Origin of the sequence: Stenotrophomonas acidaminiphila (assembly GCF_014109845.1) — a bacterium.
In the GTDB taxonomy this organism is placed as follows: domain Bacteria; phylum Pseudomonadota; class Gammaproteobacteria; order Xanthomonadales; family Xanthomonadaceae; genus Stenotrophomonas; species Stenotrophomonas acidaminiphila.
In genome coordinates this window covers 795,978-851,784 of sequence record NZ_CP043567.1, presented here as the reverse complement: position 1 = coordinate 851,784, position 55,807 = coordinate 795,978, and the positions used below count along the sequence as shown (strand labels likewise).

Sequence of the window (55,807 nt, the reverse complement as noted above, 5' to 3'; positions counted from 1 at the left end):
GCCCGGCGCCAGTTCGATCAGGTCCGGGCCGACGTTGCCGGCTTCGACGCACACGTAGTTGCGCCAGCCGGCGCCGATGTCGTCCATCTTCGCGGCGGCCGCTTCGCCGGCATTCCAGACGACGGCGGAACGGCTGCCTTGGGTGGTGATGTCGATGCTGCGGCCGAAGCCCGGGTCGCGCAGCACGTAGTGGCCGCGCGCCTGGGTGTAGATGCGGTCGCTGCGGCCGGGATCGCGCGGGTCGCGCAGGTTCCAGTCGCCCTGCTGGACATGGGCGTTGCCAGCGTCGAGCTTGTCCAGGTAGGTCAGGCCATCCAGGCCGGCGACGTCGACCTTGAGCGCATCGCTGACGTTGAAGTAGTTGTGCAGCGCCTGGGTGAAGACCGCCGGCTGGCTGCCGGTGTTCTCGGTGATGAGCTCCTGCTCCAGGGTGCGGCCGATGCGCAGCTTCATGGTCAGGCGCAGCGACAGGCCCTCCAGCACGGGCGGTGCCAGGGTCAGGAGCATGCTGCCATCGGCCTCGCGGCGGGCATCGCGCAGCTCCCAGGGCACGGTGCGCACGAAGCCGTGCGACGGGACGTCGCTGCCCTGGCCCTGCCTGGCGAAATACGGCCAGCACACCGGGCTGCCGCCACGGATCGGCGTCGGCGCTGGCTTCGCCGCGGGCGAGAGCCACATCACCTCGCGGCCGCCGTTGGGCACGAACGACAGCAACTGGCCGCCGAACACGCTGATCGCCGCGGTGGAGAACGGCGTCTCCACCTTCCAGGCGGTGAAGCCATTGAAATCGCCTGTGTCCAGGCCCTGCACATCCTTCATCGGAACCTTGCTCCGTACGATCGCTGAGTGGACGAACCGCGGATGGTCGGCGGGCAGCCGGAACACGGTGGGCGTCGCCGGCCGGGCGTCGCGCAACGCGTGCAGGATGCGGCTGCCGGCGCGGCCGTCGGCATTCTGCCAGCCCAACCGCTGCTGTTCGATGCGGATCGCACGACGGGTGGCGTCGCCGACCATGCCATCGGCGCTACCGATGTCGTGGCCGCGCGCGAGCAGCAGGGACTGCAGTTCGCGGCGCTCACCACGGCCCAGGCCGGGATCGTCGGTGGGCCATGCCGCGACCAGTCCATTGCCACCGCGCAGGCGGTCGGCCAGGGTGGCGATGGCCAGCGCGTAGCTCTCGGCCGCGTTGTAGGAATAGATCGCGTCGTAGTTGCGGAACGCCAGCAACGCCGGCCCCGTGCTGCCCGCCGGCAGCAGCAGCGCGGCGGGGCTGTCGTCGGCCAGCGCCGCGGCCTGCAGTGCGCCCCCATCGGCCCCGGTGATGCCCAGCGCGCGCCACGCCGCCAGCGGCCTGCGCTTGCCGCGCCCGGCCACGCTGGTGTCGAACCCGGCGGGAATGCGTACTTCCACGCCCCACGGCTGGCCGCTGCGCCACCCCGACTGCTTGAGGTAGTTGGCGGTGGAGGCCAGCGCATCGGGGATGCTGCCGACCAGGTCGCGGCGGCCATCGCCATCGCCGTCGACCGCGATGCGCGCGTAGGTGGACGGCATGAACTGGGTCTGGCCGAAGGCCCCGGCCCAGGAGCCGGTGAGGCCGTCGGCGACCAGGTCGCCGCGATCGATCAGCCGGAGCAGCGCCAGCAGTTCGCTGCGGAAGAACGCCTGGCGGCGCCCGTTGCAGGACAGGGTCGCCAGTGACTGCAGCAGCGGGCGCCGGCCGGCGATGCGGCCGTAGTCGCTTTCCACGCCCCATACCGCGACCACGGTGGCCGGATCGACCCCGTACCCGCTGGCGATCCGCTCCAGCAGTGCGCGATGGGTGTCGAGCATGGCGCGGCCATCGGCCACGCGCTGCGCATCCACAAGCGCGGCGAGGTAGTCCCAGATCGGCGTGGTGAATTCGGGCTGGGCATCGAGCATGGGCAACACGCCCAGGTCCGGGACGACCTCGGCGAACAGCGCGTCGAAGCGTTCGGCGGGCATGCCCTGGGCCAGGGCCGCATCGCGCACGCCGGCACCGCAACGACCGAAATCGGCAAGGGCGGCATGCGCCTGGGGCGCGGTGGCGAGCGTGCCGGCCAGGGCCAGCGCCGGCAATCTCCGCAACGACTTCATGCAACGGCTCCCTGCTTCGCGCCATCCTGGAACGCAGCCCGATGATAAGAGGCGCGGCGCCCGCCGTGCGAACTCAATCCGGCCGCAGCAGGCGCAGGCCGAACATGCGCGCGGGCGCATCCCAGGCGGCCGCCACCCGCAGGCCGGCCGCGGCCGCCATCGCGGCGAACTGCGCGTCGTCGTACTTGTGGCTGTATTCCACGTGCATGGCCTCGCCGTGTTCGAAGGCGAACGCATGCCCGGCCACGTGCACCACCTGCGCGCGGCGGCTCACCAGCGAGGTCTCGATGCGCCGCCAGGGCACCACGTAGCGGGCACGATGGGCGAAGCTGGAAAGATCGAAGTCGCTGCCGATCTCGCGGTTCAGCCGCGCCAGCAGGTTGAGGGTGAAGTCGGCAGTGACCCCGGCCGCATCGTTGTAGGCGGCCTCGATCAGCGCCGGATCCTTGTCCAGGTCGATGCCGATCAGCGCCAGCCCCTCCTCGCCCATCGCCTGGCGCATGCCGCGCAGGATCGCCACCGCCGCGGCCTCGGTGAAGTTGCCCAGGGTCGAACCCGGGAAGAACAGCAGCGTGCACCGCGCCGCGCGCCGTGGCGGCGGCAGCGCCGGCAACGCGGTGAAGTCGGCGCAGACCGGGAGCATCTCGACCGCGGGGAAATCCACCGCCAGCGCGCGGATGCTGTCCAGCAGCGCGGTGCGCGAGATCTCCACCGGGGTATAGGCCACCACGTCGTCCAGGCCCTGCAGCAGCAGCCGGGTCTTGCGGCCGCTGCCGCTGCCGTATTCCACCACCCGCACCTGCGGCCCCGCATGCGCGGCGATCTCCGGCAGCGCCCGCGGCAACAGTTCGAGCTCGGCACGGGTGAGGTAGTACTCCGGTTGCCGGGTGATGCGCTCGAACAGCGCCGAGCCACGTGCGTCGTAGAAGTACTTGGACGGCAACGCACGCGGCCGCGCCGACAGCCCGGCGAGCACGTCGGCGGTGATGGTGGCACGGTCGGGACGGTGGTCGACCAACCCCTCCAGCAACGGATCGGCGTTGCCCATCAAAGCGCCCTGGCCAGGCGCAGGCCGGCGAACTGCCAGCGCGCCGAGGGCGGAAAGAAATTGCGGTAGCTGGCGCGCACGTGCCCGCCCGGCGTCGCGCAACTGCCGCCGCGCAGTACGAACTGGCCACACATGAACTTGCCGTTGTATTCACCGGCACTGCCCGGCAGCGGGCGGAAGCCGGGATAACCGGTGTACGCGCTGCCGGTCCATTCCCAGACATCGCCGAACAGCTGCCGTGGCACGCCCGGCGCCGTGGCCGCGGTGGCGGCCGGGTGCAGCAGGCCGGCGTCGGCGAAGTTGCCGGCCACCGGCCTTGCCGCGGCCGCCGCTTCCCATTCGAACTCGCTGGGCAGGCGCGCACCGGCCCAGCGCGCGCAGGCATCGGCCTCGAACCAGCTCAGATGGCACACCGGCGCATCCGGATCCAGCGCGCGCCAGCCGCCCAGGGTGTATTCGCGTTCCAGCGCCGGGTCCCAGTACAGCGGACGGCACCATTGCCCTGCCTGCAGCTGCGCCCAGCCATCGCTCATCCACAGCAGGGGATCGCGATATCCGCCGTCGTCGATGAAGGCGCGGTACTCGGCGTTGCTCAGCGGACGGTCGGCCAGCGCGTGCGCCGGAACCAGCACGCGGTGCCGGGGCGACTCGTTGTCGTAGGCAAAGCGCGCATGCGCCGGCCAGGCCGGCGCGCCGATCTCGACGATGCGTTCGGGGCTTTCGATCCACACCGCGTCGGCACGGGCAGGCAGCGCGGGCGGCGTGGGCAGGTCGTCGCGGTAGGCCGGCTGCAGCGGGTTGCTCCACAGCGCGTGCTTGATGTCGGTCAGCAGCAGCTCCTGGTGCTGCTGCTCGTGCTGCAGGCCCAGCAGCAGCAGGCGTTGGGCTTCCTCGTCCAGGCTGCCGGCGCGCAGGCCCTGGCCGATGCGCTCGTCGACCTGGGCGCTGTACGCCAGCACCTGGGCCAGTGCCGGTCGCGACAGCAGCCCGCGTTGCGCGCGCGCATGCGCCGGGCCCACGCTCTGGTAGTAGCTGTTGAACAGCACCTGCCAGTGCGGCTGCAGCGGCCGGTAGCCGGGTAGCCGGCCAAGCACGAACTGCTCGAAGAACCAGGTGGTATGGGCCAGGTGCCACTTGGCCGGGCTGGCGTCGGCCATGCTCTGCACCATGGCGTCCTCGGCCGACAGCGGCGCTGCCAGCGCCAGGCTGGCCTGGCGCACGGCGCGGTAACGCTCGGCCAGCGTGGGCGGCGTTGTCGCAGCGCTGGACGCCTTCAGCAATGCGGCACTGGAAATCTGCATGTCCCCGAGCTTAGCCATGCCCGGTTAGCGCGGCGTCATCGGCGCCGGGCGCTGTTCAGGCAAGCGCGTCCAGGTAGTACCAGCGGCCGTCCTGACGCACGAAGCGGCTGTGTTCCTGCATGCGCACGGCACTGCCGCCGCCGATGCGGTAGCGGGCGACGAACTCCACCTCGGCGGTATCGGTGCCGGTGACCCGGTGGCGCTTCACGTCCAGGCCGAGCCACTGCGTGCGCTGGCCCGGCGCATCGTCCAGCGACAGCGCCTGCGGCCGCGTATCGGGATGCCAGGTGGCAAGCAGGTAGTCGCTGTTTCCGGTGACGTAGGCGCTGTAGCGCGAACGCATCAGCGCCTCGGCGTCGGGGGCGGCCTCGCCGGCATGCCAGCGCGCGCAGCAGCGGCCGTGGGGGCGGCCGGAGCCGCAGGGACAAGGGGAGGTCGAGGTGATCGGCATGCGCGTATTTTCCCTCCCCGCTACCGCCGCGGCCAGCCGGCACCGGCGTATGCTGTCGCGCCCCCCGTTCAGGTCCGACCATGCTGGAACTCCTGCCCACCGAGTTGCCCTGGCTGCTGGCCATCGCCTTCATCGCCGGGCTGGTGGACGCCGCGGTCGGCGGCGGCGGGCTGATCCAGCTGCCGGGCCTGTTCACGGTACTGCCGCAGCACACGCCGGCCGCACTGCTGGGCACCAACAAGTTCAGCTCGGTGTTCGGCACCGGTGCGGCGACCTGGCGCTACGCGCGCTCGGTGCGGTTCCCGTGGCGGCCGGTGCTGCTGGCCGCGGCGACCGCGTTCGTGTTCGCCTTCCTCGGCGCCACCGCGGTCAGCCTGCTGGCCAAGGACGCGGTGCGTCCGCTGGTGCTGGCCCTGTTGATCGTGATGCTCGGCTACACGCTGGCGAAGAAGGATTTCGGCGCCCTGCACCGGCCGCGCGAGGTCGGCCGCCGCGAACTGGGCATCGCGCTGCTGATGGGCGCGGTGATCGGCTTCTACGACGGCTTCTTCGGCCCCGGCACCGGCAGCTTCCTGATCTTCCTGTTCATCCGCTTCTTCGGCCTGGATTTCCTGCGCGCTTCGGCCGCCTCCAAGGTGGTCAACCTGGCCACCAACGTGGCCGCGCTGTCGTTCTTCGTGCCCAGCGGCAACGTGCTGCTGGCCTTCGCGGTGCCGATGGCGGCGGCCAACGTCGCCGGGTCGGTGACCGGCACCCGGCTGGCCCTGCGCGGCGGCACGCCGCTGATCCGCAAACTGTTCCTGCTGCTGGTGGTGGTGCTGATCGCGCGCATGGCGTGGGACACGTTCGCTGGCTGAACGCAGCAGGACGGATTGATCGGACACAACGCCGCTACCACGCGCGGATGTGGATGATGGGGCGATGGCGGCCCTCCCCAGCCGCCCTGGAGACCCACCATGCAACTGGATTTTTCCGGCAAGGTCGCGCTGGTCACCGGCGCCGCCTCGGGTATCGGCGAGGCCGTCGCCCGGCAACTGGCCGCCGGCGGCGCGCAGGTCGTCGTCGCCGACCTCCACCGCGACGCCGCCGAACAGGTGGCCTCGAGCATCGGCGCCCAGGCCCGCGCACGCCAGCTCGACGTCAGCGACGCCGACGCGGTACGGCAGCTGGTGGACGCCACGGTGGCCGAGTACGGCGGGCTGCACCTGGCGGTCAACAACGCCGGCATCGGCGGCGCCAGCCGGGACACCGCCGACTACCCGCTGGAGGAATGGCACCGCGTGCTCGGGGTGAACCTGCACGGGGTGTTCTATTCGATGAAGTACGAGATCGCCGCGATGCTGGCCGGCGGCGGCGGTGCCATCGTCAACATGGCCTCGATCCTCGGCAGCAACGGCTGGGCCGGGTCCACCGCCTACGTCGCGGCCAAGCATGCGCTGGTCGGCATGACCAAGACCGCGGCGCTGGAGTATTCGGCGCGCGGGCTGCGCATCAACGCGGTCGGCCCCGGGTTCATCGACACGCCGCTGCTGGCCGGCATGGACCGCGCGGCCTACGACGGCCTGGTCGCGCTGCACCCGGCCGGACGCCTGGGCAAGGCCGCCGAGGTGGCGGCGCTGACCTGCTTCCTGCTTTCCGCGCAGGCGTCCTTCATCACCGGCAGCTACCACCTGGTCGACGGCGGCTTCTCGGCACGCTGAAGCGCGACGGCCGGCGGTGGCGGCGCGGGCCCGGCGGCTGCCGTCCGTCGGCCCGCCCGCGTCTTCACTTGTCCGCTCCTAACGAATTGCTTACATATCGCCCACGCCCGTCATGGTGGCGGGCGAGGTAGTCCGGCAATCCAAGGAGCTTCCCGATGACGTCGTTATCGTTGCATCCGCACCGCCTGACCAGAGCCATACAGCTTTCCCTGTTGTGCCTGTTGCCTGCCGTCGCCACCGCACAGGAATCCACCACCGCCCGCACCCTGGACACGGTCCAGGTCACCGGCACCCGCATCAAGAAGGCCGAACTGGAAACCCAGGTACCGGTGCAGGTGCTCACCCGCGAGACCATCGACCGCACCGGCTACACCTCGGTGGCGGACGTGGTGCAGCACCTCACCGCCAGCGGCGCCTCGCTGAGCACCAAGCTCAACTCCAGCGGCAACTTCGGCTTCCCGCCCGACGGCGGCGGCGTCGGTGCCGGTGCGGCGACGGTGGACCTGCGCCACCTGGGGCCCAAGCGCGTGCTGGTGCTGGTGGACGGCATCCGCTGGGTCAACGAATCCTCCGGCTCGGGCGTAGGCGCGTCGGTGGACCTGAACACCATCCCGCTGGCGCTGGTCGAGCGCATCGAGGTGCTGGAGGACGGCGCCTCGTCGATCTACGGCTCCGATGCCATTGCCGGCGTGGTCAACATCATCACCCGGAAGAACGTGGAAGGTGGCCGCGTCGAGGTCCAGTACGGCGACTACAACCTCAAGGGCGGCGGCACCACCGGCGTGGACTTCAGCTTCGGCCGCAGCGGCGACCGCGCGCAGTGGGTGGTCGGCGCCTCGTACTTCAAGCAGAAGGAAATCTCCTCGGCCGAGTACCAGTGGGCACGCGAGCCGGTACCGGGCACCGGGCTGGCCAACGGCAGCTCGGCCACGCCGCAGGGCCGGCTGGTGTTCGCCGACCCGGGCGGCAATACCTACAGCATCACCTCCAACACGGGCGTCACCAACCCGCGCTTCGATCCCACCCAGACCGGGTGCGTGCGCACCGACGACTACCACTGCTTCGCGACGCCGGACCGCTTCAACTTCGCGCCGTACAACCTGCTGCTGACCCCGAACGAGCGCAAATCGGTGTTCGGCCAGGTGCGTTTCGACTTCACCCCCGCGGTCAGCGGCTGGTTCCGCGGCCTGTACAGCGAGCGCACGTCGGCCAACCAGGCGGCGCCGGAGCCGATCTTCCTGGGCACCGATGCCGGCGTGTACAACGCATGGGCCGAAACCCGGCTGGTGATTCCCGCCAACCAGCGCTACAACCCGTTCGGCTTCGACCTGACCACCATCGGCCCGGACGCCAACCTGTTCCTGATCGGGCGCCGCCCGGTCGAAGGCGGGCCGCGCCGCTACGAGCAGGACGTGAAGACCTGGTACGCCGCCGGTGGACTGGACGGCAGCTTCGAGGTCAACAGCCGGCCGTGGAGCTGGGACATCAACGCCATGTCCAGCCAGAGCAAGGCCACCCAGACCAACACCGGCAGCTACAACGTCAAGCACATCAACCAGGCGCTGGGCGACCCGGCGGCGTGCGCGGCCATCTCCGGCTGCGTGCCGCTGAACATCTTCGGCGGCCCCGGCACCATCACCGCGGACATGCTGGCGTGGATCTCGCCGGTGGTGCGCGACCGCAGCAAAAACACCCTGAGCCAGGCCTCGGCCAACATCACCGGCGAACTGGCCGACCTGTGGGCCGGGCCGCTGTCCTTCGCCGCCGGCGCCGAGTGGCGCCGCTACAAGGGCGAGTACTACCCCGACCCGATCACCGTGGCCGGCGAGTACAACGGCGTGCCGTCGGGCATCACCATCGGCAGCTATTCGGTGAAGGAAGCCTATGCCGAGTTCGACGTGCCGCTGGCGCGCGGCGGCTTCTGGGGCAAGAGCGTGGACCTGAGCGTGGCCGGCCGGTATTCGGACTACTCCACCTTCGGCGGCACCGGCACCGGCAAGATCGGGCTGCGCTGGCAGCCGGCCGATGAACTGCTGCTGCGCATGTCCTTCGCGCAGGGCTTCCGCGCACCGTCCATCGGCGAGCTGTACGGCACGCTGAGCCGCTTCGACGCCACCCTGGTGGACCCGTGCAACAACGCCGCCTCCACCACCCCCAAGTGCGTGGCCGATGGCGTGCCGCCGGGTTATGAGCAGGTCAACCCGCAGATCTCGGTGGTCACCTCCGGCAACCGCGACCTGCAGCCGGAGAAGAGCCGTTCGTTCATGGCCGGCGCGGTGTGGAGCCCGGGCTGGGCCGAGGGCAGCGGCTGGGCCAGCAAGCTGGACCTGGGCGTGACCTTCTACCGCCACACCATCGACGGCGCGATCCAGGCGCCGGATGCGCAGGCGATCCTCAACCGCTGCATCGACAGCCGCGACGCGGTGGCCTGCGCCAGCTACACCCGCAACGAACGCGGGCAGATCGTCCGCTTCGAGGACATCCTCGCCAACCTGGGCACGATCAACACCAGCGGCTGGGACTTCAGCGCGCACTGGCTGCTGCCGGAAACCGGCTGGGGCCAGCTGGGCCTGGACTGGAAGGCGACCTGGGTCACCCGCTACGAGCTGGTCAACGAATCCGGCCAGGCCGAGCCCAGGCGCCCCGGCGTGGAAGTCAACGACAGCTCGATTCCGGAATGGACCTCGAACCTGACCGCCAACTGGGACTACCGCAACTGGAACGCGAGCTGGTCGCTGCGCTACGTCGACCGCCTGCGCGAGAGCTGCGCCGGCGCCAACGGCTTCCCGATCTGCACCGACAGCGCGGCAGACCTGCACTGGCTTGGCGCCACCACCCTGCACGACGCGCAGGTGAGCTGGCGCACCAACGCGTGGATGAAAGGGCTGAAGATCACCGTGGGCGTCAACAACGTGTTCGACAAGAACCCGCCGATCTGCCTGAGCTGCACGCTCAACGGCTACGACCCGGGTACGTACGACCTGCCCGGCCGCTACAGCTACGCCCGGCTCAGCCTGGATTTCTGAGCCGCCACCCCGGCAACGACGACAAGACGACAAAGGGAGCCGCCAGGCTCCCTTTGTCTTTTACGGCCCCGCTCCGCGACGGCCGCCGCTTACCGGCCGTGCTGGTGCGCTGGGTCCAGTTGAGCCAGGCGATGCGCGGTGGCGTCATGGATGTCCAGCAGGTCGGCGCGGATTTCCCGGAGACCGGCGAGCAGCAGCACGGCCAGTACCGGCGCAGCACCCCTGATGGTTTCATCGCGCCGCTCCGCTCATCGATGCGCCCATCCTGGAATGGCGGGCAATGCCGCACCACTTCGGCCCGCCGGCAGGCTGCCCTGCCCTAGCTGTGTAAACCCAGTACGTTGTTCAGCGGGATTCGGGAGATGGGCGGCTTGTAGCCTAGGCTGGCGTGGAGCCGGTGCCAGTTGTAGTGGTGCAGCCAGTCATGGAGGGCGCCGGCCCGCTGCACGGAGTTGTCGTAGGCGCGGGCATAGGCCCACTCGCGCAGGCTGGTCTGCACCAGGCGCTCGGCCTTGCCGTTGGTGCGCGGGGTGTAGGGGCGCGTGCGCAGGTGGCGCAGGCCGAGGCGACGGACCAGGCGCTGGAAGCGGCGCGACCTGTAGCACGTGCCGTTGTCGGTCAACACCCGCTCGAAGCGCACGCCCAGGCTGCGGTAGTAACGCACCGTGCGGATCAGAGCCTTGCAGGCACTGGTTCCGCGCTCGTCCGGTGCGATGGAGGCGAAGGCCACGCGCGAGTGGTCGTCGATGGCCAGGTGGACGTATTCCCAGCCGATGCCCCGGTGCCGGCGCGAGCGGTCGCCGGTCACACGGTGGCCCGGGGAACCGATCCGCCCCAGCTTCTTGATGTCCAGATGCAGCAGTTGGCCGGGCCGGGCGTACTCGTAGCGGTTCTCCGGCAGCGCCGGTTCCAGTTCGGCCAGGCGATGCAGCCCGGCACGGCGCAGTAACCGGGCGATGGTGCTGGGCGCCACGGGCAGTCGCTGGGCGATCTGGCGATAGGTCCGGCGCGAGCGACGCTGCTCCAGCACCTGCGCCACGATGGCCGGCGGCGTGGCATGGGGGCAGGTCTGCGGCCGGGAGCTGCGGTCAACCAGACCCGTAGGGCCTTCCTCCCGGTATCGCTTGAGCCACTTGTAGGCCGTGCGCACGCTCACGCCGGCCGCGTGGGCGGCCTCTTCGATGCGCAGGCCCTGCACGAGGATGCGCTCCACAAGCAGGGCTCGACCGCGAGGCGTCAAACGGGCATGTTTATGCAGGTTCATCCGGGGCTCCTGGGGGCTGGGTTGGTGTCGTAACCCCCATCTTCCAGCGATGCCCCGGATGAACAACCTACTGAGAGATCACACCTAGCGCAGCAGCGCGCCGGCCAGCCCCATCAGCACCAGCACCATCACCGGCAGCATCGACAATGCGAAGCCCAGCGCGCGGCTCGACGGTGCGCTCACGTAGGCGCGCCAGTAGATGAAGCGGCCGACCAGGTACACCGCGCCGATGCCGGCGACCCAGGCGGACGGCCAGAAGCGCGCGGCGACGAACAGCGCCGGCAGCAGCGCGACCATCAGCTCCAGGGTGTTCATCTGCACCCGGTAGACGCGCTCGAAACCCTCGTGGCCGCTGACCGCCGGCGCCTTCACGCCGTAGCGGCCGCGCGCACGCCCGACCATCGCACCGAAGAACAGGTACTGGGCCACTGCCAGCAATGCCACCAACTCAACGTAATGCATGGTTGCTCCGGGATGTTCGCGGGAATGCGGGGCGCGGGCTCCGCGCCTGCCGGTCGCCCGGCACGCGGCTCAGCGGCGCGCGTGGCCCACTTCGATGAAGCGCAGGAACTCGGCGCGGGTGCGGGCGTCGTCGTGGAAGCTGCCACGCATGCGCGAGGTGACCATGCTGACGCCGCGCTTGTGGATGCCGCGGGTGGTCATGCACTCGTGCGAGCCTTCCACCACCACGCCCACGCCCAGCGGCTGCAGCACGTCCTGGATGACGTCGGCGATCTGCGCGGTCATCTTCTCCTGCACCTGGAAGCGGCGCGCATAGGCCTCGACCACGCGCGCCAGCTTGGAGATGCCGACCACGCGGCCGTTGGGCACGTAGCCCACGTGCACGCGGCCGATGATCGGCGCCATGTGGTGCTCGCAGTGGCTTTCGTACTCGATGTCGCGCAGCACGATCATCTCGTCGTAGCCGGCCACTTCCTCGAAGGTCCGCGCCAGGTACTCGCGCGGGTCGTCCTGGTAGCCCTTGAACCAGTCGCCATAGGCCTCGGCCACCCGCCGCGGGGTGTCCAGCAGGCCCTCGCGGGCGGGGTCTTCGCCGGCCCAGCGCAGCAGGGTGCGCACGGCCTCCTCGGCCTGGGCCTGGGTGACGGACGGGTTCTTGGAGTCGGCCATGGGTGACGGCGCCTGGATTGCGGGGGTGGACATGCTACCAGCCGGGTGTCGCCGGGGCATCGCCGGCAGCGGCCGGAAACGACGAAGGCGCCCGCAGGCGCCCTCGTCCACGGCTTGGATGCGCTGGCCTTACTGGCCCAGCACGCCCTTCACGTAGGCCACGATCTCCGCGTCCTGCGCATTGTCGAAGAACGCCTGCTGGAAGCGCGCGCCGCCCACGGCCTGCTTCACCAGCGCCGGGTCGATCGACTTCAGGCCGGCGATGAAGTCCTTCGAGGCGCCCTGCTTCACCTGCGCCAGGATGCCGGCGTTGGTCATCTGCGACTCCCTGCGCTCGGCCGGGTAGCCCTGGCCGCGCTCGCCGGCGAAGGCCTTCTCGAAGATGTAGCGGATGTTGATCTCCGCGCCCCAGCCGTAGCCCTTGGCGAACGGCAGCGACAGCGCGTTGCCGTTGTTGACCTGGGCAAACAGGAACGCATCGGTCGGCTCGATGCAGTAGCCGCAATACACGCCCGGCCAGGCGTTGAGCGACATCAGCGCGCCCTGCCCGGTACCGCAGCCGGCGACCACGAAGTCCACGGCCCTGGCGTTGAGCAGCAGCGCGGCGCAGATGCCCAGGTGGATATAGGTCAGGCGGTGGTCGTTGTCGCCATCCATGCCGACGTTGAACACCTGGTGGCCCTGCGCGGCGGCCACGGTCTCGAGCTGTTCCAGCACCACCGGGTTCTTGGCGGCCTGGCTGAACTCCTGCATCAAGGCGATCTTCATTGCGTGACTCTCTGTTCGATGGGGAAATGCGTGGCGCCCGGCCGTGGCCGCGCGCCGGGGAATGCCGGATCAGCGCGCCAGCCAGCCGCCGTCGACCGGGATGACCGCGCCATTGACGTAGTCCGAGGCGCTGGAGGCCAGGAACACGGCGGTGCCGCCGAGGTCTTCCGGCCTGCCCCAGCGGCCGGCCGGGATGCGGTCCAGGATCGCCTTGCTGCGGTCCTCGTCGGCGCGCAGCTGCGCGGTGTTGTCGGTGGCCATGTAGCCCGGGGCGATGGCGTTGATGTTCAGCCCCTGCTGCGCCCATTCGTTGGCCAGCAGCCGGGTGATGCCGGCGATGCCGCTCTTGGACGCGGTGTAGGACGGCACCCGGATGCCGCCCTGGAAGGACAGCATCGAGGCGATGTTGATGATCTTGCCGCGGCCCTGGGCGATGAAATGCCTGCCGGCGGCCTGGCACATGAAGAACGCCGACTTGATGTTGACGTTCATCACGTCGTCCCAGTCCTTTTCGCTGAACTCCACCGCGTCGGCGCGGCGGATCAGGCCGGCGTTGTTGACCAGGATGTCCAGCCCGCCCAGGCCCTCGACGGCTTCGCGCACTACCCGCTCGACCGGCTCGATGCTGCCCAGGTTGGCCTCGATGTTGACGAAGCGGCGGCCCAGCGCACGCACCTTGGCCGCGGTCTCCTCGGCCGGCACGATGCCGGCGCCGGCGATGTCGGCCCCGGCGGCGGCCAGGGCCAGCGCGATGCCCTGGCCCAGGCCGGTATTGGCACCGGTTACCAGCGCGATCTTGCCTTCGAGGCTGAATGGATTCGTCATGGTGTTCCTCTCCCTGAGCGGTGGTACGGGGGTGGGTTGCGGTGCCGCGCCTTGCCCGGCGGGCGATGCCGCGCGGCGCGGGCGCCTGGCGGTCCTGGTCGGCCCCGCCGGATGCGATGCGGGGCCATCATAGCCAATTGGGTAACCGGTGTCATTCTGCGCCGCGGAATACTGGCTTTCCTTTCCGGAACAATGGCTTGGGATCAATCCAGGGGGGGCTGGCAGGAATCGCGCACGATCAGGTGCGGGCGCACGCTGGCGATCTGCAGCGCGGCCTGGCCCTCGGGCTGGATCAGCATCGCCGCGGCGGTGCGGCCGGTATCGCGGGTATTGCGCCGCACCGAGGTCAGCGACGGCCACAGCCGCGAGGCCAGCGGGCTGTCGTCGTAGCCGACCACCGACAGTTCGCGCGGGATGTTGATGCCGGCGCGCATGGCGACCTTGTAGACGCCGGCGGCCATCTCGTCGTTGCCGGTGAAGATCGCGGTCGGGCGCTGCTTGCCGAGCAGCAGCTTCTCGGCCGCGGCCACGCCCGATTCGAAGGTGTAGCCGGCCTCGATGATGCGCGCCGGCGGCAGTTCGATGCCACGCCGCTGCAGCGCGTCGATGAAGCCGGCGGTGCGCTCGTGCGCCGAGCGGTAGGCCGACGGGCCGGTGATCAGGGCGATGTCGCGGTGGCCGAGCGAAAGCAGGTAGTCGGCGGCCTCGGCGGCGCCGTCGCGGTCATGGGTGATGACCATCTGCGAGGTGTCGTCCAGCGGCAGCGAGGCGATGCGGGTGTAGCGGCAGCCGATCTCCTCCAGCATGTCGGCCAGCGCCTGGTCCTCGGATGCGCGCGGCACCAGGATCACCCCGTGCAGCTTCTGCTGCTGCACGAAGCGCTTCACGCCCTCGATGTAGCCGGGGCTGCGGGTGTCGCAGGGATGCACCACCAGCTCGAAGCTGGAGCCGCGCAGCGCGTCGAGCGCGCCGTACTGCATGTCCACCACGTATTGCGCGGTGGGGTTGTCGTAGACCATGCCGATCAGGAACGAACGCCGGAACGCCAGCCCGCGGGCCAGCGGATCGGGCGCGTAGCCGACCTCGCGCATCAGCGCCTCGACCTTCTCGCGGGTGTCTTTGCGCACCAGCGGCGAGTTGTTGATGATCCGCGACACCGTCTTTTTGGACACGCCGGACAGGCGCGCGATGTCGTTGATGGTCGCGGCCCTGCCCAGCGGCCGGGTCGTGGCGTCGGAATCGGCCTTCTTGCGCAATGACATGTCCTTGCAAACCATCCAGCGGAACGGGTTCTGGCGGCGCCGCGCCCGGGGGGCACGGCGATGGGAGCGGCGCGGCGGCCTCCCGTCGCTGCCGGCGGCATCCGCCGGCGGCAGGGCAGGGAACCCGCGCCAGGCGGTGATGTTAGCCCGAGACGACGCCGCGGGCCGGAAACGGCGCCTGGCTGTTGCTGCCGGCCCGGCTCAGCCGCGCAGCAGTGCCGGCAGCCACAGCGACAACTGCGGGAAGAACGTCACCACCAGCAGTACCCCCAGCCCGGCCAGCCAGAACGGCCAGATCGTCTTCATGCTCTGGCCCACGGTGATCTTGCCGATGGCCGTGCCGATGAACAGCACCGAGCCCACCGGCGGCGTCACCAGGCCCAGGCCGCCGGTCAGCACCAGCACCAGGCCGAAGTGGATCGGGTCGATGCCATAGGCTTTGGCCACCGGCAGGAAGATCGGGGTGCAGATCAGGATCATCGGCGCCAGATCCATGAAGGTGCCCAGCAGCAGCAGCATCACCACGATCATCAGCAGCACCATGAATTTGCTGTGCGCGAACGACTGCAGGAACGCCACCGCCGCCGCCGGTACCTGCAGGTAGGCCAGCAGCCAGCCGAACACCGCCGCGGTGGCGATCACGAACAGGATCACGCCGGTACTGCGCGCGGCATGGATCACCGTGTCCAGGAACGCGCGCCAGCGCAGCTGCCGGTACAGCACGGTGGTGACCAGCAGCGCGTAGACTACGGCGATGGCCGCCGACTCGACCGCGGTGAAGATGCCGGCGCGGATGCCGACGAAGATCAGCGCCACCAGCCCCAGGCCGGGCAGCGCGGCGACCAGCCGCAGCAGCACCGCGCGCAGGCCCGGGAAGGCTTCCACGCCGTAGCCGCGGCGCCGCGCCACCGCGTAGCCGGTGACCATCAGCACCACCGTCATCAGCAGCGCCGGCACCACGCCGGCGGCGAACAGGTCGGCGATGGACAGGCCGCCGCCGGCCGCCGCCGAGAACAGGATCAGGTTGTGCGAAGGCGGCACCAGCAATGCCACCAGGGCCGCGGTGATGCTGACGTTGACCGCGAAGTCGCGGTCGTAGCCGCGCTGGACCATCTGCGGGATCATCGTGCCGCCAACCGCCGACACATCGGCGATGGCCGAGCCGGAAACGCCGCCGAAGAACAGCGAGGACAGGATCGAGACCTGGCCCAGGCCGCCGCGCAGGCGCCCGACCAGCGACGCGGCCAGCGCGATCAGGCGCTCGGAGATGCCGCCGCGCATCATGATCTCGCCGGCGAAGATGAACAGCGGAATGGCGATCAGCGAGGCCGAGCCGGTGCCGGCCGAGATCTGCTGCACCAGCACCACGCTGGGCAGGTCCAGGTAGAGCAGGGTGGCCAGCGCGGCGGCGGCCAGCGCATAGGCGACCGGCACGCCGATCAGCAACAGCGCGGCGAACACGGCGAACAGGATTGCGATGCCCATGGTTCAGCGGTCTCCTTCGATGGCGGCCGGCTGCAGTGCCAGCCACAGCCGGTTCAACGCGAACACCACCATCAGCGCGCCGCCCAGGCTCAGCGGCAGGTAGTTCACGCTCTGCGGCAGGTTGGCGCCGGCGGTCTTGATGTGCAGTCCGTCGATCCACAGCACCCAGCCCCACCAGGCGATCACCGCGCCGATGGCGGCCACCACCAGCGGCACCAGCGCATCGACCACGCGCCGCGCCAGCGGGTTGAGGTGGTCGGCCAGCAGGAAGAAGCCGAAGTGGCGGTGGGTATGCACGCCGGCGGCCGCGCCCATGCTCATCGCCGTGCTCAGCAGCAGCAGGGTGACCGGCTCGGTCCAGCTGGGCGAATCATTGATCACGTAGCGGGCGAACACCTGCCAGCCCTGCACCACCACCAGCCCGAGCAGGGCGACGACGGCAACGTGGATGACGACGGTGGCCAGGGCTTCCAGCGCGCGCTGCGGGCCGGCCTGGGTACTGCGGGAAGTGGCTTCGGTCATCGCTGCGGATCCTCAGGCGAAATCGCGGATGCGGCGGTGCAGGGCGGCGATCTCCGGCTGCTGCAGGTAATCGCGCAGCAGCGGGGCGGCGGCCTCGCGGAACGCGGCGATGTCCACCGCGTTGGCTTTCACGCCGTGGGCCAGCACCGCCTGCCGCGCCTTGTCCTCGGATGCGTCCCACTCGGTGCGCATCACCTGCACCGACTGCCGCGCCAGGTCCAGCAGCAGCCGGCGGTCGCCGGGCGCCAGTGCGTCGAAGCTGCGCCGCGACATCAGCAGCACGTCCGGCGCGTACGAATGCTGGCTTTCCGACCAGTAGTGCGCGGCCTCGAAATGGCGGCTGGAGTGGAAGCTGCGCATGTTGTTCTCGGCGCCGTCGATCATGTGCGTCTCCATGCCGGAGAACGTGTCGCCCAGCGACATCGGCGTCGGGTTGGCGCCGAACAGGCGCATCAGCTGCAGGAAGATGTCCGAGCTGGCCACGCGCAGCTTCAGGCCGTGCAGGTCGCGCGGCTCCACGATCGGGTGCTTGGTGTTGTAGAAGCAGCGCGCGCCCGAGTCGTAGATCGCCAGGCCGACCAGGCCGCGCTGCTCGAAACCGGCCAGCACCGCGTCGGCGATGCCGCCGTCCAGCGCGCGGCGCATGTGCGCGACCGAATCGAATACGTACGGCAGGCACAGCGCGCGCGTCAGCGGGAAGGCATTGTTCAACGCCCCCGAGTAGACGCGGGTGATGTCGATGGCGCCGAAACGCGCCATGTCGATCGCTTCCGACTCGCGGCCAAGCTGGCCGGAGTGGTACTGCGCCAGCCGCAGCCGGCCACCGGTCTCGCGCTCGAGCTGCTGCCCGATCCACCTGACCGCGGTGACGGTGGGGTAGTCGGCCACGTGGACATCGGTGGCGGTGAGCGCGCGCCCGTCGCCCACCGCCTGGCGCGCCCCGCCCGAACAGGCCACCAGCGCCGGTGCGGCAAGCGCGCCCACGCCAGTGGCAAGAAACGTCCTGCGATCGATCATCGTACCCCCTCCACCCATGTCCACCGTATGCGCCGGTCAGCCGGCGGCCACCGCCCTGCAGGCAATCTCGCCGTGGCCCTCGAAGCGGATCACGGCCTGCTGGCCGACCGCAATGTCGTGGATGCCGGTGGCGTTGCCGGTGGCGATCAGGTCGCCGCGGCGCAGCGGCCGGCCGCGGCGCGCCGAACGTGCCAGCGCGAACGCATACGCCGCACGCAGGCCGCCGGGCAGGTTGCTGGCACCGCCGATGCCGACCACCACGCCGTCGATCTCGGTGCGCGCCAGCAGGCGTGCTTCATCCAGCCGCGTCCAGTCGGCGATCGCGTTGCCCAGCACCAGGCCATTGTTGTTGCCGAAATCGGACACCACCACCCGCGGCCCCAGCACGTTGATCGTCGCCAGCGGGCTGCTGGCCACTTCGACCCCGATGAACAGGCGCGCGGGCAGGGCGGCGGCTTCCTCCGCGGTCCATTCCAGCTTGTCGGCAGGTGCATCGGCGTCGAGCTGCAGCACGTACTCGGCCTCGACCGCGGCGAACCCGCCTGCGCCGGAAAATACCGGGATGTCCACGATGCTACCGGTGGCATTCCAGAGCTGGCGTGCGAACACCGGGCCGAGCAGGCGCTCGTCGCCGGACGCATCGCGGCGCTCGGGGGCGATATAGCCGACCTTCCAGCCGACCACCGCATCGTCCCAGCGGCCGATGGCCAGGTCCTGCACGCGGTAGGCGGTCACCAGGTCGGCCGGGATCACGCCGGGGAACGCGGCGAGCGAACGCCCGGCGCGGCGCGCGTCCACGAACTGGCGGGCGATGTCGTCCAGCGCGGCGGACGGATCCTGTCGGCCTTGGTCGTTGCTCAAGTGGCTCTCCTGGTGGCGTTGCTGCACCGCCCATCGACAGTGCTGTGGGTGCTGTATATGGTAAACCGGTGTCATATGGCAATACGCAACGCATCACGGCCGTCCCCGTTCCGCATCGCGAGAGTTCCCATGTCCCCGCTCCGAATCGGCAGATCATTGTTATTCATGGCTTTTATCCTGGCCGGCGGGGTTTCCACCGCTGCCGCAACCACCGGCCCGGACGGCGAACCGGCAGCGGGATCGGCACAGCGGATCGCGCTGTGGCCGGCGGGATTGGCACCGGGAGACAACGCGCTGCCCGAGGCCGCCCGCATCGTCGAACGCAGCGCCGATCCGGCGCTGCCGGACCGCTACATCACCCACGTCAGCGCGCCCTACCTGGTCATGTACCGGCCGGCCCGCCCCAACGGCACCGCGCTGCTGGTGACCCCCGGCGGCGGCTACCAGCGCGTGGTGCTGGACAAGGAGGGCTCGGCGCTGGTGCCGGCCTTCGTCGAGGAGGGCGGCATCACCCTGTTCGTGCTGCGCTACCGCTTGCCGGGCGAGGGCCGTGACGACCGCGATGCGGCGCTGGCCGATGCGCAGCGCGCGCTGCGCCTGATCCGTGCCCGCGCCAGCGAATGGCAGCTGGATCCACGGCGCATCGGCGTGATCGGCTTCTCCGCCGGCGGGCACCTGGCCGCACGGCTGGGCAACGGCTTCGGGCAACCGGCATATCCGGCCACGGACGCCATCGACCGCACCAGTGCGCGCCCGGATTTCCAGCTGCTGGTGTACCCGGTGATCGACATGGACGGCGCCGACACCCACCCCGGCTCGCAACACCGCCTGCTCGGCGCCGACGCGGATCCGGCGCTGCGGCGGCGCTACTCGATGCAGCACCAGGTGCGTGCCGACACCCCGCCGACCTTCCTGGTGCACGCCGGCGACGACACCGCGGTGCCGGTCGGCAACAGCCTGGGGTTCTACGCCGCGTTGCACCGGGCCGGCGTGCCCGCGGAACTGCATGTGTTCCCGTACGGCGGCCATGGCTTCGGTACCCGCGGCATCGCCGGGCTGGGCGCCGCCGCGTGGCCGCGGCTGGCGCGCGACTGGATCGCCGCACAGGCGCCGGAGCGCGCGCCATGACCGCACTGCCCGGCGATCCGCGGCGGCGGCATTTCCTGCGCGCCGGCACGCTGTGCTCGCTCGGCGCCGGGCTGGCGGCAGCGCTGCCGGCCGCGGCCGCGCGCATGTCCCCGAGTCCGCTCGCCCGCGTGCGCGGGGGGCGTATCGCCGGGCAGACAGAGCACGGCATCCACGTGTTCCGCGGCATCCCCTATGGTGCGGACACCGCCCCCCGGCGCTTCCAGCAGGCCGTACAGGAAGCCCCCTGGCGCGGCGTACGCGACGCGCTGGCCTGGGGCCCGGCCGCGCCGCAGACCAGCGGCGAAGGGCCGGGCAGCGAGGACTGCCTGTATCTCAACGTGTGGACCCCGGCCCTGCGCGACGGTGGCCGCCGCCCGGTGCTGGTGTACCTGCACGGCGGCGCCTACAACACCGGGTCCGGCAGCGATCCGCTGTACGACGGCGGCGCCCTGTGCCGGCGCGGCGACGTGGTGGTGGTCACCGTCAACCACCGCCTCAACGTGTTCGGCTACCTGTACCTGGGCGGGCTCGGCGGCGGGGCGTTCGCCGATTCGGGCAACGCCGGCCAGCTCGACCTGGTGCAGGCGCTGCAGTGGGTGCGCCAGCACGCGGTCGAGTTCGGCGGCGACCCCGGCAACGTCACCGTGTTCGGCCAGTCCGGCGGCGGCGCCAAGATCGCCACGCTGATGGCGATGCCGGCGGCGCAGGGCCTGTTCCACCGCGCCTGGACGATGAGCGGCCAGCAGGTGACCGCCGCCGGCCCGCGCGCGGCCACGCAGCGCGCGCGACGGGTGCTGGAGCACTTCGGCCAGCGCGACCCGCAGGCGCTGCGCACGCTGCCGATGGAGACGTTGCTGGAAGCGGTGAAGCTGCGCGACCCGTCGTGGGTCGAGGACACCGGCCTGTACTTCGGCCCGGTGCTGGACGCGCGCCACCTGCCCACGCACCCGTTCTGGCCGCAGGCACCGCTGCAGTCGGCGGCCATTCCCATGGTCATCGGCAATACCCGCGACGAGACCCGTGCCTTCCTCGGCCATGACCCGCGCAATTTCGCACTGGACTGGGAAACGCTGCCGGCGAAGCTGGAGCGCGAACAGTTCGTGGACCTTCCCGTGTCGGTGGTGATCGCCGCCTACCGGCGGATGTACCCGCACTACACGGCATCGGAGGTGTTCTTCGCCGCCACCACCGCCGGGCGCTCGTGGCGCGGTGCGGTCGAGGAACTGGAGGCGCGCGCGCGCCAGGGGGCGCCGACCTGGGCCTACCAGCTGGACTGGTACGACCGGGGCGGCGACGCCGACCGGCTGCGCGCCTTCCACACCCTGGACATTCCGCTGGTGTTCCACAACACCCGCCAGCCCGGTTCGCGCACCGGTGCCACCGCGTCGGCCACGCGCATGGCCGATGCGATGAGCGATGCGCTGCTGGCGTTCGCCCGCCATGGCGATCCCAACCATGGCGGACTGCCGCACTGGGCGCCATACTCGCTGCAACGCCGGCAGACCCTGGTGTTCGACGACGACAGCCGCGTGCAGGACGATCCGCGCGGCGGCGAGCGCCGGCTGTACGGACAGGTGCCGTTCGTGCAGCGCGGCACCTCATGAGGCACACATGCCACCCCGCCATGAGCGGCGGCGAACGGATTGTTCACCGCTTTGCCCTAGACTGGCGGCATGATTTCAGAGGCAACCGGTACATCCGATTTCAGCGGCTGCGAGCGGCTGGTGGCGGCCATCGACGCGGCACTGGCCACGGCTGATGTCGCCACCGCGGTGGCACGGGTCGAACAGGTGCTGCGGCAGGCCATCGCCGACCCGGCGATCGTGCTGCCGGCTTGCGTGCACGAACCGATCAGCGATCACTACGCGCGCCGCGAGCTGTACCGCAGCGCGCGCCACGGCTACAGCATCGTCGCCATGACCTGGGGGCCGGGCCAGGGCACGCCGCTGCACGACCACGACGGCCTGTGGTGCGTGGAAGGCGTGTGGCAGGGCACGCTGCGGATCACCCCGTACCGGTTGTGCGAAGACCACGGCGACATCGCCCGGCTGCAGCCACTTGCCGGCGTGGACGGTGCGCGCGGCAGTGCCGGCAACCTGATCCCGCCGGATGAGTTCCATGTGCTGCGCAACGCCAGCGACGATGAGATCGCGATCTCGGTGCATGTCTACCAGGGGCCGATGGAGCACTGCACGGTGTTCGTTCCCGAGCCCGGGATCGCCGACGGGTACCGGCGCGAGCGCCGGGTACTGCGGACCGATACGCAGTGACGCCGGTCCCCCTTCTCCCGCCGGGAGAGGGGGATGGCCCGCATTGCCGGCCGTACGCCGCGCCTACCGCATGGGCAGGCGGTTGTTGAGCCGCGTCACTTCCTCGATCCCGCCTTCCTGCATTACCCGCACGCTGGCGCCGCTGCGCTGGAAGCCCGGCGGCAACGCCAGCTCCACCGTGGCCGTGCGCGGCTGCAGGTCCGAGGGCGCTTCCAGCGCCGGGATCGCAACGCGCGCCACTTCGCGGCCGCGTGCATCCTCCACCCATGCAACCCCGGGCCGGGTGGCGACATGGCCGAGGCTGTGCACGGTCAGCCGCACGCGCCCGTCCTCGACCTGCAGGTCGCCACGGCCGATGCCCAGGTCGGCGCGGGTTTCCACCGGCGTGCCCGCCGCGATCCGTTCGAACTCGAACACGTGCGCCTGCTTCGGTGCGAAACGCAGGGCGGTGGATGCGCTGCGCTCCAGCACCACCTCGCGCACCTGCGGCTTGCCGTCGATCCGGTCGTCGCCATCGCGGTCGATGCCGCTGCTGATGCGCCAGGTGCCGGCGGCGATGTTCCAGCCGGTCATCGTCGCCTCCAGCGGCACGTCGGCCATGTTCCAGGCGATCACCTTGAAGCGCTCGCGCGAGGGCGCGTGCACCAGCAGCGCCACCTGCTCGGCGGCCCCGGGCCGGGCGAAGCGCCAGCTCACGGTGTGCCCGGGGAAGCTCTGGTTGCGCTTGAGCGCGATGCCACCCAGGCGCAGGCGCTGCAGGAATTCGCTCGGCGCCTCGACGCGGTCGCTCCACCAGTGGCCCTCGGTGTTCATGTATTCGCGCTGGGCCTTGGCCTGGATGCCTTCGGCATGCAGGGTTTCCAGATACGATTTGTCACCGCTCAGCTGCCACGCGGTGACGGCGGCGAAACCGGTGTCGCCCTTGTCGGCGGCGGCGGCCAGCTGGCGGCCCCAGTCCTGCTGGCGGCCCAGCACGTCGATGAAGTTCTCGCCCAGGTTGGACAGCGCGCCGGGGCCGCCGCGCTGCACGCGGTAGTCCAGCGCCTGCAGGTACTTGTCATCGCCGCTCCAGCGCCAGGCCGCCCAGAACGTGTGCATGACGTCGCCAGCGCCCGAACCCTGGTTCAGTTCGCCACCCCGGGTCTTGCCGGTGGCCCAGTTGATCTCGTTCGGCAGCGTCCAGCGGCCGGTGTCGTCGGTATGGGCGTGGGCGAGGTAACTGTCGGCCAGGCCGGTGACCAGCGCGCGGCCGGTGCGATCGGCGTTGTATTCGCCCATCAGGAACGCCGGGTGCAGCGCCGGGAACGAATACGGCTTCTGCCATTGCCAGTTCGGCTCGCGGTAGACCCTGTTGCCCCCGAACCAGTTGCTGGAGAACAGCAGGTGGCCCTGCGGGTTGCGCAGGATGATGCGCTCGTCGAACGCGCGCACCGTCTGCATCAGCCGCTCCACGGTCAGCGGGTCGCCCCAGTTGAGGTAGAGCATGGCGCTGTTGGCGTTGATGCCTTCCTCGTAGGCATGCAGTTCGTCGGTCTCGATGGTGCTCAGGCCGTTGGCGAACATGCCGTTGCGGTACACCGCGTCGGACAGCGCGGTCAGCGAGGCATTGAGGCGGTCCGGCTCCACGCCCATCAGCGCCAGCCCCGGCCATTGCTGGGTCAGGTCGGTATCGTCGGAAATGCCGCCGCCGAAATCGCCGTACTCGACCTGGCGGTTGTCGATCCACCAGTCGACGAAGCGGCGCACGCGCCTGAGGTCCTCCACCTGGCGGAACGCCCACAGCGGCACGCCCGCGGGCGGCTGTGGCTGCTGGAACGGTGGCCGGCCCTGGCTGTTGTAGCTGATGTAGTTCCAGTACAGCCGGCCCAGCGCGTGGTCGGGGTCCACCCGCAGCAGGTCGCTGAGGTCGGCGTACACGCGCGCATACAGGCGCTGGCGCTTGGAAGTGGTGTGCTCCTCGACCAGGAAGCCCCAGTTGTCGCGCACCTGGTTGAAGCGATCGGCCAGGTGTTCGGCAAGCGCCTGGCGGCGGTCCTTGAACACCAGCCGCAGTTCGGCGCCATCCAGCGCGGCGGCATTGAAGCCGGGCGCGGCCGAGGCGATGGAGATCCACAGGCTGTCGGCGGTAAGGATCCGGTCGCGCAGGTCCAGCCATAGCGTGCGCGGCTGCCCGGGCCGTACCGAGACCGACACGTCGATCATGTCGCGGGCCGGCCAGATCGGGTCCTTGATGCGGATGTTCAGCGGGATCACCGCGCCGTCGGGGCCGTCGTGGGTGGCCGCCAGGTCCAGCGCCGGCAGGTCGATGGCGATGCCGTCCAGGCCATCGTGCATGTTCTCCCAGCTGTGCGCCCAGCTGCGGATCAGCGGCTGCGCCGCCGGCGCGTCGCCGACTCCGGACGGCACCAGTACGTGGACGATCGGCTGCGGCCGCGCCGGCAGCGAGTCGGCCGTGCGCCGGCGCGACCCCGCGCCCTTGGGCAGGGCCATCACCACGCTGCGCTCGTCGGGGGCGAAGCGGCCATCGATGTAGTCGCGCAGCGCGGCGATGTTGGTGTAGTCCGGCAGCACCCGGCTGTCGATCAGGTAGCGCTGCTTGACCGTGCCCTGCGGCTCGGCGGCAGCGCTGACGTGGTAACCCCATATCTCCTGGATCGGTGTTTCCTGTTCGGCGTTGGAGAAGCGCAGCGTGCCGCCGGTCTGCGTGGCGAACCCGTCCACGCTGCGGACCACGCCGCGGGGCCGGGTGAACAGGGTGCCGGCGCTGCCGCGCAGTTCGCCGTGGGCCGCGCCCCGGATCTCGATGCGGTTGATGGCTTCGCCATCGGGCACAGTCAGGTCCAGGTGCTGGCCGCCCTCGACATAGGTGTTCCAGTCCGGCAGCTGGAAGTAGTCGTTGCGGCCGGGCAGGCGCGAGCGGTTGTAGACGCCCGGCCAGGTGGTCTCGGCGATACCGTCGGTGCCCTTCCACATCCACTGCTTCTTGTCGCGGACATCGGCGAACTCGACCTTGCGGATCGTGGTCACCGCCGCCTCCAGTACCGGCGGCGGCGCGCCGTCCCAGCCATGGCGGTGCCACCAGGCCCGTTGCGAGGAGGACGCGGTGCCCTCCTGCGCCCGCGGCGCGTCGTTGCGCGCCAGCGCGGCCACGTCGCTGGTGGCGAGCATGCGGTCGTAGACGCGGATCTCGTCGAAGTCGCTGCCGCGCAGGAAGTTGTAGCGGCTCTGCACCTGGTACGGCGCCATCACCCGCCCGGCCAGGCCGAGCTGGTCGAGCGCGGCGTCGTAGTCGCCGGTGGTGTCCACGCGCGCCACCTCGCGGCCGTCGAGGAACAGGCGCACGCCCTCGTCCTCGTCCCAGGCGAAGGCGATGTGCTGCCATTGTTCGGGCGACGGGTTGCGGTCCAGGCGGAACGACACGCGGGTCCGCGCCAGGTTGGCGTCGGTGACGAAAGCGTCGAAGCCATGGCCGTTCCAGTCGATGCGCAGCCAGGTCATGTCCCAGCTGCTGTGGTCGGCGTAGCCGACGCGGAAGATCACGAACGGGGCCTCGCCCACGGCGTAGCGCGAGCGCCAGAAGAAGGACAGGGTGCCGCGTTCAGCACGGATGTTGCCCGGCGCGTTCCACGACAGCACGCCGTCGTCCTCCCAGCGGATCGCGCGGCCGTGGGCGCCGTCGTCGACCAGGCTCACCCTGTCCTGGAAGTTGGGGACGGCATCGCCCTGCGCCTGGTCGGCGACGAAGCCGTGGTCGGCCGATACGCGGAACAGCAGGTTCGGCGGGGAAGAAAGCGCCGCCGCCGGGAGAGCGGCGGACAGCGCCGAAGCCAGCAGCAGCAGGCGGAGCGGGGAGCAGGCGTTACGTGGTGACATCGGGCGTCTCTTGGAAGCGCGCGGCGGTTGCCTGCGCCGCGCGCGGTGGGCCAAGTTAGCGACGCCAACGCGTCATCACATCCTGCGTCGCACCATCGGCTGGCTCCCGGCAACACGCCGGGAGCGCAGCCAGGATCAGAACCGGTAACGCAGTCCCAGGGTATAGGTGCGTCCGGTCTGGCTGTACTCCAGCGGCAGCGACACCGACGGGTTGGCCACCCACGATTCCTGCGCCTCGTTGGTCAGGTTGGCGCCTTCCAGGCTCAGTTCCAGCTGGTCGCTGATGCGGTAGTGGATCGACGCATCGACGATGGTGGTGCCGCTCTGGCCATGCACGCCGTTGGCGTCGCTGTTGAAGCCGGCCTCGGTGCCCGGCACCTGGATCAGGTAGTCGTTGCGGTTGGTGGCCGAAACACGACCGGAGAAACGCTCGCCTTCGTAGAACAGCGTCGCGTTCCACGAATTCTTGGACTGGCCGGTCATTGCCGCCTTCTGTGCCGTCGCGCCGGAGGACAGCAGGTACTGGATGTCCGAATCGACGTAGGTGTAGTTCAGCTGCGTGCCCAGGTTGGACCACTTGCCCGGCAGGAAGGTGAACGGCTGCACGTAGTTCAGCTCCACGCCCTGCAGCTTGCCGCCCGGGGTGTTGACCGGCACGGTGAAGGTGAACTCATCGCTGGGGCTGGCGTTGAGGTTGTCCAGCAGGCCGGCCGGCAGGCCGCTGTCGGCGTAGACGCGGGTTTCGCGGGTGTTCTGGATGTAGCTGCCGATGTCCTTGTAGAACACGGTGGCACCGAGCATGGCGCCTTCGTCGAAGTACCACTCCAGGCCCAGGTCGTAGCTCTTGGCGCGCACCGGGTCGAGCATCGGGTTGCCGCCGCTGACCGTCTTGGCGCTGCCGCTGACGTTGACGGTCACGCCCGGGGTCAGGCTGCCCAGGCCGGGACGCGACATCACCTTGGCCGCGGCGAAGCGCAGCAGGAAATCCGGGGTGAGTTCGGCCACCACGTTCAGCGAGGGCAGGGTGTCGTTGTACTCGCGGGTCACGGTGGTGGCCACCGGAGTGCCGCTGGCGGTGGCGATGCCCGAGGAGGTCTGCTTGGTGCGGACATGGCGCACGCCGAGGTTGCCGTACACCGGGATCGAACCGATCTCGGTGGAGAACTTGCCCATCAGCCAGCCGCTGCGGTCCTGTTCCTCGACGCCACGCATGCTGGCCGCGTAGTCGGCCAATGCGTAGATCCCTTCGCCGTTTAGGACACCGAACATACTGGCGATGGCGCCGAAGTTGGGCACCACCCACGTGCCGGGCGAGCCGGCCAGGCCGCCGAGGCTGGCCAGCTCGGTCATATCGGCAGGCACGATCTTGTTGCCGGTGCTGAAGTTCGGCACCACGGTCTCGTTGCCGACACGCCGGCGCTCCATCGAATCGAAGCTGTAGTTCTTGCCCTGCACGCCGCCGCTCAGGGTGAACGAAGGGCCGATGACCCAGGAGAAATCCAGCTCGCCGTTGTGGAACTCGTTGGTCACGTAGTTCTGGCGCAGGCGGATCGTGGACAGGGTCCAGCCGTTCGGATCGGTCGGGCTGACGCCGTAGTTGAACACCGGCTTGTTGGCGTTGCCACGGTAGTCGTAGCTGTAGCCCTTGACGTTGAGCTTGTCCATCATGATGGTCGCCTGGACCGGATTGTCATGCTTGGACCGCGAGGTGCCGACCCTGCCGCTGAGGGTGAAGGCATCTGTCAGCCTGTGCTCGCCGTCGAGGCTGACCTGGTAGAAATCCGTGCTCCATTCGTCGTGGCGGTTCTCGGCGCGGATATCGACGTTGTCCATCTGCGCGTAGACCAGGGCACCGTTGCGCACCTCGCCGGCATTGACCAGGATTTCCCGCTTGCCCAGTGCGTCCGACTTGCTCAGGCCATTGGCCTCGATGTACTTCTCGTCGCGCTGGGCGTCGATCTTCGAGTACAGCGCATCGAGGCTGAAAGTGGTGCGGTCGCTGGGCTTGAACTGCAGCGAGCCGGTCACGCCCAGACGCTTCTGGTCGTGCTCCATCAGCGTGTAGCGGGGGAACCGCGGCGCATACACGTCGGACTTCAACGCCTCCTTGAACGCGGAGTTCGGATTGAAGCCACCATTGGTGGTGCCGCCGGCCCAGCGCACGGTGCCGGTGCCTTCCTCCACGGTCTCGCGCTCGGAGTACGCCACCGACAGCAGCGCGCCGACCTTGCCGTCGGCCCAGCTGTTGGCGATCAGGCCGGCGAAACGCGGCATCGCCGCCTGCGAGGCGTCGTTGTAGGCGGTCTGCACGTTGGTCACGAGGGTGAAGCCGTCATAGTCGAACGGCCGCGCGGTACGCAGGTCCACGGTGGCGCCGAGCGAGCCTTCCTCGACGTCGGCCGAGGCGGTCTTGCGCGCGATCAGCTGCGAGAACAGATCCGAGGCGAATACGTTGAAATCGAAGCCGCGGCTGCGGTTGGTGCCGCCCTGGCCGTCGCTGCTGCCGACGGTGCTCAGCGCTTCCATGCCGTTGATGCGCACGCGGGTGAAATCCGGGCCCAGCCCGCGCACGGTGATCTGGCGGCCTTCGCCGCCATCGCGGGTGATGACCACGCCGGGGATACGCTGCAGCGATTCGGCCAGGTTGCTGTCGGGGAACTTGCCGATGTCCTCGGCGACCACGGCGTCGACCATGCCGGCTTCGCCGCGCTTGATGTCCAGCGCCTTCTCGACACTGGCGCGGTAGCCGGTGACGGTCACGGTGTCCAGTTCGGTGGCGGCGGCGCCTGCGTCCTGGGCGGCGGCGGCGCCGGCCTGCAGCGCCAGCGCGATCGACAATGCGAGCAAGGTAACCGGTGTCTTTTTCTGCTTGCTGTGTGGATACATGTGTTTCCCCCTCTCCAAAGGTTTACATGCGAAGCGGCGATTCCTGTAGTGCCAAAGGCATATGACACCGCTGGTCAAAACCGAAAGTAACAGGAGCTCCGGGAGGGAGCATCTTGCACTGCAACAGGCGGGGAAATGCCCGCAACCCCTTGTCTTTGGGACATTACGGCGCCGATATCGACAGGGACAAGGGACATTTCGGCGTGTATGACACCGATGGTCAAACTATCGTGCCATCATTCCCGCCCGTGTAGACCGCGACAGGAGTCCCGATGAGTTCCCCCCGTGTTGTCTGTTTCGGCGAGCTGCTGCTGCGGCTCGGCGCCCCCGGCCACCAGCTGCTGCTGCAGACCCCGGCGCTGGAGGTGCATTGCGGTGGCGCCGAGGCCAACGTCGGCGTCTCGCTGGCGCACTTCGGCCATGACGTGGCGATGGTCAGCGTGGTCGCCAACAACCCGCTGGGCGCGGCGGTCGGCGGCGAGCTGCGCCGGCATGGGCTGGATACCACGCGGGTGCGGCGCGGCGACGGCCGCATGGGCCTGTATTTCCTGACCACCGGCGCCGGGCACCGGCCCAGCGAGGTGGTCTACGACCGCGCCGATTCGGCCTTCGCCAGCGCGCGCGCCGACAGCTACGACTGGCCGGCGCTGCTGCGCGGCGCACAGTGGCTGCACCTGTCCGGCGTCAGCCCGGCGCTCGGCGCCGAGGCGGCGCAGGCCACCCTGGCGGCCGCGCGCGCGGCCTGCGCGGCGGGCATCAAGGTGTCGTTCGACGGCAATTTCCGGCCGAAGCTGTGGGAGCGCTGGGGCGGCGACGCCAGGGCGATCCTGCGTGATCTGTTCGACTGCGCGCACATCGTGTTCGCCGATTACCGCGACATCGGCGTGGTGCTGGGCGGGCAGTTCGCGCAGGCCGACGCACGGACGCGCGTGGACGCGGCCGCGGCGATGGCATTCGCCGCATTCCCGCGGCTGCAGTACATGGCCTGCACCCAGCGCACCGCGCACAGCGCCGGCCACCACTCGCTCGGCGCGATGCTGCTCGGCCGCGACGGCACCCGCGCGGTCGCGCCGGACGCGGAACTGACCGGCATCGTCGACCGCATCGGTGGCGGCGACGCGTTCGCGGCCGGGGTACTGCATGGCCTGATCGAGGGCTTCGACGCCGACGCCACGATCCGCTTCAGCCTGGCCGCCGGCTGCCTGAAGCATTCCATTCCCGGCGATTTCAACCCGGTCGGCGTTGCCGACGTGATGGCCCTGGTGGGCGAAGGAAAATTCGATGTCCGGCGCTGATCCGCGCGTGCGCGCTGTCCTGAAACTGGCACCGGTGATCCCGGTGTTCACCCCCGGGTCCATCGACGATGCCGTGCAGGTGGCGCAGGCGCTGTTCCGCGGCGGTCTGCCGGTGATCGAAGTGACCCTGCGCACGGCCACTGCCATGGACGCGATCAGGGCGATGGCCGAAGCGGTGCCCGACGCGGTGATCGGCGCCGGTACCGTGCTCGACGCGCGGCAGATGGCGCAGGTCAAGGCCGCCGGTGGCCGCTTCGCGGTCTCGCCGGGCGCCACCGACCGGCTGTATGCCGCCGCGCGCGATACCGACCTGCCGTTCCTGCCGGGCGTGGCCACCGCATCGGACCTGATGCGCGGGCTGGAGCAGGGGCTGGACACGTTCAAGTTCTTCCCCGCGGTACAGGCCGGCGGCACGGCGATGCTGGCGGCGTGGAACGGCCCGTTCGGCGACGTGCGGTTCTGCCCGACCGGCGGCATCGACGTACAGACCGCCGCGCAGTTCCTGCACCTGCCCAACGTGCTGTGCGTCGGCGGCTCGTGGCTGACCACGCGCGATCTGCTGGCGGCGCGCGACTGGGCCGGGATCGAACGGCTGGCGCGCGAGGCGGCACTGCTGGCCGGCTGAACCGGCGACCGTCCGTCGGCCACCGCGCCGTTGCTTCCAGGGCGTGATCACGATCAATGCGGCGGCACGCGGACGGCGCGAGAGTAGGCGCGTTCCCCCACGGAGATCGCGCATGGACAGGACAATGAAGGCCGCGGTGGTGCGTGCATTCGGCCAGCCGCTGGTCATCGAGGAAGTACCGGTACCGCGCCCGGCGGCCGGTGACATTCTGGTGAAGATCGAAGCGTGCGGCGTCTGCCACACCGACCTGCACGCCGCCGAGGGCGACTGGCCGGTGAAGCCGGAGCCGCCGTTCATTCCCGGCCACGAAGGCGTCGGCCACGTGGTCGCGGTGGGCGAGGGCGTCCACCACGTCCGCGAGGGCGACCGCGTCGGCATTCCCTGGCTGTACTCGGCCTGCGGCCATTGCGAACACTGCCTCGGCGGCTGGGAAACGCTGTGCGAAAGCCAGCGCAACACCGGCTACTCGGTCAATGGCGGGTTCGCCCAGTACGCGCTGGCCAACGCCGACTACGTCGGCCACCTGCCCGACAGCGTGGGCTTCGTCGAGATCGCACCGGTGCTGTGCGCCGGGGTGACCGTCTACAAGGGCCTGAAGGTCACCGACACCAAGCCCGGCGACTGGGTGGTGATCTCCGGCATCGGCGGGCTCGGCCACATGGCCGTGCAGTACGCGCGGGCGATGGGCCTGAACGTGGCGGCGGTGGACGTGGACGAGGGCAAGCTGGCGTTGGCGCGCCGGCTCGGCGCGACGGTCACCGTCGACGCACGCGCCACCGACCCGGCGGCATTCCTGAAAAAGGAGATCGGCGGCGCCCATGGCGCGCTGGTCACCGCGGTATCGCCCAAGGCGTTCGCGCAGGCGCTGGGCATGGTCCGGCGCGGCGGCACGGTGTCGCTCAACGGCCTGCCGCCCGGCGACTTCCCGCTGGACATCTTCGGCATGGTGCTCAATGGCATCACCGTGCGCGGCTCCATCGTCGGCACCCGCCTGGACCTGCAGGAGTCGCTGCAGTTCGCGGCCGACGGCAAGGTCGCCGCGACCGTCTCCACCGATACGCTGGACAACATCAACGCGGTGTTCGCGCGCATGCGCGCCGGCCAGATCGAAGGGCGCGTGGTCCTGGACATGAGCGCCTGACCGTCCATGCACGGCCGCCGTCGCCCGCTTCCCCTCCCGTGGGCGCGGCGGCCGTGCATCGCCACCTCAGTGTGGTGACCACTGCCATTCCAGGCCCAGGGTCCAGCCGCGGTCCGGGCCGGGTTCGTAGTAGCGGCGGTTGCCGTCGTTGACGATGACCGAACCGATGTAGCGCCGGTCCAGTACGTTGTCCACGCGCGCGAACAGGCGCAGCGGGCCGTTCGCGGTACGCCACTGGCGGGCCGCTTCCAGGTTCAGGAGGGCGTAGCCCGGCGCGCGTCCGTCACCCAGGTCGGTGCTTGTGGTCGCACCCGCGGCCACGGTCTCGGCGGCCAGCTGCCAGCGACCCGGCCGCCAGTCCCAGCGCGCCTGCAGCAGCTGGCGCGGCACCCCCGGCAGCGCGGTGCCCGGTGCCACTGGATTGCGCGGCGTGGTGCACGGCGCCGGCAGGCCCGAGCAGGTCAGGTAGCCCTCGCGCACACGGGCCTGCAGCCACGTCCATGCCAGCTGCAGGTGCTGGGCCTCGCCGATCGGCTGCCGCCAGCCCAGTTCCATGCCGCGGCGGCGGGTGGCGCCGATGTTGCGGTAGCTGCTGCGGCCGCCGCTGTTGCTGGCGACCGCCAGTTCGTCGTCGGTATCGGCGTGGAACAGCGCCAGGTCCAGCCGGGTGCCGGCCTGGGTGCGCCACTTGGCGCCGAGTTCATGGGTGCGGCTGGTGGCCGGCGACAGGTCCAGCGCCAGCCCGGCACCGCCATCGGCGCGATAGCCCAGCTCGTTGAAGGTCGGCGTTTCGAAACCGCGCCCGGCCGATGCGTACAGGCGCAGGTCCTGGCCTGCACGGAACACCAGCCCCGCCACCGGTGTGGTGGCGGTGTACTGGCGGCGGCCGCTGTCGTCCGGGTTGCCGGCAGCGATGTAACGGTCGTCGGAGCGGAAGTCCACCCGGCTGTGGCGCGCCCCGGCCAGCAGCGACCAGCGCGGCGCGAACTGCCACCAGGCCTGCGCGAACGCGTCGACGTTGCCGACCCGGTCGCGCTGGTCGCGACGCAGCCGGCCGCGGACGCCGAGCACGTCGCCGACGAAGTTCTCGTGGCCGCTGCGGTGCTGCCGCTGGCGGTCGGCGTTGGCGCCGATCACCAGTTCCAGCGGGCGCGCGGCCAGGGTGCCATGCCAGGCCCAGCGTGCATCCACGCCGCCGTAACCACCGTCCAGGCCGATCACCCCGCCGGCGTGCAGCGGATTGGCCTGTGCCGCGGGTGGGATGGCCAGGAACTGCGCCACCGTGCGCTGACCGGCATAGGCCATCAGCCGCCAGGTCTGGCGGCTGCGCTGCAGCGTGTACACCGCACCGGCCTGCGCCTGCCGCACCGACTTGCGGGTGTCGTACAGGGAGGCGACTGCAGTGGCCTGGCGCGGGTCCTCGCGCACCTGCGTGCGGTCCAGGCCCAGCGGGTCCTGCGCGCGCGGCGCATCGAGCACGTTGAACAGCAGGTCCAGGCGCTGGCCCGGCGCCATCTCGAACCCGAGCCGGGCGTTGAGCGATTGCCGCCGCGCCGCACTGTGCCGGCGCCAGCCATCGGTGCGGTAGTCGCTGGCGGCGACGTTGTAGCGCATGGCACCGGCCAGGCCCCGCAGCTGCAGGCCCAGGCTGCGGCTGGTGTCGCTGCCGGCACTGGCGCGCAGCCGCCAGGGGTCGCCCGCCTGGCCATCGGCGCTCCACAGCTGCACCACGCCGCCGGAGGAGTTGCCGTACAGCGCCGAGAACGGTCCGCGCAGCACGTCGATGCGTTCGGCGCCAAGCAGGTTGAAGTGCGACAGCTGGCCCTGGCCGTCGGGCATGGTCGCCGGCACCCCGTCCACCAGCAGCCGTACGCCGCGCACGCCGAAGGTGGAGCGCGCACCGAAGCCACGGATCGACAGCTGGGTGTCCTGTGCCAGGTTCTGCCGCTCGCGCGCCAGCAGGCCCGGCACCCCGCCCAGGGCCTCGGACACCAGCGCGCCACGGCCGTTGCCGTAGGCCTCCACGTCCTGGGTGGTGATCGACGCGGGCAGGTCGAAATCATCCACCGCATGCGCCCGTGCCACCTGTACCTGCACCGCATCCAGGGTAGCCGGCGCCGGCGCGGCCAGCGCCACCACCGGCAGCGCCAGGGCCACTTCGATCGCCGCGAACCAGCTGTTGCATCGCTTCATGCCAGCATCATCGCCGATCGCCGCCAAGCGGTACGCCATGCACACGACGGTTCCGCCTGAAACCCTGCGGCCAACCGCTCCCGGCCCTGTTACGATGGGGCGGTTTGACCGCGCTGCGCGGTCGTCCCGAACTTCCCCCTCCCGCCACCGTGACGAGTACCGCCGTGTCCTTCTTTGCAAACGTGGAACAGGTTCCTGGCGACCCGATCCTGGGTCTGACCGAGGCCTACAACGCCGATCCGCGCCCGACCAAGGTCAATCTTGGCGTCGGCATCTATTACGACGAAGACGGCCGCATCCCGTTGCTGCGCGCCGTGCAGCTGATCGAACAGCAGCTTGCCGCCGAAGCCAAGCCGCGCGGCTACCTGCCGATCGACGGCCTGCCGGCCTACACCCAGGCCACGCAGAAGCTGGTGTTCGGCGAGGGTTCGGAACTGATCGCCAGCGGCCGCGTCGCCACTGCGCAGACCATCGGCGGCAGCGGCGCGCTGCGCGTGGGCGCGGACCTGCTGCACAAGCTGCTGCCGCACGCCACCGTGGCCATCAGCAACCCGAGCTGGGAAAACCACCGCGCGGTGTTCGGCGCCGCCGGCTTCGAGGTGGTCGATTACACCTACTTCGACAACGCCAGCCACGGCCTGGATTTCGCCGGCATGATCGCCGACCTGCAGAAGCTGCAGCCCGGCACCGTGGTACTGCTGCATGCCTGCTGCCACAACCCGACCGGCGCCGACCTGGACACCGCGCAGTGGCAGCAGGTCGCCGCGCTGCTCAAGGACCGCCAGCTGTTCCCCTTCATCGACATGGCCTACCAGGGCTTCGACAAGGGCATCGAGCAGGACGGCCAGGCCGTGCGCATCATCGCCGAGGCCGGGATCGACAGCTTCATCGTCGCCAACTCGTACTCCAAGTCGTTCTCGCTGTACGGCGAACGCGTCGGCGCGCTGTCGGTGGTCGGCCCGGATGCGGCCTCGACCAGGGCCGTGCAGTCGCAGGTCAAGCGCATCATCCGCACCATCTACTCCAGCCCGTCCACCCACGGCGCCGCGCTGGTGGCCGGCGTGCTGGGCAGCGCCGAGCTGCGCGGCATGTGGGGCGCCGAATTGACCGCGATGCGCGAGCGCATCCACGCCCTGCGCGCCGGCATGGTGCAGAAGCTGGCCGCCCTGGGCGCGCCGGAATTCGGCTTCATCCAGCAGCAGGCCGGCATGTTCTCCTATTCGGGCCTGAGCAAGGCGCAGGTGGACCGGCTGCGCGACGAATTCGGCATCTATGCCGTCGGCACCGGCCGCATCTGCGTGGCCGCGCTCAGCCAGAAGAACCTGGACTACGTGGCCAAGGCGGTCTACGACGTCAGCCGCGGTTGATCCGCGGCCGACACCAGGATCCGGAAAAGCCCGGCCACGGCCGGGCTTTTTCATGCCCGGCCGCGCCGGCTCAGGCAGGTACCAGCCAGGTCGTGGCCGCCGCGCCGGCCACCATCGCCGCCAGCCCCGCGCCGACGGCGACACCGTAACGCGGCCCGCCGCTGGCGAACGCCAGCACCGACTTGGCCAGCGAGGCCGAAGCCAGCAGCGCCACCACGCCCCAGCGCGCCGCATCCAGCTGCAGGCCGCCGGACGCGTTCAGGCTGGCGATGCCGGCCGCGGCTGCGTGCAGTTCGCCAAGAGCGGCAATGGTCGCACCCACCAGCGCCCCGGCCTGGCCGAACACCTGGCGCAGCCATTCGGACACCAGCAGCACGGCGGCGATCACCAGCGCGATCATCACCGCGTGCCCGAGGCGCAGCGCCTTGGCGGTGGCGGTACGCGGCACCGCCTCTTCCTTCACGTGGCGCAGGCCCAGCAGCGAGAACGCCAGCAGCGCCAGCGCGGCGGCCAGCAGCGGCCAGGCGCTGGCGCGCAGCAGTGCCGGCGACGTGGTGCCGATCACCGCCGCGAACAGCATCAACGAGGCCAGGTTGGCCAACAACGCCGCCGACGCCGACGGACCCACCAGCACGGCCGCCGCCCTGCTGCCGCGGCCGAAGCCGGCCACCGCCGCGGTCGACGAGGCGAAGCCGGAGAAGAAGCCCGCCATCGGCAACCCCCAGCGCGCACCGACCATCCGCAACGCCAGGTGGCCGAGCATGCCCACCCCCATCACCAGCACCACGATCTGCCACAACTTGGACGGCACCAGCACGCCCCAGGGGTCGATCGCGTCATCCGGCAACAGCGGCAGCACCACCAGTGCACTCGCGGCGAGCAGCAACGCGTCGCGCATCTCCTGGTCGCTGATCACATCGCGGCTCAGCCGTGCCAGCGGCGCCTTGGCCCACAGCAGGATGGCCACCACCACCCCGAGCGCCGCCGCCAGTTCCGGCGCGTCGAACGCGAGCCCGCCGAGCAGTACGGTGATCAGCAGCGCGATCTCGCCGGTCAGGCCCGGGTCGGCGCGCGCGGTGATCCGGTAACTGCTCCACGCCAGCAGGGCCGCCGCCAGCAGCACGACCAGGAATACCGCCTGTCCGAAGGCGATGCCCACGGTTCCCATCAGCGCCAGCAGGGCGTGGGTGCGCACCCCGGCCTGCAGCGTGGTGGCATTGCCGTGCTGGCGCTCGCGCACCGCGCCGATCAGCAGGCCGATGCCGAGCGCCGCGGGCAGACTCTGCGTTGCCTGCTCCCAGTCCATGTCCCCTCCCTCCGGAATGCCCATGTTAAGCCAGTACCGGCAGGCCCCGATGGCGCGCACCGGTCTCCAGAGACGACATCGCGTGGCCGCTGCCATGCCCGACCAGGACACGGCCTGTCCATGACCTCGTAAAAGCACGGACAACCCGCGACAATAGCGCTCCTTTCGTCTGAAGGTAGCTCCTGACCATGTCCCGCACGTCGCTGACCCGCTTCCTGATCGAAGAGCAGCATGCCCGGCGCATCAACGCCGACCTGCGCCAGCTGGTGGCGGTGGTGGCCCGCGCCTGCACCAGCATCTCGATCGCGGTGAGCAAGGGCGCGCTGGGCGGCGTGCTCGGCGACGCCGGCACCGGCAACGTGCAGGGCGAGGCGCAGAAGAAGCTGGACGTGATCTCCAACGAGATCCTGCTCGAGGCCAACGCCTGGGGTGGCCACCTGGCCGCCTGCGCGTCGGAGGAGATGGACCACAGCCAGCCGGTGCCGTCGGAGTATCCGCAGGGCGACTTCCTGCTGCTGTTCGATCCGCTGGACGGCAGCTCCAACATCGACGTGAACGTGTCGGTAGGCACCATCTTTTCCGTGCTGCGCGCGCCGCCGGGCGTGGAACAGCCCGGCGACACGCACTTCCTGCAGCCGGGCGTGCAGCAGGTCGCGGCCGGCTACTGCATCTACGGGCCGAGCACGATGCTGGTGCTCACCGTCGGCCATGGCACCCATGCCTTCACCCTGGACCGCGAGACCGGCGAGTTCGTGCTCACCCAGCGCGGCATGCAGGTGCCGGCCGACACCCGCGAGTTCGCCATCAACATGTCCAACCAGCGCCATTGGGAAGCGCCCATGCAGGGCTACGTGGCCGACCTGCTGGCCGGCCGCGAGGGCGTGCGTGGCAAGGACTTCAACATGCGCTGGATCGCCTCGATGGTGGCCGACGTGCATCGCATCCTCACCCGCGGTGGCATCTTCATCTATCCGTGGGACCGGAAGGACCCGTCCAAGCCGGGCAAGCTGCGGCTGATGTACGAGGCCAACCCGATGTCGATGCTGGTCGAGCAGGCCGGCGGTGCCGCCACCGACGGCCGCCGCCGCATCCTCGACATCCAGCCCGAACAGCTGCACCAGCGCGTGCCGGTGTTCCTGGGCTCGCGCAACGAGGTGGCCGAGGCCACCCGTTACCACCGCGAGCACGACGCGCAGGGCTGAGCCGCCTGCGACCTGGGGGCGCGCAGCAGCCGCGCCCCGCCGGGTCATGGCCGGGCGCAGCGCAGCGACGGCGGATCAGAACAGCTCGCCCTGCGGCGAGGCTTTCTTCGGTGGTGCCGGCGGCACGAAACGGCTGCAGTCCAGCCACGGCCACTGCTCGCGCGAGGCGTTGAAGCCCAGGCGCTTGCTGGCCAGCGCGAAGCGCCGCGACAGCAGCTGCGCATAGACGCCTTCGCCGCGCATGCGCCTGCCGAACCCGCTGTCGTAGTCCTTGCCGCCGCGCAGCTGGTTGATGGTGCTCATCACGTGCCCGGCGCGCTGCGGATGGTGCGCCTGCAGCCAGTCGCGGAACAGCGGCGCCACCTCGTGCGGCAGCCGCAGCAGCACGTAGCCGGCGCTGCGCGCGCCCGCATCGCGCGCCGCTTCCAGCACTGCTTCCAGCTCGGCGTCGTTGATCCACGGGATCACCGGCGCAACCATCACCCCCACCGGAATGCCGGCAGCGTGCAGCCGCCGCATCGCCCGCAGCCGCGCATGCGGGGCGGAGGCGCGCGGCTCCAGCCTGGCCGACAGATGCGGGTCCAGCGACGTCACCGAGAAGTGCACGCTGACCAGGCGCTGCGCGGCCAGCGGCGCCAGCAGGTCGATGTCGCGCTCGACCAGCGCGTTCTTGGTGATCAGCGAGAACGGGTGGCCGGTCTCCAGCATCACTTCGATCAGCTGGCGGGTGATGCCCAGCCGGCGCTCGATCGGCTGGTAGGCATCGGTGTTGATGCCCAGCGCGATCGGCTTGACCACGTAACCGGGCCTGGCCAGTTCCCTGCGCAGCAGCTCGGCGGCATTGGTCTTGGCGAAGATCCGGGTCTCGAAATCCAGCCCCGGGGACAGGTTCAGGTAGGCGTGGGTGGGCCGCGCGAAACAGTACGAGCAGCCATGCTCGCACCCCCGGTAGGGGTTAACCGACTGCTCGAAGCCCACGTCCGGGGAATTGTTGCGGCTGATGATGCTGCGCGCGGTTTCCGCGCGCACGTCGGTACGCAGCCGCGGCGCGGCGAACTCTTCGGCGTCGTCGGCCTGCCAGCCATCGTCGACGGCATCGGTGGTGGTGGTTTCGAAACGGCCGGGCAGGTGGCTGGCGGCACCGCGGCCCTTGATCACGGTCGGCATCGGCTTACGCTAGCGCGGCGACGTCGCAGATGCAGCGACGCGGCGTTCATCCACGCCACCGGGGCGCCGCCGCCATCGCGCGCCATGCACCGCCCATGGCTAGAATCGCGGCATGCGCGAAGCCCTGCACCATCTCTGGACCGGCGTGTCCTCCATTCCGCACGCGGCGCAGATCCTGGCGGCGGCCTATGTCGTGTACCTGGTGCTGCTGGCCGGCTACATCGTGCTGCAGAAACGCGAGCCGGTGGCGACGCTGAGCTGGATCCTGTCGCTGGCGGCGCTGCCCTACATCGGGCTGTTCGTGTTCTACCTGATCGGACCGCAGAAGATCGTTCGCCAGCGCCTGCGCCGCGGGCGTTCGCGCGAGGGCATGGAGGCCTACAACGTGGTCTGCCCGGCCGACCTGCACTGCACCGAGCTGGCGCGCATCGGCCAGGCCACCACCGGGCTGCCGCCCAGCACCGCCACCGCGGTGGACTGGCTGGTCGATGGCGCGGCGACCTACGCCGCGATCCTGGCGGCGGTCGCCACGGCGCGGCGCCACGTGAACCTGGAGTACTACATCTTCGAACCCGACCACGCCGGCACCGCCCTGCGCGACGCGCTGGCCGAACGCGCAAGGGCAGGGGTGAAGGTACGGCTGCTGCTCGACGCGGTCGGTTCGTCGCGGATCCGGCGCAGTTTCCTGCAACCGCTGGTCGATGCCGGCGGCGAGGTCGTGTGGTTCCATCCGCGGCAGCTGCTCAAGCCGTTCAAGCGCCCCTGGCTGAACCTGCGCACGCACCGCAAGCTGGTGGTGATCGATGGCACGGTCGCCTTCACCGGTGGCATCAACATCACCGATGAAGAGGATGAAAGCCGCAACCCGCACGCCTACCGCGACCTGCATACCCGCCTGTGCGGGCATGTCGTGCGCAGCCTGCAGCTGGTGTTCCTGGAGGACTGGATCTACGCAAGCGGGCAGAGCATGGCGAGTTTCGACCGCGAGGACCTGTTCCCCTCCGATGGCCCCGCCCGCGATGACGGCACGGTGCAGGCGCAGGTGCTGGTCTCCGGCCCGGATTCGTCATGGGAGGCGATCCATCGCATGCACGTGGCGGCGATCCACGAGGCCTCCCGCAGGGTGTGGCTGGTGACGCCGTACTTCGTCCCCGGCGAGGCCGCGCGGATGGCGCTGACATCGGCCGCGCTCGGCGGGCTGGACACGCGCCTGCTGGTCCCGCGGCGCAGCGATTCGCTGTTCGTCACCCTGGCTGGCCGCTCGTACTACGACGAGCTGCTGCAGGCCGGGGTCAAGATCTACGAGTACGGCCCGCGCATGCTGCATACCAAGGCGTTCATCGCCGACGACGACACCTGCATCGTCGGCAGCGCCAACTTCGACCACCGCAGCTTCCGCCTGAACTTCGAACTGTCCATGCTCTACCACGACCGCGGGTTGACCGCGCAGCTGGATGCGATCCTGGCGCAGGAGTTCGAGCGCGCCACGCCGGTGTTGCCCGACCGCCATCGCCCGCTGTGGCGCCAGCGCCTGCCTGAGGCATTCGCCCGCCTCGCCTCGCCGCTGCTGTAGCGCCCCGGTACATGGAACCGGCCCCGGGCGGGCCGCTACACTGGGCGCCTCCACCGGGAGATCGTCATGTACTGGCTGTCGCTGCTGCTCGCGCTGGGCGCCTTCACCGTTTCCATCACGACCACGCACCGCGGCCTGATGCTGCTGTCGTTGCTGGCCGCGCTGCTCCTGTTCCTGCTGTGGATGAAGGGGTTGTACGCGGCGCGCTTCGGCGGCACCGCCAGGCAGGCGCCGCGGCCCCTGCACGCGGCCGAACTGCAGGCCATGCGCGACCAGTTGCGTCCCCCGGTACCGCCGGCGGCTCCGCCGTCCTCTACCGCACCTGAAGAACACCCGCCGTCATGACCCGCCTGAGCGTCAACGTCAACAAGATCGCCGTGCTGCGCAATTCGCGTGGCGGCAACGACCCGGATGTGCTGCGCGCCGCGGCCGCGTGCCTGGATGCCGGCGCACACGGCATCACCGTGCACCCGCGCCCGGACCAACGGCATATCCGCGCCGATGACGTGCATGTGCTTTCGACGCTCACGCGCGCGCGCGGCGTCGAGTTCAACATCGAGGGCAATCCGTTCGCGCCACCGCGACCGGGCTATCCGGGGCTGCTGCCGTTGTGCGGACAGACGCGCCCGGCGCAGGCCACCCTGGTCCCGGATGGCGATGGCCAGCTGACCTCCGACCATGGCTTCGATTTTGCCCGCGACGGCGAACGCCTGCGCCCGCTGATCGCCGCGTTGAAGGACTACGGTTGCCGCGTCAGCCTGTTCGTCGACGCCGGCAACCCCGACATCGCGGCGGCCGCGGCACTCGGTGCGGACCGCGTCGAACTCTATACCGGTCCCTACGCCGAAGCCTTCGCCAACGGTGCCCCGGATGCGGCGCTGGCGCTGTTCGCAGATGCCGCGCGCCGCGCCCAGGCCGCCGGCCTGGGGGTCAACGCCGGCCACGACCTGTCGCAGGCCAACCTGGGCCGCTTCCTCGCGCACGTACCGCAGGTACTGGAGGTGTCCATCGGCCACGCCCTGATCGGCGAGGCGCTGTACGACGGGCTGGACGCGACGGTGAGGGGCTACCTGCACATCATCGGCCAACGGCCCTGATCCAGCCGGCAACGCCGTCCATCCACCAGGGCCAGGCGACTGCACCCACCGGACCGTGAGCACGGCACCGGCATCCCGGGGGAACGGTGCAGCGGGCATTTGAGCCTGCCCCGCTGCCCAGGCCCGGGGCAGGTCACCTGCGTGCGGTCCATGCACCCGGCCTCATCCGGCAACGGCGCGTGCCGCCGTACACGGCGCGATACGTCGCATGTCCCGTCCGCTGCCGCCACCTGTGTCATTGCAGGCCGGCAGCATAGGCGCGCCTGCTTCGACGGCAAAGCAAAAAAAACGGCACTGTTGCAAATAGTCGGTGGTGATAAACTTATCATCCCCTTTTGCTGATGGAGCTGCACATGAACCCATTCAAAGGCCGGCATTTTCAGCGTGACATCATTCTGTGGGCCGTACGCTGGTACTGCAAATACGGCATCAGTTACCGTGAGCTGCAGGAGATGCTGGCTGAACGCGGAGTGAATGTCGATCACTCCACGATTTACCGCTGGGTTCAGCGTTATGCGCCTGAAATGGAAAAACGGCTGCGCTGGTACTGGCGTAACCCTTCCGATCTTTGCCCGTGGCACATGGATGAAACCTACGTGAAGGTCAATGGCCGCTGGGCGTATCTGTACCGGGCCGTCGACAGCCGGGGCCGCACTGTCGATTTTTATCTCTCCTCCCGTCGTAACAGCAAAGCTGCATACCGGTTTCTGGGTAAAATCCTCAACAACGTGAAGAAGTGGCAGATCCCGCGATTCATCAACACGGATAAAGCGCCCGCCTATGGTCGCGCGCTTGCTCTGCTCAAACGCGAAGGCCGGTGCCCGTCTGACGTTGAACACCGACAGATTAAGTACCGGAACAACGTGATTGAATGCGATCATGGCAAACTGAAACGGATAATCGGCGCCACGCTGGGATTTAAATCCATGAAGACGGCTTACGCCACCATCAAAGGTATTGAGGTGATGCGTGCACTACGCAAAGGCCAGGCCTCAGCATTTTATTATGGTGATCCCCTGGGCGAAATGCGCCTGGTAAGCAGAGTTTTTGAAATGTAAGGCCTTTGAATAAGACAAAAGGCTGCCTCATCGCTAACTTTGCAACAGTGCCCCTGCGTGCGCTGCTGCCATGTCCACTACCTGACGCCGGTGATGGTGATGGCCTCGCCGGAGCGGGAATTTCTTAACCTCGACGAATTTAGACGATCGGCGGGCGAGGGGATGTCGTGGCAAGGTCCGCCTTGCGCTGCTCCGCAAGGGCGACACCAGCGGGTTCGTCGGCGGCCACGCCTAGCGCGACCGCAACCAAGCGTCGAAAAAGTATACGCTCGTCACCCGCCGTCTCCTGTGCTGAGAGTCTCAGGCCGATCGGCCGGCAGGGCTCAATGTCAGCAAACGCGTGATGAGCGGTGGCCTTCAACAGTGATAAGGCGGCACCAGAGAAAAATCACTCAGGGTCAATGCCAGCGCTTCGTTAATACAGATGTAGGTGTTCCACAGGGTAGCCAGCAGCATCCTGCGATGCAGATCCGGAACATAATGGTGCAGGGCGCTGACTTCCGGTGCCAGCAGATATTTTGGCAGTTTGCCTTGGATCAGAGCCATCTGACGCAGGGCTAGTGCAGCCGGATAGTCAATAGCTACCGGCAGCGGTGCGGACTGTTGTAACTCAGAATAAGAAATGAGGCCGCTCATGGCGTTGACTCTCAGTCATAGTATCGTGGTATCACCGGTTGGTTCCACTCTCTGTTGCGGGCAACTTCAGCAGCACGTAGGGGACTTCCGCGTTTCCAGACTTTACGAAACACGGAAACCGAAGACCATTCATGTTGTTGCTCAGGTCGCAGACGTTTTGCAGCAGCAGTCGCTTCACGTTCGCTCGCGTATCGGTGATTCATTCTGCTAACCAGTAAGGCAACCCCGCCAGCCTAGCCGGGTCCTCAACGACAGGAGCACGATCATGCGCACCCGTGGCCAGGACCCAACGCTGCCCGAGATGCGCCGCGTGCGGCTGCTGGAGATGGCGGACGCGATGGATATGTTCTGCCAAGGGTTGGTTTGCGCATTCACAGTTCTCCGCAAGAATTGATTGGCTCCAATTCTTGGAGTGGTGAATCCGTTAGCGAGGTGCCGCCGGCTTCCATTCAGGTCGAGGTGGCCCGGCTCCATGCACCGCGACGCAACGCGGGGAGGCAGACAAGGTATAGGGCGGCGCCTACAATCCATGCCAACCCGTTCCATGTGCTCGCCGAGGCGGCATAAATCGCCGTGACGATCAGCGGTCCAATGATCGAAGTTAGGCTGGTAAGAGCCGCGAGCGATCCTTGAAGCTGTCCCTGATGGTCGTCATCTACCTGCCTGGACAGCATGGCCTGCAACGCGGGCATCCCGATGCCGCCGGAAGCGAGAAGAATCATAATGGGGAAGGCCATCCAGCCTCGCGTCGCGAACGCCAGCAAGACGTAGCCCAGCGCGTCGGCCGCCATGCCGGCGATAATGGCCTGCTTCTCGCCGAAACGTTTGGTGGCGGGACCAGTGACGAAGGCTTGAGCGAGGGCGTGCAAGATTCCGAATACCGCAAGCGACAGGCCGATCATCGTCGCGCTCCAGCGAAAGCGGTCCTCGCCGAAAATGACCCAGAGCGCTGCCGGCACCTGTCCTACGAGTTGCATGATAAAGAAGACAGTCATAAGTGCGGCGACGATAGTCATGCCCCGCGCCCACCGGAAGGAGCTGACTGGGTTGAAGGCTCTCAAGGGCATCGGTCGACGCTCTCCCTTATGCGACTCCTGCATTAGGAAGCAGCCCAGTAGTAGGTTGAGGCCGTTGAGCACCGCCGCCGCAAGGAATGGTGCATGCAAGGAGATGGCGCCCAACAGTCCCCCGGCCACGGGGCCTGCCACCATACCCACGCCGAAACAAGCGCTCATGAGCCCGAAGTGGCGAGCCCGATCTTCCCCATCGGTGATGTCGGCGATATAGGCGCCAGCAACCGCACCTGTGGCGCCGGTGATGCCGGCCACGATGCGTCCGGCGTAGAGGATCCACAGGACGGGTGTGGTCGCCATGATCGCGTAGTCGATAGTGGCTCCAAGTAGCGAAGCGAGCAGGACTGGGCGGCGGCCAAAGCGGTCGGACAGTGCTCCGAGAACGGGTGCGCATAGAAATTGCATCAACGCATATAGCGCTAGCAGCACGCCATAGTGACTGGCGATGCTGTCGGAATGGACGATATCCCGCAAGAGGCCCGGCAGTACCGGCATAACCAAGCCTATGCCTACAGCATCCAGGGTGACGGTGCCGAGGATGACGATGAGCGCATTGTTAGATTTCATACACGGTGCCTGACTGCGTTAGCAATTTAACTGTGATAAACTACCGCATTAAAGCTTATCGATGATAAGCTGTCAAACATGAGAATTCGCGAATGAACAAGCTCCAACGCGAGGCCGTGATCCGAACCGCGCTCGAACTGCTTAACGACGTGGGCATGGAAGGTCTAACGACGCGCCGACTGGCTGAGCGCCTCGGGGTGCAACAGCCAGCGCTCTACTGGCATTTCAAGAACAAGCGTGCGTTGCTCGACGCACTTGCCGAAGCCATGCTGACGATAAATCACACGCATTCGACGCCAAGGGATGACGACGACTGGCGTTCGTTCCTGAAGGGCAATGCATGCAGTTTTCGACGGGCGTTGCTCGCTTATCGCGATGGCGCGCGTATTCATGCCGGGACGCGGCCAGCCGCGCCGCAGATGGAAAAAGCCGACGCGCAGCTTCGCTTCCTTTGCGATGCTGGCTTTTCGGCAGGTGACGCGACCTATGCGTTGATGGCAATCAGCTACTTCACCGTCGGCGCTGTTCTTGAGCAGCAAGCTAGCGAGGCAGACGCCGAGGAGCGGGGCGAAGATCAGTTGACCACCTCAGCGTCTACGATGCCGGCGCGCCTACAGAGCGCGATGAAAATCGTCTACGAAGGCGGTCCGGACGCGGCATTCGAGCGAGGCCTGGCTCTCATCATCGGCGGTCTTGAAAAAATGAGGCTCACTACGAACGACATTGAGGTGCTGAAGAATGTTGACGAATGACAGGGGGCGGCAGGTGCGGAGGGCGCGGTTGCTTCGTCATATGAAGCAAAGTCACCTAGCTGAATTAATGGGTGTGGATCAGGCAACCGTGTCGCGCTGGGAGCGGGGCACCCTTGCATTGTCGGATGGGAGGTGGTCAGCGGTTCTTCAATTGCTTACCGGGCCTTCCGATTCATCGTACGACGCTGCGCTGAAGCGTCTGGTGCAATCCTCCGCCCACAAAGTCCATCTGGTAGCGACCGGACACATTGTTTGCTCGCGGCATCTCCGGCCAGGCAAAGGGAATTGCGGATTGACCTAGCCGAACTCCTTGGTAAATCGCTGCGTGTTTATGCGTCCCCGAGATAGTTGCGGCCGACTCTGCGCTTAATGGGCTCGGTTGGCATGAGGGGCGGCTGGGGTCACTCGAGGTGGATACCGGCCCGAACTGGAGCGAGGAACTTCCATACTGCCAAGGCGAATGCTGTGGGAGCGCATCATGCTCGCTGATGGTAGCCCGGCACTACTTGTTACCACCACAGCTTAATGCGAAGGGTGCTCCTGTTCTTGTGCATATTTTATGCGCTGCTGATTGTGCATCGAACTGATAACCTCAACGGGTCTGCTTTGTAGTTCACCACACCCCTGACGCGCGCGTGCCGGATAAGCAGAACTATGGTGCCGATGGATGTCAGGAACACTCGGCCTGGTTCGTAACTAGGTCGTCCTGCGCGATCCTGCGGCTAGGGCCGGAATCGTGCTCGCCAGTCAGGCGCTGATGAAGCCTATGGGCACTGTTGCAAATAGTCGGTGGTGATAAACTTATCATCCCCTTTTGCTGATGGAGCTGCACATGAACCCATTCAAAGGCCGGCATTTTCAGCGTGACATCATTCTGTGGGCCGTACGCTGGTACTGCAAATACGGCATCAGTTACCGTGAGCTGCAGGAGATGCTGGCTGAACGCGGAGTGAATGTCGATCACTCCACGATTTACCGCTGGGTTCAGCGTTATGCGCCTGAAATGGAAAAACGGCTGCGCTGGTACTGGCGTAACCCTTCCGATCTTTGCCCGTGGCACATGGATGAAACCTACGTGAAGGTCAATGGCCGCTGGGCGTATCTGTACCGGGCCGTCGACAGCCGGGGCCGCACTGTCGATTTTTATCTCTCCTCCCGTCGTAACAGCAAAGCTGCATACCGGTTTCTGGGTAAAATCCTCAACAACGTGAAGAAGTGGCAGATCCCGCGATTCATCAACACGGATAAAGCGCCCGCCTATGGTCGCGCGCTTGCTCTGCTCAAACGCGAAGGCCGGTGCCCGTCTGACGTTGAACACCGACAGATTAAGTACCGGAACAACGTGATTGAATGCGATCATGGCAAACTGAAACGGATAATCGGCGCCACGCTGGGATTTAAATCCATGAAGACGGCTTACGCCACCATCAAAGGTATTGAGGTGATGCGTGCACTACGCAAAGGCCAGGCCTCAGCATTTTATTATGGTGATCCCCTGGGCGAAATGCGCCTGGTAAGCAGAGTTTTTGAAATGTAAGGCCTTTGAATAAGACAAAAGGCTGCCTCATCGCTAACTTTGCAACAGTGCCTTCTACGGCACGTTTGAAGGCGCGCTGAAAGGTCTGGTCATACATGTGATGGCGACGCACGACACCGCTCCGTGGATCGGTCGAATGCGTGTGCTGCGCAAAAACCCAGAACCACGGCCAGGAATGCCCGGCGCGCGGATACTTCCGCTCAAGGGCGTCGGGAAGCGCAACGCCGCTGCGGCCCTCGGCCTGGTCCTTCAGCCACCATGCCCGTGCACGCGACAGCTGCTCGCGCAGGCTGGGTGCCAAGCTCTCGGGTAACATCAAGGCCCGATCCTTGGAGCCCTTGCCCTCCCGCACGATGATCGTGCCGTGATCGAAATCCAGATCCTTGACCCGCAGTTGCAAACCCTCACTGATCCGCATGCCCGTTCCATACAGAAGCTGGGCGAACAAACGATGCTCGCCTTCCAGAAAACCGAGGATGCGAACCACTTCATCCGGGGTCAGCACCACCGGCAAGCGCCGCGACGGCCGAGGTCTTCCGATCTCCTGAAGCCAGGGCAGATCCGTGCACAGCACCTTGCCGTAGAAGAACAGCAAGGCCGCCAATGCCTGACGATGCGTGGAGACCGAAACCTTGCGCTCGTTCGCCAGCCAGGACAGAAATGCCTCGACTTCGCTGCTGCCCAAGGTTGCCGGGTGACGCACACCGTGGAAACGGATGAAGGCACGAACCCAGTGGACATAAGCCTGTTCGGTTCGTAAACTGTAATGCAAGTAGCGTATGCGCTCACGCAACTGGTCCAGAACCTTGACCGAACGCAGCGGTGGTAACGGCGCAGTGGCGGTTTTCATGGCTTGTTATGACTGTTTTTTTGTACAGTCTATGCCTCGGGCATCCAAGCAGCAAGCGCGTTACGCCGTGGGTCGATGTTTGATGTTATGGAGCAGCAACGATGTTACGCAGCAGGGCAGTCGCCCTAAAACAAAGTTAGGCATCACAAAGTACAGCATCGTGACCAACAGCACCGATTCCGTCACACTGCGCCTCATGACTGAGCATGACCTTGCGATGCTCTATGAGTGGCTAAATCGATCTCATATCGTCGAGTGGTGGGGCGGAGAAGAAGCACGCCCGACACTTGCTGACGTACAGGAACAGTACTTGCCAAGCGTTTTAGCGCAAGAGTCCGTCACTCCATACATTGCAATGCTGAATGGAGAGCCGATTGGGTATGCCCAGTCGTACGTTGCTCTTGGAAGCGGGGACGGATGGTGGGAAGAAGAAACCGATCCAGGAGTACGCGGAATAGACCAGTCACTGGCGAATGCATCACAACTGGGCAAAGGCTTGGGAACCAAGCTGGTTCGAGCTCTGGTTGAGTTGCTGTTCAATGATCCCGAGGTCACCAAGATCCAAACGGACCCGTCGCCGAGCAACTTGCGAGCGATCCGATGCTACGAGAAAGCGGGGTTTGAGAGGCAAGGTACCGTAACCACCCCAGATGGTCCAGCCGTGTACATGGTTCAAACACGCCAGGCATTCGAGCGAACACGCAGTGATGCCTAACCCTTCCATCGAGGGGGACGTCCAAGGGCTGGCGCCCTTGGCCGCCCCTCATGTCAAACGTTAGATGCACTAAGCACATAATTGCTCACAGCCAAACTATCAGGTCAAGTCTGCTTTTATTATTTTTAAGCGTGCATAATAAGCCCTACACAAATTGGGAGATATATCATGAAAGGCTGGCTTTTTCTTGTTATCGCAATAGTTGGCGAAGTAATCGCAACATCCGCATTAAAATCTAGCGAGGGCTTTACTAAGCTTGCCCCTTCCGCCGTTGTCATAATCGGTTATGGCATCGCATTTTATTTTCTTTCTCTGGTTCTGAAATCCATCCCTGTCGGTGTTGCTTATGCAGTCTGGTCGGGACTCGGCGTCGTCATAATTACAGCCATTGCCTGGTTGCTTCATGGGCAAAAGCTTGATGCGTGGGGCTTTGTAGGTATGGGGCTCATAATTGCTGCCTTTTTGCTCGCCCGATCCCCATCGTGGAAGTCGCTGCGGAGGCCGACGCCATGGTGACGGTGTTCGGCATTCTGAATCTCACCGAGGACTCCTTCTTCGATGAGAGCCGGCGGCTAGACCCCGCCGGCGCTGTCACCGCGGCGATCGAAATGCTGCGAGTCGGATCAGACGTCGTGGATGTCGGACCGGCCGCCAGCCATCCGGACGCGAGGCCTGTATCGCCGGCCGATGAGATCAGACGTATTGCGCCGCTCTTAGACGCCCTGTCCGATCAGATGCACCGTGTTTCAATCGACAGCTTCCAACCGGAAACCCAGCGCTATGCGCTCAAGCGCGGCGTGGGCTACCTGAACGATATCCAAGGATTTCCTGACCCTGCGCTCTATCCCGATATTGCTGAGGCGGACTGCAGGCTGGTGGTTATGCACTCAGCGCAGCGGGATGGCATCGCCACCCGCACCGGTCACCTTCGACCCGAAGACGCGCTCGACGAGATTGTGCGGTTCTTCGAGGCGCGGGTTTCCGCCTTGCGACGGAGCGGGGTCGCTGCCGACCGGCTCATCCTCGATCCGGGGATGGGATTTTTCTTGAGCCCCGCACCGGAAACATCGCTGCACGTGCTGTCGAACCTTCAAAAGCTGAAGTCGGCGTTGGGGCTTCCGCTATTGGTCTCGGTGTCGCGGAAATCCTTCTTGGGCGCCACCGTTGGCCTTCCTGTAAAGGATCTGGGTCCAGCGAGCCTTGCGGCGGAACTTCACGCGATCGGCAATGGCGCTGACTACGTCCGCACCCACGCGCCTGGAGATCTGCGAAGCGCAATCACCTTCTCGGAAACCCTCGCGAAATTTCGCAGTCGCGACGCCAGAGACCGAGGGTTAGATCATGCCTAGCATTCACCTTCCGGCCGCCCGCTAGCGGACCCTGGTCAGGTTCCGCGAAGGTGGGCGCAGACATGCTGGGCTCGTCAGGATCAAACTGCACTATGAGGCGGCGGTTCATACCGCGCCAGGGGAGCGAATGGACAGCGAGGAGCCTCCGAACGTTCGGGTCGCCTGCTCGGGTGATATCGACGAGGTTGTGCGGCTGATGCACGACGCTGCGGCGTGGATGTCCGCCAAGGGAACGCCCGCCTGGGACGTCGCGCGGATCGACCGGACATTCGCGGAGACCTTCGTCCTGAGATCCGAGCTCCTAGTCGCGAGTTGCAGCGACGGCATCGTCGGCTGTTGCACCTTGTCGGCCGAGGATCCCGAGTTCTGGCCCGACGCCCTCAAGGGGGAGGCCGCATATCTGCACAAGCTCGCGGTGCGACGGACACATGCGGGCCGGGGTGTCAGCTCCGCGCTGATCGAGGCTTGCCGCCATGCCGCGCGAACGCAGGGGTGCGCCAAGCTGCGGCTCGACTGCCACCCGAACCTGCGTGGCCTATACGAGCGGCTCGGATTCACCCACGTCGACACTTTCAATCCCGGCTGGGATCCAACCTTCATCGCAGAACGCCTAGAACTCGAAATCTAACGTCCGTTCGGGCATCGAGGTCCATGTCGGGGTGGGACGGGCCCGTGGCTTCAAGATCACTTGCAGTCCGACCGCGATGTCTTGGTTGCGCGAGAGGTTGTCGATATCCTCCACTTCCATCATCAACCCTGGATAATGCCGCCGCCGTCATCGCCGCCGACGCCCGTGCCGGGCTTTTCGGGCCTGTCAGGCTTGCTCGGCCTTCAGCCTGCCTGGGCGAGATCTCCGGCGGACGGATTAACGGCGGAGCTTCGCCGCCTTTCGTGCGTGTGAAGGCCGAAGATAGTTCTCTCAAAAACATCCGTTTATGAGAGATACCAAATGTCATTTTCAGAAGACGACTGCACCAGTTGATTGGGCGTAATGGCTGTTGTGCAGCCAGCTCCTGACAGTTCAATATCAGAAGTGATCTGCACCAATCTCGACTATGCTCAATACTCGTGTGGGCTCTGTTGCAAAAATCGTGAAGCTTGAGCATGCTTGGCGGAGATTGGACGGACGGAACGATGACGGATTTCAAGTGGCGCCATTTCCAGGGTGATGTGATCCTGTGGGCGGTGCGCTGGTATTGTCGCTATCCGATCAGCTATCGCGACCTTGAGGAAATGCTGGCGGAACGCGGCATTTCGGTCGACCATACGACGATCTATCGCTGGGTCCAGTGCTACGCCCCGGAGATGGAGAAGCGGCTGCGCTGGTTCTGGCGGCGTGGCTTTGATCCGAGCTGGCGCCTGGATGAAACCTACGTCAAGGTGCGGGGCAAGTGGACCTACCTGTACCGGGCAGTCGACAAGCGGGGCGACACGATCGATTTCTACCTGTCGCCGACCCGCAGCGCCAAGGCAGCGAAGCGGTTCCTGGGCAAGGCCCTGCGAGGCCTGAAGCACTGGGAAAAGCCTGCCACGCTCAATACCGACAAAGCGCCGAGCTATGGTGCAGCGATCACCGAATTGAAGCGCGAAGGAAAGCTGGACCGGGAGACGGCCCACCGGCAGGTGAAGTATCTCAATAACGTGATCGAGGCCGATCACGGAAAGCTCAAGATACTGATCAAGCCGGTGCGCGGTTTCAAATCGATCCCCACGGCCTATGCCACGATCAAGGGATTCGAAGTCATGCGAGCCCTGCGCAAAGGACAGGCTCGCCCCTGGTGCCTGCAGCCCGGCATCAGGGGCGAGGTGCGCCTTGTGGAGAGAGCTTTTGGCATTGGGCCCTCGGCGCTGACGGAGGCCATGGGCATGCTCAACCACCATTTCGCAGCAGCCGCCTGATCGGCGCAGAGCGACAGCCTACCTCTGACTGCCGCCAATCTTTGCAACAGAGCCAAAAAAACGCCCCCGGCTTGCGGGGGCGTTTTCCAGTCGCGTCATGACTTGAGTATTGCGTTACTGCACGAAACCGATCTTCTTCATCTGGGCGTTCTTGGCCTGGGCCAGGATCTTGGCCATGACCTCGTACTCGGAATCCGGATTGGCATCGATGCGAAGTTCCGGCTGGTTGGTCGGATCCTTCTGTACTTCTTCTTCCATCTTCTGCTGCAGGTCGTTCACGTTCACCGGGCTGTTGTTCCAGTAAACCTGATTGCTCGCATCCACGCGCAGATCGATCGGCGGCGGCGGCTCGCGCAGCTGCGGCGGCGGGTTGATGACCCGCTGCGGCAGGTCCACGGCGATCGGGTACGTCATGATCGGCGCGGTCACGATGAAGATGATCAGCAGCACCAGCATCACGTCCACGAGGGGCGTGACGTTGATGTCGGCCATGGGGCCCCTGTTTCCACCACTACTGAAAGCCATCGCTTATTGCCCCTTTTCTTTGGTGGCAACGAAACCGACGTCCAGCATGCCCTGGCTCTGCGCGATCTTGGTCACTTCATTGATCACGCTCATCTTGGTGGTCTTGTCACCACGCAGGTTGAGCGGCGGCTGCGGCGTCTGCTGGGCAGCAGTGGCGAAACGCGATTCCAGGGTCTCCTTCGACACCGGCTCATCGTTCCAGTAGAGCGAACCGTCTTCCTTGACTGCCACCGTGATCGGGCCCGCACGCTTTTCAGCGTCGTCCGGATTGATGTTCAGGTTGGCCTCGGGCAGCTCGACCTTGACCTTGTGGGACATCAGGGGAGCCGTGATGATGAAGATGATCAGCAGCACCAGCATCACGTCCACGAGGGGCGTGACGTTGATGTCGGCCATGGGGCCGCCGCTGTTACCACTACTGAAAGCCATAACGGGCTCCGTCTATATCGTTGCGAGGACTGCTCTGCTGCCGGCTCAGCGAACGCGCGAGCCGGTGGCGAAGAAGTCGTGCAGATCGTGCGCGAAGGTGTCGAACTTGCTGACGGTGGCGCTGTTGATCTTGCTGAAGAAGTTGAAGGCGAACACGGCCGGGATCGCGACGAACAGACCGATCGCGGTCATGATCAGCGCTTCACCCACCGGGCCGGCAACGGCGTCGATCGAGGCCGAACCGGTGGCACCGATCTTGATCAGCGCGCCGTAGATGCCCCACACGGTACCCAGCAGACCCACGAACGGAGCGGTCGCGCCGACGGTGGCCAGCAGGATCATGCCGCCCTGCAGCTTGTTGGATTCGCGGGTGACGGCCTGGCGCAGGGCGCGGTCGACGAACTCCGAACGGCTCAGGGTCTCGGCGGCACCGGCCTGCTGGTGGTGCGCAGCGGCCTGGGCGGCGTCTAGCGCGATCTTCGAGAACGGCTCCGAAGCCGGCTGCTCTTCCATGGCGCGGATCGCGTCCTGGGCATTGGCAGCGTCCCAGAACATGCCCGGCACGCGGTCGGAAGCCGACTTCAGGCGGGTGGAGCGGAAGATGTTGATGACGGTCCAGTACCACGACATCGCCGACATCGCGACCAGGGTCAGCAGCACGACCCAGGAAACCGCGAAGTCACCCGGCTTGGAGGTCATTTCGTGAATCAGATGCTCGAAGCCCATCTGCGAGAGCGCGTTGTTTGCGTTGCCCCCGGCAGCAGCGGCGATGAAGATTTCCTGCAGCATGACGCTTACCTTTGTTGTGTGTGGTGTTAAAGGGTGTAGCTAAAGTCGAACGGTTCCCTGCTGGCGGCCGCTGGCCGCCGGGGGATCAGCTCAGCGCAAAGTTGACCGGGACGCGGACGCGACCAGCCGCCTTTTGTCCATTGATGACGGAAGGATTGAACTTCCACTTGCGTGCCGCATCCATGGCGGCGCGGTCGAGATCACGGTTACGGCTGGACTTCTCGACGGACACATTGGTGACGTTGCCGCTGGCGTCGACATCAATGATCAGGATGACCTCGCCCTGGATACCGGCGCGGAAGGCGGCCGGCGGGTAACGCGGCGGGTTCATGTTCTTGGACGAGATGTCCACGCTGGCCTGGATGTCGGTGACCTGCGCCGGCGGCGTCGGCGGCGATGGCGGCGTCACGATATCGGTATCCCGCGGCGTCGGCACGTCCACCACCGGGGCCTCCGGCGGCGGCGGCAGCGGCGAGGCCTTCGGCGGCGCCAGGTTCTTGACCGGCGGCGGCGGCGTGTCCTGCGGCGGCGGCGGCGGCGGCGGCGGCGGTGGCGGCGGCGGGGCGTCGACCAGCGTCACCATGACGTTGCGTTCCTTCTCCTTGGCGGCCTTCGGGGCCACGGCGGGAATCAGGAGCATCATCAGGGCTGCCAGATGGAGTGCGATTACAAAGGCGATACCGGCGATGCGGGGCCAGCTCAGACCCGTCTCTTTCTCGCCGTCATACCTGTGGTGGAAAACCAGTTGTTCCGTCATGCGCCAAGAGCTCATTAGTGGGGCCGGGACGCCGCTGTTCCGACGCCCCTGATTCAGCGGTGCATGACACCGCAGGAACCTCCAAGCTTATACCAATCCTGACCGGCTGCGCATCACAAATGCAGCTGTTCAGGCGTTATTCCTGCTTACTTCAGGTTGATGATCTTGTCTGCATCGGCCGGGTTCTTCACACCTTTAGCCTTTGCATCCCGGGCCGCCTGCTTGGCCTCGGGAATCCGCCCTTCGGAGTGCAGCACACGCGCCAGATTCAGGTAGGTCTCGCCATCCTTGGAAAGCGGGGCGGCCTTCTGCCACGCCTCGATGGCCTGCGGGATCTGGTCGGAGTAGTAGTACGACTGCGCCAGCGCCAGGTAGACCTGGTAGTCCGGCTTGAGGATGCCCTTGGACATGCCCTCGTTGATCACCGCAATGACGTCCTTTTCCTTGTTCTCGGTGTTGGCATAGATCGAGTACAGCTGCTTGTACTCGCGCTCTTCGGTGAGCTGTCCGGCCGCGCGCAGCTTGTCCATCACCGCGGCGGCCTTGTCCATCTGGTCGGCCTGCATGTACATGCTGGCCAGGTTCAGTTGCGCCTTCTTGTCGGCCGGGTTCCTGGCGGCCAGCGCTTCGGCGGCCTTGACCGCCTCACCGGTCTGTCCGGCCTCGGCGTAGGAGGCCATCAGCAGCTGGTTCCAGCTGTCCTTCGGCTCGGGCGAGGCGGCGATGGCCGCCTTCAGCACCGGAATGGCCTCGGCGTACTTTTCGGTCTGGTACAGGGCCTGGCCCTTGATCACCAGTTCCTCGGGCTTGTGCGACTTGGACTCGGCCAGGTACTTGTCCAGGTTGGCCAGGCCCTCGGCGTACTGTTCGTCCTGCAGCTGCAGCTGGGCCAGCATCAGCATCGCCTGGTAGTGGCCGTTGTTGTCCAGCTGGTTCAGGGCGATGGCCTGCTGCAGGTACTGCTTGGCGGCC

52 protein-coding genes (2 of these 52 only partly in view) are annotated in these 55,807 nt (G+C 67.5%); 25 read left to right on the top strand and 27 right to left on the bottom strand.

What is annotated here, in order from left to right; genetic code table 11:
* From F0P95_RS03945 to F0P95_RS03930, 4 genes are all read right to left on the bottom strand, one after another.
* Positions 1-2,115, bottom strand: partial view of a lytic murein transglycosylase gene (locus tag F0P95_RS03945; protein WP_182335765.1) — the 5' portion only. It extends 45 nt beyond the left edge of the window; only the first 2,115 of its 2,160 coding nucleotides appear in the window; its start codon is at positions 2,113-2,115; its stop codon lies off the left edge, out of view.
* Between the two features lie 73 nt (positions 2,116-2,188).
* Positions 2,189-3,163 carry an L-histidine N(alpha)-methyltransferase gene (gene egtD / locus F0P95_RS03940; protein WP_182335764.1) on the bottom strand — a complete coding sequence of 325 codons (975 nt, stop codon included), beginning with the start codon at positions 3,161-3,163 and terminating at the stop codon, positions 2,189-2,191.
* Positions 3,163-4,440: an ergothioneine biosynthesis protein EgtB gene (egtB, locus tag F0P95_RS03935; RefSeq protein ID WP_425515926.1), complete on the bottom strand. Its 1,278-nt coding sequence runs from the start codon at positions 4,438-4,440 to the stop codon at positions 3,163-3,165. The genes egtD and egtB overlap by 1 nt, the downstream gene beginning before the upstream one ends.
* Before the next feature lie 79 nt (positions 4,441-4,519).
* Positions 4,520-4,915, bottom strand: coding sequence for a YchJ family protein (locus F0P95_RS03930; RefSeq protein WP_182335763.1), 396 nt, complete (start codon positions 4,913-4,915; stop codon positions 4,520-4,522).
* A gap of 80 nt (positions 4,916-4,995) precedes the next feature.
* Here F0P95_RS03930 and F0P95_RS03925 point away from each other — a divergent pair, with 80 nt between their 5' ends.
* The 4 genes from F0P95_RS03925 (at position 4,996) to F0P95_RS03910 (ending at position 9,964) form a co-directional block, all read left to right on the top strand.
* Positions 4,996-5,772, top strand: a complete 777-nt coding sequence (locus F0P95_RS03925) for a sulfite exporter TauE/SafE family protein (protein ID WP_182335762.1) — start codon at positions 4,996-4,998, stop codon at positions 5,770-5,772.
* 99 nt (positions 5,773-5,871) lie between these two features.
* The gene (locus F0P95_RS03920) at positions 5,872-6,615 is read left to right on the top strand and encodes an SDR family NAD(P)-dependent oxidoreductase (protein WP_182335761.1); all 744 of its coding nucleotides are present in this window, start codon (positions 5,872-5,874) and stop codon (positions 6,613-6,615) included.
* A 155-nt stretch (positions 6,616-6,770) separates the two neighbouring features.
* On the top strand, positions 6,771-9,641 hold the full coding sequence (locus F0P95_RS03915; RefSeq protein ID WP_182335760.1) for a TonB-dependent receptor: 2,871 nt from the start codon (positions 6,771-6,773) through the stop codon (positions 9,639-9,641).
* Positions 9,642-9,739: 98 nt separating this feature from the next.
* Entirely contained in the window at positions 9,740-9,964 is a 225-nt protein-coding gene (locus F0P95_RS03910; protein ID WP_182335759.1) for a hypothetical protein, read from the top strand.
* On the opposite strand, the gene F0P95_RS03905 is transcribed toward F0P95_RS03910, so the two are convergent.
* The 10 genes from F0P95_RS03905 to F0P95_RS03860 form a co-directional block, all read right to left on the bottom strand.
* Positions 9,961-10,905: an IS481 family transposase gene (locus F0P95_RS03905; RefSeq protein WP_182335758.1), complete on the bottom strand. Its 945-nt coding sequence runs from the start codon at positions 10,903-10,905 to the stop codon at positions 9,961-9,963. The genes F0P95_RS03910 and F0P95_RS03905 overlap by 4 nt on opposite strands.
* An 84-nt stretch (positions 10,906-10,989) precedes the next feature.
* Positions 10,990-11,367: an MAPEG family protein gene (locus F0P95_RS03900; RefSeq protein ID WP_182335757.1), complete on the bottom strand. Its 378-nt coding sequence runs from the start codon at positions 11,365-11,367 to the stop codon at positions 10,990-10,992.
* A gap of 69 nt (positions 11,368-11,436) precedes the next feature.
* A complete protein-coding gene (gene folE / locus F0P95_RS03895) occupies positions 11,437-12,036 on the bottom strand; it encodes a GTP cyclohydrolase I FolE (RefSeq protein WP_182336744.1) in 600 nt (199 codons plus the stop codon).
* A gap of 129 nt (positions 12,037-12,165) precedes the next feature.
* A complete protein-coding gene (locus F0P95_RS03890) occupies positions 12,166-12,804 on the bottom strand; it encodes an RpiB/LacA/LacB family sugar-phosphate isomerase (protein WP_182335756.1) in 639 nt (212 codons plus the stop codon).
* 69 nt (positions 12,805-12,873) lie between these two features.
* Positions 12,874-13,629 carry a 2-dehydro-3-deoxy-D-gluconate 5-dehydrogenase KduD gene (gene kduD / locus F0P95_RS03885; protein WP_054661305.1) on the bottom strand — a complete coding sequence of 252 codons (756 nt, stop codon included), beginning with the start codon at positions 13,627-13,629 and terminating at the stop codon, positions 12,874-12,876.
* Between the two features lie 203 nt (positions 13,630-13,832).
* Positions 13,833-14,891, bottom strand: a complete 1,059-nt coding sequence (locus F0P95_RS03880; protein ID WP_104940059.1) for a LacI family DNA-binding transcriptional regulator — start codon at positions 14,889-14,891, stop codon at positions 13,833-13,835.
* A gap of 201 nt (positions 14,892-15,092) precedes the next feature.
* A complete protein-coding gene (locus F0P95_RS03875; protein ID WP_054661299.1) occupies positions 15,093-16,376 on the bottom strand; it encodes a TRAP transporter large permease in 1,284 nt (427 codons plus the stop codon).
* A gap of 3 nt (positions 16,377-16,379) precedes the next feature.
* Entirely contained in the window at positions 16,380-16,898 is a 519-nt protein-coding gene (locus F0P95_RS03870) for a TRAP transporter small permease (protein ID WP_182335755.1), read from the bottom strand.
* Positions 16,899-16,910: 12 nt separating this feature from the next.
* Positions 16,911-17,915 (bottom strand): TRAP transporter substrate-binding protein, encoded by a 1,005-nt coding sequence (locus F0P95_RS03865; RefSeq protein WP_182335754.1) that lies wholly within the window; start codon positions 17,913-17,915, stop codon positions 16,911-16,913.
* Between the two features lie 36 nt (positions 17,916-17,951).
* Complete coding sequence (locus tag F0P95_RS03860) at positions 17,952-18,776, bottom strand: 2-keto-4-pentenoate hydratase (protein WP_182335753.1); 825 nt, start codon at positions 18,774-18,776, stop codon at positions 17,952-17,954.
* A gap of 165 nt (positions 18,777-18,941) precedes the next feature.
* Here F0P95_RS03860 and F0P95_RS03855 point away from each other — a divergent pair, with 165 nt between their 5' ends.
* The 3 genes from F0P95_RS03855 to F0P95_RS03845 all read left to right on the top strand — a co-directional run bounded on the left by F0P95_RS03855 (position 18,942) and on the right by F0P95_RS03845 (position 22,174).
* Positions 18,942-19,904 (top strand): alpha/beta hydrolase, encoded by a 963-nt coding sequence (locus F0P95_RS03855; protein WP_232528753.1) that lies wholly within the window; start codon positions 18,942-18,944, stop codon positions 19,902-19,904.
* Positions 19,901-21,508: a carboxylesterase/lipase family protein gene (locus F0P95_RS03850; RefSeq protein WP_182335751.1), complete on the top strand. Its 1,608-nt coding sequence runs from the start codon at positions 19,901-19,903 to the stop codon at positions 21,506-21,508. The genes F0P95_RS03855 and F0P95_RS03850 overlap by 4 nt, the downstream gene beginning before the upstream one ends.
* Positions 21,509-21,577: 69 nt before the next feature.
* Positions 21,578-22,174 carry a cysteine dioxygenase family protein gene (locus F0P95_RS03845; RefSeq protein ID WP_182335750.1) on the top strand — a complete coding sequence of 199 codons (597 nt, stop codon included), beginning with the start codon at positions 21,578-21,580 and terminating at the stop codon, positions 22,172-22,174.
* Positions 22,175-22,237: 63 nt separating this feature from the next.
* Here F0P95_RS03845 and F0P95_RS03840 read toward each other — a convergent pair whose 3' ends face one another.
* Together F0P95_RS03840 and F0P95_RS03835 are read right to left on the bottom strand one after the other, a co-directional pair.
* Positions 22,238-26,047, bottom strand: coding sequence for a LamG-like jellyroll fold domain-containing protein (locus F0P95_RS03840; RefSeq protein WP_182335749.1), 3,810 nt, complete (start codon positions 26,045-26,047; stop codon positions 22,238-22,240).
* 135 nt (positions 26,048-26,182) lie between these two features.
* The gene (locus F0P95_RS03835; RefSeq protein WP_182335748.1) at positions 26,183-28,933 is read right to left on the bottom strand and encodes a TonB-dependent receptor; all 2,751 of its coding nucleotides are present in this window, start codon (positions 28,931-28,933) and stop codon (positions 26,183-26,185) included.
* A 272-nt stretch (positions 28,934-29,205) separates the two neighbouring features.
* On the opposite strand from F0P95_RS03835, the gene F0P95_RS03830 reads away from it, so the two are divergent.
* The 3 genes from F0P95_RS03830 (at position 29,206) to adhP (ending at position 31,994) form a co-directional block, all read left to right on the top strand.
* Positions 29,206-30,228: a sugar kinase gene (locus F0P95_RS03830; RefSeq protein WP_182335747.1), complete on the top strand. Its 1,023-nt coding sequence runs from the start codon at positions 29,206-29,208 to the stop codon at positions 30,226-30,228.
* Positions 30,215-30,853 (top strand): bifunctional 4-hydroxy-2-oxoglutarate aldolase/2-dehydro-3-deoxy-phosphogluconate aldolase, encoded by a 639-nt coding sequence (gene eda / locus F0P95_RS03825; RefSeq protein ID WP_182335746.1) that lies wholly within the window; start codon positions 30,215-30,217, stop codon positions 30,851-30,853. The genes F0P95_RS03830 and eda overlap by 14 nt, the downstream gene beginning before the upstream one ends.
* A 112-nt stretch (positions 30,854-30,965) precedes the next feature.
* Positions 30,966-31,994, top strand: coding sequence for an alcohol dehydrogenase AdhP (gene adhP, locus F0P95_RS03820; protein ID WP_054661274.1), 1,029 nt, complete (start codon positions 30,966-30,968; stop codon positions 31,992-31,994).
* Between the two features lie 66 nt (positions 31,995-32,060).
* Here adhP and F0P95_RS03815 read toward each other — a convergent pair whose 3' ends face one another.
* Complete coding sequence (locus F0P95_RS03815; protein ID WP_182335745.1) at positions 32,061-34,187, bottom strand: TonB-dependent receptor family protein; 2,127 nt, start codon at positions 34,185-34,187, stop codon at positions 32,061-32,063.
* A gap of 164 nt (positions 34,188-34,351) precedes the next feature.
* Between F0P95_RS03815 and F0P95_RS03810 the strand changes: the two genes are divergently transcribed.
* Positions 34,352-35,554 carry an amino acid aminotransferase gene (locus F0P95_RS03810; RefSeq protein WP_054661271.1) on the top strand — a complete coding sequence of 401 codons (1,203 nt, stop codon included), beginning with the start codon at positions 34,352-34,354 and terminating at the stop codon, positions 35,552-35,554.
* Positions 35,555-35,624: 70 nt separating this feature from the next.
* On the opposite strand, the gene F0P95_RS03805 is transcribed toward F0P95_RS03810, so the two are convergent.
* Positions 35,625-36,860 carry an MgtC/SapB family protein gene (locus F0P95_RS03805; RefSeq protein ID WP_182335744.1) on the bottom strand — a complete coding sequence of 412 codons (1,236 nt, stop codon included), beginning with the start codon at positions 36,858-36,860 and terminating at the stop codon, positions 35,625-35,627.
* Positions 36,861-37,048: 188 nt separating this feature from the next.
* Between F0P95_RS03805 and F0P95_RS03800 the strand changes: the two genes are divergently transcribed.
* Complete coding sequence (locus F0P95_RS03800) at positions 37,049-38,062, top strand: class 1 fructose-bisphosphatase (RefSeq protein WP_054661265.1); 1,014 nt, start codon at positions 37,049-37,051, stop codon at positions 38,060-38,062.
* 75 nt (positions 38,063-38,137) lie between these two features.
* Here the strand turns inward: F0P95_RS03800 and F0P95_RS03795 are convergent, their stop codons facing one another.
* The gene (locus F0P95_RS03795; protein ID WP_182335743.1) at positions 38,138-39,229 is read right to left on the bottom strand and encodes a PA0069 family radical SAM protein; all 1,092 of its coding nucleotides are present in this window, start codon (positions 39,227-39,229) and stop codon (positions 38,138-38,140) included.
* A 112-nt stretch (positions 39,230-39,341) separates the two neighbouring features.
* Here F0P95_RS03795 and cls point away from each other — a divergent pair, with 112 nt between their 5' ends.
* The 4 genes from cls to F0P95_RS03775 all read left to right on the top strand — a co-directional run bounded on the left by cls (position 39,342) and on the right by F0P95_RS03775 (position 42,957).
* Positions 39,342-40,802 (top strand): cardiolipin synthase, encoded by a 1,461-nt coding sequence (gene cls / locus F0P95_RS03790; RefSeq protein WP_182335742.1) that lies wholly within the window; start codon positions 39,342-39,344, stop codon positions 40,800-40,802.
* 66 nt (positions 40,803-40,868) lie between these two features.
* Positions 40,869-41,147, top strand: coding sequence for a hypothetical protein (locus F0P95_RS03785; protein WP_182335741.1), 279 nt, complete (start codon positions 40,869-40,871; stop codon positions 41,145-41,147).
* Positions 41,144-41,899, top strand: a complete 756-nt coding sequence (locus tag F0P95_RS03780) for a pyridoxine 5'-phosphate synthase (protein ID WP_182335740.1) — start codon at positions 41,144-41,146, stop codon at positions 41,897-41,899. The genes F0P95_RS03785 and F0P95_RS03780 overlap by 4 nt, the downstream gene beginning before the upstream one ends.
* 353 nt (positions 41,900-42,252) lie before the next feature.
* Positions 42,253-42,957: an IS6-like element IS26 family transposase gene (locus tag F0P95_RS03775; protein ID WP_001067855.1), complete on the top strand. Its 705-nt coding sequence runs from the start codon at positions 42,253-42,255 to the stop codon at positions 42,955-42,957.
* A 357-nt stretch (positions 42,958-43,314) separates the two neighbouring features.
* Here F0P95_RS03775 and F0P95_RS03770 read toward each other — a convergent pair whose 3' ends face one another.
* Positions 43,315-43,593 (bottom strand): site-specific integrase, encoded by a 279-nt coding sequence (locus F0P95_RS03770; RefSeq protein WP_000015696.1) that lies wholly within the window; start codon positions 43,591-43,593, stop codon positions 43,315-43,317.
* Between the two features lie 265 nt (positions 43,594-43,858).
* Between F0P95_RS03770 and F0P95_RS17745 the strand changes: the two genes are divergently transcribed.
* Positions 43,859-43,987, top strand: a complete 129-nt coding sequence (locus F0P95_RS17745) for a type VI secretion protein (protein ID WP_001260374.1) — start codon at positions 43,859-43,861, stop codon at positions 43,985-43,987.
* A gap of 55 nt (positions 43,988-44,042) precedes the next feature.
* Here the strand turns inward: F0P95_RS17745 and tet(C) are convergent, their stop codons facing one another.
* Positions 44,043-45,233 (bottom strand): tetracycline efflux MFS transporter Tet(C), encoded by a 1,191-nt coding sequence (gene tet(C), locus F0P95_RS03755; protein WP_001297013.1) that lies wholly within the window; start codon positions 45,231-45,233, stop codon positions 44,043-44,045.
* Positions 45,234-45,325: 92 nt separating this feature from the next.
* Here tet(C) and tetR(C) point away from each other — a divergent pair, with 92 nt between their 5' ends.
* The 3 genes from tetR(C) to F0P95_RS03740 all read left to right on the top strand — a co-directional run bounded on the left by tetR(C) (position 45,326) and on the right by F0P95_RS03740 (position 47,522).
* The gene (gene tetR(C) / locus F0P95_RS03750; protein ID WP_001038045.1) at positions 45,326-45,985 is read left to right on the top strand and encodes a tetracycline resistance transcriptional repressor TetR(C); all 660 of its coding nucleotides are present in this window, start codon (positions 45,326-45,328) and stop codon (positions 45,983-45,985) included.
* Positions 45,972-46,286, top strand: a complete 315-nt coding sequence (locus tag F0P95_RS17780; RefSeq protein ID WP_061342203.1) for a helix-turn-helix domain-containing protein — start codon at positions 45,972-45,974, stop codon at positions 46,284-46,286. The genes tetR(C) and F0P95_RS17780 overlap by 14 nt, the downstream gene beginning before the upstream one ends.
* Positions 46,287-46,817: 531 nt before the next feature.
* A complete protein-coding gene (locus tag F0P95_RS03740; RefSeq protein WP_001067855.1) occupies positions 46,818-47,522 on the top strand; it encodes an IS6-like element IS26 family transposase in 705 nt (234 codons plus the stop codon).
* On the opposite strand, the gene F0P95_RS03735 is transcribed toward F0P95_RS03740, so the two are convergent.
* Complete coding sequence (locus tag F0P95_RS03735; protein ID WP_015057121.1) at positions 47,413-48,372, bottom strand: class 1 integron integrase IntI1; 960 nt, start codon at positions 48,370-48,372, stop codon at positions 47,413-47,415. The genes F0P95_RS03740 and F0P95_RS03735 overlap by 110 nt on opposite strands.
* Before the next feature lie 160 nt (positions 48,373-48,532).
* On the opposite strand from F0P95_RS03735, the gene aac(6')-Ib reads away from it, so the two are divergent.
* The 5 genes from aac(6')-Ib (at position 48,533) to F0P95_RS03705 (ending at position 52,335) form a co-directional block, all read left to right on the top strand.
* Complete coding sequence (gene aac(6')-Ib, locus F0P95_RS03730) at positions 48,533-49,087, top strand: AAC(6')-Ib family aminoglycoside 6'-N-acetyltransferase (protein ID WP_012695458.1); 555 nt, start codon at positions 48,533-48,535, stop codon at positions 49,085-49,087.
* A gap of 168 nt (positions 49,088-49,255) precedes the next feature.
* On the top strand, positions 49,256-49,603 hold the full coding sequence (locus tag F0P95_RS03725) for a quaternary ammonium compound efflux SMR transporter QacE delta 1 (protein WP_000679427.1): 348 nt from the start codon (positions 49,256-49,258) through the stop codon (positions 49,601-49,603).
* Complete coding sequence (sul1, locus tag F0P95_RS03720; protein ID WP_000259031.1) at positions 49,597-50,436, top strand: sulfonamide-resistant dihydropteroate synthase Sul1; 840 nt, start codon at positions 49,597-49,599, stop codon at positions 50,434-50,436. The genes F0P95_RS03725 and sul1 overlap by 7 nt, the downstream gene beginning before the upstream one ends.
* A gap of 127 nt (positions 50,437-50,563) precedes the next feature.
* Positions 50,564-51,064, top strand: coding sequence for a GNAT family N-acetyltransferase (locus tag F0P95_RS03715; protein WP_000376623.1), 501 nt, complete (start codon positions 50,564-50,566; stop codon positions 51,062-51,064).
* 506 nt (positions 51,065-51,570) lie between these two features.
* Positions 51,571-52,335 (top strand): IS6-like element IS6100 family transposase, encoded by a 765-nt coding sequence (locus tag F0P95_RS03705; RefSeq protein WP_001389365.1) that lies wholly within the window; start codon positions 51,571-51,573, stop codon positions 52,333-52,335.
* 114 nt (positions 52,336-52,449) lie between these two features.
* Here the strand turns inward: F0P95_RS03705 and F0P95_RS03700 are convergent, their stop codons facing one another.
* The 5 genes from F0P95_RS03700 to F0P95_RS03680 form a co-directional block, all read right to left on the bottom strand.
* Entirely contained in the window at positions 52,450-52,860 is a 411-nt protein-coding gene (locus F0P95_RS03700) for an ExbD/TolR family protein (RefSeq protein WP_054661253.1), read from the bottom strand.
* 3 nt (positions 52,861-52,863) lie between these two features.
* The gene (locus F0P95_RS03695; RefSeq protein ID WP_182335739.1) at positions 52,864-53,289 is read right to left on the bottom strand and encodes an ExbD/TolR family protein; all 426 of its coding nucleotides are present in this window, start codon (positions 53,287-53,289) and stop codon (positions 52,864-52,866) included.
* Positions 53,290-53,334: 45 nt separating this feature from the next.
* Positions 53,335-54,078, bottom strand: a complete 744-nt coding sequence (exbB, locus tag F0P95_RS03690; RefSeq protein WP_054661248.1) for a TonB-system energizer ExbB — start codon at positions 54,076-54,078, stop codon at positions 53,335-53,337.
* An 85-nt stretch (positions 54,079-54,163) separates the two neighbouring features.
* Positions 54,164-54,835 (bottom strand): energy transducer TonB, encoded by a 672-nt coding sequence (locus F0P95_RS03685; RefSeq protein WP_182335738.1) that lies wholly within the window; start codon positions 54,833-54,835, stop codon positions 54,164-54,166.
* 146 nt (positions 54,836-54,981) lie between these two features.
* Positions 54,982-55,807 carry the 3' portion of a heme biosynthesis protein HemY gene (locus tag F0P95_RS03680; RefSeq protein WP_182335737.1) on the bottom strand. Its footprint extends 368 nt past the window's final position, so the window shows 826 of its 1,194 coding nt (coding positions 369-1,194); its start codon lies off the right edge, out of view; the stop codon is at positions 54,982-54,984.

Bases quoted from the DNA above. Each gene is read 5' to 3' on its own strand.
- F0P95_RS03780 (WP_182335740.1), top strand. From the start codon at position 41,144: ATGACCCGCCTGAGCGTCAACGTCAACAAGATCGCCGTGCTGCGCAAT.
- kduD (WP_054661305.1), bottom strand. From the start codon at position 13,629: ATGACGAATCCATTCAGCCTCGAAGGCAAGATCGCGCTGGTAACCGGT.
- F0P95_RS03865 (WP_182335754.1), bottom strand. From the start codon at position 17,915: ATGATCGATCGCAGGACGTTTCTTGCCACTGGCGTGGGCGCGCTTGCC.
- F0P95_RS03775 (WP_001067855.1), top strand. From the start codon at position 42,253: ATGAACCCATTCAAAGGCCGGCATTTTCAGCGTGACATCATTCTGTGG.
- F0P95_RS03785 (WP_182335741.1), top strand. From the start codon at position 40,869: ATGTACTGGCTGTCGCTGCTGCTCGCGCTGGGCGCCTTCACCGTTTCC.
- cls (WP_182335742.1), top strand. From the start codon at position 39,342: ATGCGCGAAGCCCTGCACCATCTCTGGACCGGCGTGTCCTCCATTCCG.
- F0P95_RS03930 (WP_182335763.1), bottom strand. From the start codon at position 4,915: ATGCCGATCACCTCGACCTCCCCTTGTCCCTGCGGCTCCGGCCGCCCC.
- F0P95_RS03890 (WP_182335756.1), bottom strand. From the start codon at position 12,804: ATGAAGATCGCCTTGATGCAGGAGTTCAGCCAGGCCGCCAAGAACCCG.
- F0P95_RS03800 (WP_054661265.1), top strand. From the start codon at position 37,049: ATGTCCCGCACGTCGCTGACCCGCTTCCTGATCGAAGAGCAGCATGCC.
- adhP (WP_054661274.1), top strand. From the start codon at position 30,966: ATGGACAGGACAATGAAGGCCGCGGTGGTGCGTGCATTCGGCCAGCCG.
- F0P95_RS03915 (WP_182335760.1), top strand. From the start codon at position 6,771: ATGACGTCGTTATCGTTGCATCCGCACCGCCTGACCAGAGCCATACAG.
- F0P95_RS03770 (WP_000015696.1), bottom strand. From the start codon at position 43,593: ATGAGCGGCCTCATTTCTTATTCTGAGTTACAACAGTCCGCACCGCTG.
- F0P95_RS03685 (WP_182335738.1), bottom strand. From the start codon at position 54,835: ATGACGGAACAACTGGTTTTCCACCACAGGTATGACGGCGAGAAAGAG.
- F0P95_RS03920 (WP_182335761.1), top strand. From the start codon at position 5,872: ATGCAACTGGATTTTTCCGGCAAGGTCGCGCTGGTCACCGGCGCCGCC.
- F0P95_RS03795 (WP_182335743.1), bottom strand. From the start codon at position 39,229: ATGCCGACCGTGATCAAGGGCCGCGGTGCCGCCAGCCACCTGCCCGGC.
- F0P95_RS03925 (WP_182335762.1), top strand. From the start codon at position 4,996: ATGCTGGAACTCCTGCCCACCGAGTTGCCCTGGCTGCTGGCCATCGCC.
- F0P95_RS03875 (WP_054661299.1), bottom strand. From the start codon at position 16,376: ATGGGCATCGCAATCCTGTTCGCCGTGTTCGCCGCGCTGTTGCTGATC.
- F0P95_RS03725 (WP_000679427.1), top strand. From the start codon at position 49,256: ATGAAAGGCTGGCTTTTTCTTGTTATCGCAATAGTTGGCGAAGTAATC.
- F0P95_RS03850 (WP_182335751.1), top strand. From the start codon at position 19,901: ATGACCGCACTGCCCGGCGATCCGCGGCGGCGGCATTTCCTGCGCGCC.
- F0P95_RS03815 (WP_182335745.1), bottom strand. From the start codon at position 34,187: ATGAAGCGATGCAACAGCTGGTTCGCGGCGATCGAAGTGGCCCTGGCG.
- F0P95_RS03845 (WP_182335750.1), top strand. From the start codon at position 21,578: ATGATTTCAGAGGCAACCGGTACATCCGATTTCAGCGGCTGCGAGCGG.
- F0P95_RS17780 (WP_061342203.1), top strand. From the start codon at position 45,972: ATGTTGACGAATGACAGGGGGCGGCAGGTGCGGAGGGCGCGGTTGCTT.
- F0P95_RS03705 (WP_001389365.1), top strand. From the start codon at position 51,571: ATGACGGATTTCAAGTGGCGCCATTTCCAGGGTGATGTGATCCTGTGG.
- sul1 (WP_000259031.1), top strand. From the start codon at position 49,597: ATGGTGACGGTGTTCGGCATTCTGAATCTCACCGAGGACTCCTTCTTC.
- F0P95_RS03715 (WP_000376623.1), top strand. From the start codon at position 50,564: ATGGACAGCGAGGAGCCTCCGAACGTTCGGGTCGCCTGCTCGGGTGAT.
- F0P95_RS03835 (WP_182335748.1), bottom strand. From the start codon at position 28,933: ATGTATCCACACAGCAAGCAGAAAAAGACACCGGTTACCTTGCTCGCA.
- F0P95_RS03735 (WP_015057121.1), bottom strand. From the start codon at position 48,372: ATGAAAACCGCCACTGCGCCGTTACCACCGCTGCGTTCGGTCAAGGTT.
- F0P95_RS03740 (WP_001067855.1), top strand. From the start codon at position 46,818: ATGAACCCATTCAAAGGCCGGCATTTTCAGCGTGACATCATTCTGTGG.
- F0P95_RS03700 (WP_054661253.1), bottom strand. From the start codon at position 52,860: ATGGCTTTCAGTAGTGGTGGAAACAGGGGCCCCATGGCCGACATCAAC.
- F0P95_RS03855 (WP_232528753.1), top strand. From the start codon at position 18,942: ATGGCTTTTATCCTGGCCGGCGGGGTTTCCACCGCTGCCGCAACCACC.
- eda (WP_182335746.1), top strand. From the start codon at position 30,215: ATGTCCGGCGCTGATCCGCGCGTGCGCGCTGTCCTGAAACTGGCACCG.
- F0P95_RS03840 (WP_182335749.1), bottom strand. From the start codon at position 26,047: ATGTCACCACGTAACGCCTGCTCCCCGCTCCGCCTGCTGCTGCTGGCT.
- F0P95_RS03900 (WP_182335757.1), bottom strand. From the start codon at position 11,367: ATGCATTACGTTGAGTTGGTGGCATTGCTGGCAGTGGCCCAGTACCTG.
- exbB (WP_054661248.1), bottom strand. From the start codon at position 54,078: ATGCTGCAGGAAATCTTCATCGCCGCTGCTGCCGGGGGCAACGCAAAC.
- F0P95_RS03880 (WP_104940059.1), bottom strand. From the start codon at position 14,891: ATGTCATTGCGCAAGAAGGCCGATTCCGACGCCACGACCCGGCCGCTG.
- egtD (WP_182335764.1), bottom strand. From the start codon at position 3,163: ATGGGCAACGCCGATCCGTTGCTGGAGGGGTTGGTCGACCACCGTCCC.
- F0P95_RS03805 (WP_182335744.1), bottom strand. From the start codon at position 36,860: ATGGACTGGGAGCAGGCAACGCAGAGTCTGCCCGCGGCGCTCGGCATC.
- F0P95_RS03695 (WP_182335739.1), bottom strand. From the start codon at position 53,289: ATGGCTTTCAGTAGTGGTAACAGCGGCGGCCCCATGGCCGACATCAAC.
- F0P95_RS03870 (WP_182335755.1), bottom strand. From the start codon at position 16,898: ATGACCGAAGCCACTTCCCGCAGTACCCAGGCCGGCCCGCAGCGCGCG.
- F0P95_RS03830 (WP_182335747.1), top strand. From the start codon at position 29,206: ATGAGTTCCCCCCGTGTTGTCTGTTTCGGCGAGCTGCTGCTGCGGCTC.
- F0P95_RS03905 (WP_182335758.1), bottom strand. From the start codon at position 10,905: ATGAACCTGCATAAACATGCCCGTTTGACGCCTCGCGGTCGAGCCCTG.
- F0P95_RS17745 (WP_001260374.1), top strand. From the start codon at position 43,859: ATGCGCACCCGTGGCCAGGACCCAACGCTGCCCGAGATGCGCCGCGTG.
- folE (WP_182336744.1), bottom strand. From the start codon at position 12,036: ATGGCCGACTCCAAGAACCCGTCCGTCACCCAGGCCCAGGCCGAGGAG.